At 38.8% G+C, this 57,671-nt stretch carries 53 protein-coding genes (2 of these 53 cut by a window edge); 49 read left to right on the top strand and 4 right to left on the bottom strand.

Going from position 1 to position 57,671, the window contains the following annotated elements:
• The 10 genes from ACJA3J_RS18105 to ACJA3J_RS18060 all read left to right on the top strand — a co-directional run.
• Nucleotides 1-982 carry the 3' portion of an ATP-binding protein gene (locus ACJA3J_RS18105; protein ID WP_406944851.1) on the top strand. It extends 629 nt beyond the left edge of the window, so 982 of the gene's 1,611 nt are visible here — the last part of the coding sequence; its start codon lies beyond the left edge, outside the window; it ends in the stop codon at nt 980-982.
• Nucleotides 963-1,637 (top strand): response regulator, encoded by a 675-nt coding sequence (locus ACJA3J_RS18100; protein WP_181898568.1) that lies wholly within the window; start codon nt 963-965, stop codon nt 1,635-1,637. Before ACJA3J_RS18105 ends, ACJA3J_RS18100 begins: the two co-directional genes overlap by 20 nt.
• A 247-nt stretch (nt 1,638-1,884) precedes the next feature.
• Nucleotides 1,885-2,892 carry a tripartite tricarboxylate transporter substrate-binding protein gene (locus ACJA3J_RS18095; RefSeq protein ID WP_115893697.1) on the top strand — a complete coding sequence of 336 codons (1,008 nt, stop codon included), beginning with the start codon at nt 1,885-1,887 and terminating at the stop codon, nt 2,890-2,892.
• A 55-nt stretch (nt 2,893-2,947) separates the two neighbouring features.
• On the top strand, nt 2,948-3,406 hold the full coding sequence (locus ACJA3J_RS18090) for a tripartite tricarboxylate transporter TctB family protein (protein ID WP_406944850.1): 459 nt from the start codon (nt 2,948-2,950) through the stop codon (nt 3,404-3,406).
• Between the two features lie 16 nt (nt 3,407-3,422).
• Entirely contained in the window at nt 3,423-4,940 is a 1,518-nt protein-coding gene (locus ACJA3J_RS18085; protein WP_406944849.1) for a tripartite tricarboxylate transporter permease, read from the top strand.
• A 657-nt stretch (nt 4,941-5,597) separates the two neighbouring features.
• Complete coding sequence (zwf, locus tag ACJA3J_RS18080; RefSeq protein WP_406946322.1) at nt 5,598-7,043, top strand: glucose-6-phosphate dehydrogenase; 1,446 nt, start codon at nt 5,598-5,600, stop codon at nt 7,041-7,043.
• 40 nt (nt 7,044-7,083) lie between these two features.
• Complete coding sequence (gene gndA, locus ACJA3J_RS18075; protein WP_406944848.1) at nt 7,084-8,496, top strand: NADP-dependent phosphogluconate dehydrogenase; 1,413 nt, start codon at nt 7,084-7,086, stop codon at nt 8,494-8,496.
• A gap of 225 nt (nt 8,497-8,721) precedes the next feature.
• Entirely contained in the window at nt 8,722-9,171 is a 450-nt protein-coding gene (locus ACJA3J_RS18070; RefSeq protein ID WP_406944847.1) for an RDD family protein, read from the top strand.
• Between the two features lie 99 nt (nt 9,172-9,270).
• Nucleotides 9,271-9,363: a hypothetical protein gene (locus tag ACJA3J_RS18065; RefSeq protein ID WP_406946321.1), complete on the top strand. Its 93-nt coding sequence runs from the start codon at nt 9,271-9,273 to the stop codon at nt 9,361-9,363.
• A 600-nt stretch (nt 9,364-9,963) separates the two neighbouring features.
• Nucleotides 9,964-10,725, top strand: a complete 762-nt coding sequence (locus ACJA3J_RS18060) for a tyrosine-protein phosphatase (RefSeq protein ID WP_406944846.1) — start codon at nt 9,964-9,966, stop codon at nt 10,723-10,725.
• A gap of 169 nt (nt 10,726-10,894) precedes the next feature.
• Here ACJA3J_RS18060 and ACJA3J_RS18055 read toward each other — a convergent pair whose 3' ends face one another.
• On the bottom strand, nt 10,895-13,231 hold the full coding sequence (locus ACJA3J_RS18055; protein WP_406946320.1) for an immune inhibitor A domain-containing protein: 2,337 nt from the start codon (nt 13,229-13,231) through the stop codon (nt 10,895-10,897).
• 569 nt (nt 13,232-13,800) lie between these two features.
• Nucleotides 13,801-17,145 (bottom strand): Ig-like domain-containing protein, encoded by a 3,345-nt coding sequence (locus ACJA3J_RS18050; RefSeq protein WP_406944845.1) that lies wholly within the window; start codon nt 17,143-17,145, stop codon nt 13,801-13,803.
• 491 nt (nt 17,146-17,636) lie between these two features.
• Here ACJA3J_RS18050 and ACJA3J_RS18045 point away from each other — a divergent pair, with 491 nt between their 5' ends.
• From ACJA3J_RS18045 to ACJA3J_RS17855, 39 genes are all read left to right on the top strand, one after another.
• Complete coding sequence (locus tag ACJA3J_RS18045) at nt 17,637-18,383, top strand: YveK family protein (RefSeq protein ID WP_406944844.1); 747 nt, start codon at nt 17,637-17,639, stop codon at nt 18,381-18,383.
• A complete protein-coding gene (locus tag ACJA3J_RS18040) occupies nt 18,367-19,026 on the top strand; it encodes a CpsD/CapB family tyrosine-protein kinase (protein WP_406944843.1) in 660 nt (219 codons plus the stop codon). The genes ACJA3J_RS18045 and ACJA3J_RS18040 overlap by 17 nt, the downstream gene beginning before the upstream one ends.
• A 276-nt stretch (nt 19,027-19,302) precedes the next feature.
• Complete coding sequence (locus ACJA3J_RS18035) at nt 19,303-21,135, top strand: polysaccharide biosynthesis protein (RefSeq protein ID WP_406944842.1); 1,833 nt, start codon at nt 19,303-19,305, stop codon at nt 21,133-21,135.
• A gap of 14 nt (nt 21,136-21,149) precedes the next feature.
• Nucleotides 21,150-22,316 (top strand): glycosyltransferase family 4 protein, encoded by a 1,167-nt coding sequence (locus tag ACJA3J_RS18030; RefSeq protein WP_406946319.1) that lies wholly within the window; start codon nt 21,150-21,152, stop codon nt 22,314-22,316.
• Nucleotides 22,279-23,334: a glycosyltransferase gene (locus ACJA3J_RS18025; protein WP_406944841.1), complete on the top strand. Its 1,056-nt coding sequence runs from the start codon at nt 22,279-22,281 to the stop codon at nt 23,332-23,334. Before ACJA3J_RS18030 ends, ACJA3J_RS18025 begins: the two co-directional genes overlap by 38 nt.
• Nucleotides 23,335-23,381: 47 nt before the next feature.
• Nucleotides 23,382-24,461 (top strand): glycosyltransferase family 1 protein, encoded by a 1,080-nt coding sequence (locus ACJA3J_RS18020; RefSeq protein ID WP_406946318.1) that lies wholly within the window; start codon nt 23,382-23,384, stop codon nt 24,459-24,461.
• 11 nt (nt 24,462-24,472) lie between these two features.
• Entirely contained in the window at nt 24,473-25,378 is a 906-nt protein-coding gene (locus ACJA3J_RS18015) for a glycosyltransferase family 2 protein (RefSeq protein WP_406944840.1), read from the top strand.
• 19 nt (nt 25,379-25,397) lie between these two features.
• Entirely contained in the window at nt 25,398-26,462 is a 1,065-nt protein-coding gene (locus ACJA3J_RS18010; protein WP_406944839.1) for an EpsG family protein, read from the top strand.
• A gap of 20 nt (nt 26,463-26,482) precedes the next feature.
• Entirely contained in the window at nt 26,483-27,577 is a 1,095-nt protein-coding gene (gene galE / locus ACJA3J_RS18005) for a UDP-glucose 4-epimerase GalE (RefSeq protein ID WP_406944838.1), read from the top strand.
• Between the two features lie 79 nt (nt 27,578-27,656).
• Nucleotides 27,657-28,256: a sugar transferase gene (locus ACJA3J_RS18000; protein WP_406946317.1), complete on the top strand. Its 600-nt coding sequence runs from the start codon at nt 27,657-27,659 to the stop codon at nt 28,254-28,256.
• Nucleotides 28,257-28,889: an acetyltransferase gene (locus ACJA3J_RS17995; RefSeq protein WP_406944837.1), complete on the top strand. Its 633-nt coding sequence runs from the start codon at nt 28,257-28,259 to the stop codon at nt 28,887-28,889.
• Nucleotides 28,890-28,903: 14 nt separating this feature from the next.
• Nucleotides 28,904-30,070: an aminotransferase class I/II-fold pyridoxal phosphate-dependent enzyme gene (locus ACJA3J_RS17990; RefSeq protein ID WP_406944836.1), complete on the top strand. Its 1,167-nt coding sequence runs from the start codon at nt 28,904-28,906 to the stop codon at nt 30,068-30,070.
• A gap of 18 nt (nt 30,071-30,088) precedes the next feature.
• Nucleotides 30,089-30,433, top strand: a complete 345-nt coding sequence (locus tag ACJA3J_RS17985; RefSeq protein WP_406944835.1) for a helix-turn-helix domain-containing protein — start codon at nt 30,089-30,091, stop codon at nt 30,431-30,433.
• Between the two features lie 9 nt (nt 30,434-30,442).
• Nucleotides 30,443-31,183 (top strand): capsular polysaccharide synthesis protein, encoded by a 741-nt coding sequence (locus ACJA3J_RS17980; RefSeq protein WP_406944834.1) that lies wholly within the window; start codon nt 30,443-30,445, stop codon nt 31,181-31,183.
• 14 nt (nt 31,184-31,197) lie between these two features.
• Nucleotides 31,198-31,818: an acyltransferase gene (locus tag ACJA3J_RS17975; protein ID WP_406944833.1), complete on the top strand. Its 621-nt coding sequence runs from the start codon at nt 31,198-31,200 to the stop codon at nt 31,816-31,818.
• Nucleotides 31,815-33,050, top strand: coding sequence for a glycosyltransferase (locus tag ACJA3J_RS17970; RefSeq protein WP_406944832.1), 1,236 nt, complete (start codon nt 31,815-31,817; stop codon nt 33,048-33,050). Before ACJA3J_RS17975 ends, ACJA3J_RS17970 begins: the two co-directional genes overlap by 4 nt.
• A gap of 18 nt (nt 33,051-33,068) precedes the next feature.
• Nucleotides 33,069-34,100, top strand: a complete 1,032-nt coding sequence (locus tag ACJA3J_RS17965; RefSeq protein WP_406944831.1) for a glycosyltransferase family 2 protein — start codon at nt 33,069-33,071, stop codon at nt 34,098-34,100.
• 11 nt (nt 34,101-34,111) lie between these two features.
• Nucleotides 34,112-35,278 (top strand): polysaccharide pyruvyl transferase family protein, encoded by a 1,167-nt coding sequence (locus tag ACJA3J_RS17960; RefSeq protein WP_406944830.1) that lies wholly within the window; start codon nt 34,112-34,114, stop codon nt 35,276-35,278.
• A gap of 10 nt (nt 35,279-35,288) precedes the next feature.
• A complete protein-coding gene (locus ACJA3J_RS17955; RefSeq protein WP_406944829.1) occupies nt 35,289-36,482 on the top strand; it encodes a glycosyltransferase in 1,194 nt (397 codons plus the stop codon).
• Nucleotides 36,483-36,491: 9 nt separating this feature from the next.
• Complete coding sequence (locus tag ACJA3J_RS17950; protein ID WP_406944828.1) at nt 36,492-37,688, top strand: glycosyltransferase; 1,197 nt, start codon at nt 36,492-36,494, stop codon at nt 37,686-37,688.
• 60 nt (nt 37,689-37,748) lie between these two features.
• Nucleotides 37,749-38,951, top strand: a complete 1,203-nt coding sequence (locus tag ACJA3J_RS17945) for a glycoside hydrolase family 88 protein (RefSeq protein WP_406944827.1) — start codon at nt 37,749-37,751, stop codon at nt 38,949-38,951.
• Nucleotides 38,952-39,015: 64 nt separating this feature from the next.
• Nucleotides 39,016-39,474 (top strand): acyltransferase, encoded by a 459-nt coding sequence (locus ACJA3J_RS17940; protein ID WP_406944826.1) that lies wholly within the window; start codon nt 39,016-39,018, stop codon nt 39,472-39,474.
• 58 nt (nt 39,475-39,532) lie between these two features.
• Nucleotides 39,533-40,414, top strand: a complete 882-nt coding sequence (locus ACJA3J_RS17935) for a glycosyltransferase family 2 protein (RefSeq protein WP_406944825.1) — start codon at nt 39,533-39,535, stop codon at nt 40,412-40,414.
• Complete coding sequence (locus tag ACJA3J_RS17930; RefSeq protein ID WP_406944824.1) at nt 40,411-41,961, top strand: lipopolysaccharide biosynthesis protein; 1,551 nt, start codon at nt 40,411-40,413, stop codon at nt 41,959-41,961. Before ACJA3J_RS17935 ends, ACJA3J_RS17930 begins: the two co-directional genes overlap by 4 nt.
• 180 nt (nt 41,962-42,141) lie before the next feature.
• A complete protein-coding gene (locus ACJA3J_RS17925) occupies nt 42,142-44,085 on the top strand; it encodes an asparagine synthase-related protein (RefSeq protein ID WP_406946316.1) in 1,944 nt (647 codons plus the stop codon).
• A gap of 15 nt (nt 44,086-44,100) precedes the next feature.
• Nucleotides 44,101-44,244, top strand: a complete 144-nt coding sequence (locus ACJA3J_RS17920; protein WP_406944823.1) for a paeninodin family lasso peptide — start codon at nt 44,101-44,103, stop codon at nt 44,242-44,244.
• Nucleotides 44,245-44,335: 91 nt separating this feature from the next.
• Nucleotides 44,336-45,268, top strand: coding sequence for an aldolase (locus tag ACJA3J_RS17915; RefSeq protein WP_406944822.1), 933 nt, complete (start codon nt 44,336-44,338; stop codon nt 45,266-45,268).
• Complete coding sequence (locus ACJA3J_RS17910; RefSeq protein WP_406944821.1) at nt 45,265-45,552, top strand: lasso peptide biosynthesis PqqD family chaperone; 288 nt, start codon at nt 45,265-45,267, stop codon at nt 45,550-45,552. The genes ACJA3J_RS17915 and ACJA3J_RS17910 overlap by 4 nt, the downstream gene beginning before the upstream one ends.
• Nucleotides 45,553-45,579: 27 nt before the next feature.
• The gene (locus ACJA3J_RS17905; protein WP_406946315.1) at nt 45,580-46,080 is read left to right on the top strand and encodes a lasso peptide biosynthesis B2 protein; all 501 of its coding nucleotides are present in this window, start codon (nt 45,580-45,582) and stop codon (nt 46,078-46,080) included.
• Nucleotides 46,040-47,218, top strand: coding sequence for a nucleotidyltransferase family protein (locus tag ACJA3J_RS17900; protein WP_406944820.1), 1,179 nt, complete (start codon nt 46,040-46,042; stop codon nt 47,216-47,218). Before ACJA3J_RS17905 ends, ACJA3J_RS17900 begins: the two co-directional genes overlap by 41 nt.
• 14 nt (nt 47,219-47,232) lie before the next feature.
• Nucleotides 47,233-49,023 carry an ABC transporter ATP-binding protein gene (locus ACJA3J_RS17895; protein WP_406944819.1) on the top strand — a complete coding sequence of 597 codons (1,791 nt, stop codon included), beginning with the start codon at nt 47,233-47,235 and terminating at the stop codon, nt 49,021-49,023.
• Nucleotides 49,024-49,068: 45 nt separating this feature from the next.
• The gene (locus tag ACJA3J_RS17890) at nt 49,069-49,266 is read left to right on the top strand and encodes a hypothetical protein (protein ID WP_406944818.1); all 198 of its coding nucleotides are present in this window, start codon (nt 49,069-49,071) and stop codon (nt 49,264-49,266) included.
• A gap of 19 nt (nt 49,267-49,285) precedes the next feature.
• Entirely contained in the window at nt 49,286-50,074 is a 789-nt protein-coding gene (locus tag ACJA3J_RS17885) for a hypothetical protein (protein ID WP_406944817.1), read from the top strand.
• Nucleotides 50,071-50,340, top strand: coding sequence for a PqqD family protein (locus ACJA3J_RS17880; RefSeq protein WP_406944816.1), 270 nt, complete (start codon nt 50,071-50,073; stop codon nt 50,338-50,340). The genes ACJA3J_RS17885 and ACJA3J_RS17880 overlap by 4 nt, the downstream gene beginning before the upstream one ends.
• On the top strand, nt 50,330-50,779 hold the full coding sequence (locus ACJA3J_RS17875) for a signal peptidase I (protein ID WP_406944815.1): 450 nt from the start codon (nt 50,330-50,332) through the stop codon (nt 50,777-50,779). The genes ACJA3J_RS17880 and ACJA3J_RS17875 overlap by 11 nt, the downstream gene beginning before the upstream one ends.
• Nucleotides 50,776-52,578: an ABC transporter ATP-binding protein gene (locus ACJA3J_RS17870; RefSeq protein ID WP_406944814.1), complete on the top strand. Its 1,803-nt coding sequence runs from the start codon at nt 50,776-50,778 to the stop codon at nt 52,576-52,578. Before ACJA3J_RS17875 ends, ACJA3J_RS17870 begins: the two co-directional genes overlap by 4 nt.
• 14 nt (nt 52,579-52,592) lie before the next feature.
• Nucleotides 52,593-53,660, top strand: coding sequence for a nucleotidyltransferase family protein (locus ACJA3J_RS17865; protein WP_406944813.1), 1,068 nt, complete (start codon nt 52,593-52,595; stop codon nt 53,658-53,660).
• 27 nt (nt 53,661-53,687) lie between these two features.
• A complete protein-coding gene (locus ACJA3J_RS17860) occupies nt 53,688-54,659 on the top strand; it encodes a metallophosphoesterase (RefSeq protein ID WP_406946314.1) in 972 nt (323 codons plus the stop codon).
• Nucleotides 54,660-54,719: 60 nt separating this feature from the next.
• On the top strand, nt 54,720-55,661 hold the full coding sequence (locus ACJA3J_RS17855; RefSeq protein WP_406944812.1) for an LCP family protein: 942 nt from the start codon (nt 54,720-54,722) through the stop codon (nt 55,659-55,661).
• Between the two features lie 346 nt (nt 55,662-56,007).
• On the opposite strand, the gene ACJA3J_RS17850 is transcribed toward ACJA3J_RS17855, so the two are convergent.
• Both ACJA3J_RS17850 and ACJA3J_RS17845 read right to left on the bottom strand, forming a co-directional pair.
• Nucleotides 56,008-57,366 (bottom strand): GntP family permease, encoded by a 1,359-nt coding sequence (locus ACJA3J_RS17850; RefSeq protein WP_406944811.1) that lies wholly within the window; start codon nt 57,364-57,366, stop codon nt 56,008-56,010.
• A gap of 17 nt (nt 57,367-57,383) precedes the next feature.
• Nucleotides 57,384-57,671: the 3' end of a glycerate kinase gene (locus ACJA3J_RS17845; protein WP_406944810.1), read on the bottom strand. The gene runs 834 nt beyond the window's last position; the window shows 288 of its 1,122 coding nt (coding positions 835-1,122); its start codon lies off the right edge, out of view; the stop codon is at nt 57,384-57,386.

Genomic DNA, 57,671 nt, shown 5'->3' with positions numbered 1-57,671 from the left:
CTTTTACCAAACGCGTGAAGCGATTCTTTCTTCTATAAAAGAAGGGATCATATCCATTGATGCAGCGGGCCGGGTGACGATGATTAACCAATCGGCCATTGAATTGTTGAACTTGTCGGAGGGGGCCGAGGGCCGTTTGATTTCTGAGGTTTTTCCAAATACACAAATGCACAAGGTGCTTGAAACAGGCAAAGCAACCAGGGACGAAGAGATGATTTTGCTGGATAAAGTCGTTATCGTCAATCGAACGCCGATTATGCATGAAGGAGAGGTCGCTGGAGTCGTTTCCAGTTTTCGTGATAAGACAGAAGTCAGGAACATGGTTCAGACTTTGTCGGAAGTGAAAAGGCACTCGGAAAGTCTGCGCTCCCAGACGCATGAGCATGCCAACAAGATGTATGTACTGCTCGGGCTTTTGCAGTTAGGGAAACATGAAGAGGCGATGGGAATGATTGAAGAAGATTTCCATATGTCGCAAAAGCATCAAACTTTGATTTTTGACCGGATTCAGGATGAAACGGTTCAGGCAATCCTGACGGGGAAAATGAGTACGGCCTCCGAGCAGAAAGTAGACTTCATTATCCAGGAAGATTCGGAGTTACGGCGTGTCCCCCGGTATATCACAAGGACAGAGTTAATCACGATGTTAGGGAACATGATTGATAATGCTTTTGAAGCGGTGAGTGGTCAGAAGGAGAAGCGAGTCGAGTTTTTTGTGACGGATATGGGCCATGATATCGTTTTTGAAGTGTCAGATAACGGGTCGGGTATTCCTGAAGGTGTGTACACTTCTTTGTTTGTTCGAGGTTTCTCTACGAAAGAAGGAGAGCATAGGGGATATGGTCTTCATAATGTGAGGGAGATTGTGGAGCGGTTATCTGGAACTATGGAAGTGGATAACAGTGCTGATGGTGGTGCCGTGTTTTCGATCTTTTTACCAAAACATACAGGAGGTGGACCTGATGAAGGTGATGATCAGTGAAGATGATTTCAGGGTGGCTGAACTGCACGCGCAATTTTTGCGAGTGGTAGATGGTGTAGAAGTTGTCGGGAAGGCTTTGAATGCTGAAGAAACTTTAGAGATGCTTGAGGAACAGCATCCAGATCTGCTTTTGTTGGATGTGTATATGCCTGATCAGTTAGGCGTCGACCTCCTGCATGACATTCGTTCGATCGCTCCACATACGGATGTGATCATGATTACCGCCGCGAAGGAAAAAGAGATTGTGGAAAAGGCGCTGAAGTATGGTGTGTTCGACTATATCATTAAGCCGATCACGATGGAACGATTTCAAGAGACGATTGAAAACTATCAGGAGCGGAAAAAGCGGATGGCTCAAATTGAGACGTTCGATCAGGAAGCTGTCGATCAGTTGATCAAGTCTTCCAATGAAGCGGCCGCCACTACCATATCTGTTCCTAAAGGCATCGATCCGCTGACGCTTGAAAAGGTGGAAAGGATGCTGTCTGATGCGCGGGAAAATGGATTGACTGCTGAACAGGCAAGCGGGCAGATGGGAGCATCAAAAACAACTGCTCGGAGGTATCTTGAGTACTTGATCAGTATTGGGAAAGGCAAGGCTGAGATGAACTATGGAAAAGTCGGTAGGCCTCAGAGGAAATACTATAGAGGATAAGCTAAGGAGAAACTCGTCATTAGGACGAGTTTTTTTATTGGATTGAAAGGCATGGATAAAACTGTAAGACCTGGTCATACAAGAATTGGATGACCAGGTCTTACAGTTTCTTACATATTAACTCTCGTGAATTTTATTTGGTTAATTGATTTTATGCTTTTAATTTTGATTATTTTGAAAACGGTTACATTTAGACCTGTTTCTTATAAACTAACATCAAATAGCAAGAAGAGAGGGGATTCATTATATGAAGAAGCATTTATGGATGATGGGTAGTTTACTAATTGTTTTATTCTTAGCTGCTTGTGGCGGCGACTCTTCGGAAACGAGTGGAGACGGGGGCGATGGCGAATGGACGCCGGATAAAAATATCGAAATCGTCGCGCCTGCGGGTGCCGGCGGTGGCTGGGATACGACCGCTCGCTCTGTTGGGAAAATCCTTGAAGAAGAAGGCATCACCGAGCAGAACGTCGGTGTCGTCAACAAAGAAGGTGGCGGTGGAGCTGTCGGTTGGTCTTACATAAACAGTACGAACAACCCACACAACATTTTCGTTTCTTCGCCTCCACTGATCTTCGTTCCATTGAACGGACAGTCGGATTTATCACATGAAGATTTCACACCACTTTCTAACATGATTGCGGACTATGCCGCTTTTGCTGTCGCAGATGATGCCAAGTGGCAGGACTTGAACGAGCTGTTTGAAGATATGAAAAACGATCCTTCCAGCGTAACGGTCGTCGGAACGTCTTCTCCTGGTTCGATGGACCACATGCAATTTGTCACCATCGCTAAAGAAGCGGGTGTGGATATTCAAAAAATCAAGTACGTTTCTGCTCAAGATGGCGGAGGGATGACACAAATCCTGAACGGAAGCGCTGACGTATATTCTACAGGGATTGCTGAGACCGTCGAACAAGTAAAAGCCGGAAAAGTTCGTGTGCTAGGAATTACAGCAGAAGAACGCTTGGATGGTGAAGTGCTTGAAGACTTCCCGACAGCGAAAGAGCAGGGCATCGATGCCACGTTTGTTAACTGGAGAGGCTTCTTCGGACCTGGAGATATGACTGAAGGACAAGTCGCTTACTATGAAGAAAAACTGAAAGAAGTCAGTGATTCGGAAGCATTTGCGGAAATCCGTAACAACTACGGTTGGGACGAAATGTACATGAATAGTGAAGAATACAGCCAGTTTCTTGATGAACAAAGGGATCAACTTGGAAGCTTAATGGAAGAGCTTGGTTTGAATCAATAATAGATAGGAAGGGTCTGTACGCAGGCCCTTTTCTATTAGATCGAAGGTGATGTTTTTGCTGAAAACGTTGAACCAGAAAGTGAGTATCTTTTTAATTCTGTTCGCTGCTGGTTATCTTTATTTGAGTTATAACTTAAAGGAATACCCTTATGTGCCGGTCGATTCGGATTTCGTTCCAAAGATCCTGGGCTTCTTATTGATCATCCTTGCCATCTTTTTATTTTTTGATAAATCTTCAGAAACCAAAGAGGAAAAAGAAAAACGTCAGGTACCGAAAAAAGAAATGCTAGTATTGCTCGCGGTCGGTGGCATGATTTTTCTTTACATCTTCTTACTTGAAATCATCGGCTTTGTTTTGAGTTCCATGCTATTCATTTTTGCCTGTTCCTGGTTCCTGGGGTACAGAAAGCTCGTCACGACCATCCTCGTTGCGGTTCTATTTCCACTAATTATGTACCTTTCGTTCAACTACTTATTACAAATCCGATTACCACAAGGGTTACTACCATTTTAAGAGGAGGTGAGTCACCATGGGTGCAATGGAAGGATTAATGCAAGGAATTCAGGTCGCGTTCAGCTGGCAGGGGATTTTATTCGTTTTGATCGGTGTCGTTGCTGGTACGCTGATTGGAATGATGCCAGGGCTTGGTCCGATCAGTGCAATTGCGATCATGATTCCGATCACATATGGAATGGATCCCTCTGTCGCTTTAGTAATGATGGCGGGTGTCTATTATGGAGCAGTATTCGGCGGTTCGACGTCTTCCATTCTCTTGAACGCGCCAGGAATATCCGGAACGGTCGCCACATCCTTTGATGGCTATCCGATGGCCCAACGGGGAGAGGCAGGAAAAGCATTGGCGATTGCTGCGATATCCTCTTTCGTCGGTGGAACAGTTTCCGTCGTTCTTTTGATGTTATTCGCTCCTGCTTTGTCTGCGGTCGCTGTTTCATTCGGTCCGCCTCAATATTTTGCCCTCATGTTTTTAGGTCTGACGGCAATCGCAAGTTTATCTGATGGTTCTACAATCAAAGCTTTGATTACAGCGACAATCGGTTTTATGGTCGCGACCATAGGAATTGACGGCCAGACGGGAACGAGCCGTTTTACGTTTGGCAATCCCAACTTACTGGAAGGGATCGATTTTCTTGTTATCGCGCTCGGATTATTCGCGTTGGCTGAGATTTGTTTTCTTGTGAAAAACCGGAAGGATCAATCGTTGCAAAATCAGGGTGATATCGGAAGTTTGAAACTTAGTAAAGCAGATTTCAAAGAGATGCGCGGCCCGATGAGCAGGCAGTCGTTCCTCGGTTTCATTCTTGGTGTTTTGCCAGGTGCAGGTGCGACAATCGCTTCATTCATCGGTTATATTTCAGAAAAGAAAATCGCTAAAAACCCCAAAGAATTCGGAAAAGGATCGATCAAAGGGTTGTCTGCCCCGGAAACGGCTAATAACGCAGCGACCAGCGGTGCCTTCGTTCCTTTACTTAGCCTTGGTATACCAGGATCCGGAACGACAGCTGTGATGTTAGGCGCATTCCTCGTCCTCGGTATTCAGCCGGGACCACTCTTGATGGCAGATCGTCCGGAAGTTTTCTGGGGCATCATTGCGAGTATGTACATCGGTAACATCTTTCTATTGATTTTGAACTTACCACTCATTCCATATATCGCAAAAATATTGAAAATCGCACGTCCAATGCTAATCTCGCTAGTCGCGATTTTCAGCTTGATCGGTGTTTATGCCATCAGCTTCAGTACGTTTGATTTATATTTATTGCTGATCTTTGGTTTCGTCGGTTATTTAATGAGACTATTCAGCTTCCCGGCCGCTCCGTTCATCTTGGCTTTCATCCTTGGTGGCATGATGGAGCAGTCCTTAAGACAGTCTCTGACGGCTGCAGGTGGAGACATGATCATTCTCATCTCCGATCCAGTATCCATCGGACTTTACATCGTAAGTATCCTATCGTTCGTTGTACCGATCATTCGTAATCGAAAAAATGCACAAGCGGATCAGGCAGAAAAAGAGTCGAATGCTTCCTAAAAAGGAGAGCGTTCGGCTTTTTTCTTTTTATCGTATGGCTTAAGACAAGACGGTATCGCTCAAAGTTGAGAAAGAATCGCTCAAATGGAGCTGGAAATCGATCAAGGTAGGGGAAGAATCGCTCAAATGGAGGCATATATCACTCAAAGTAGAAGGAATCACTCAAATGGATCGAGATATCGCTCAAAGTGAAGAGAAAATCGCTCAAATAGAGAAGGATATCACCCAAAGTCGAGAACAAATCAAATCATCCAGGGCAAATAGACCTTAAAAATCAAATATAATATGAAAAATTTTTTCAATCTATTGCAAATAAGAGTGAAAACGCTCACACTAAGAGTATAGCCGACATACAAAGCGTCACGTTTCTCACATCGCTGAAATTAAGCCTGATGCGGACCGTACGCCTCCTGTTGCCTCTTTAAAAACAGCCGAATTTTCAGTAAAATAATTTTCATGGCAAGCTACACATTTTAGACACATTTCATAAATGTCATGGATGAGGTAAACAATAAAACAGTGTTCGTGGCGTAAGCCTGTTCACTTACATATTTGGTGCTCATGCTTTATACTAATAAAAGCTGAAAAGTACAGGAGGTAACACGAATCATGGACCAACACAACACGAAAAGTCATGGAATCGATACCGTAGAAATGATGGACGACATGACCTTTGTTTTATTCGGAGCAAGCGGTGATTTGGCGAAACGTAAAATCTATCCCGCTCTCTATAATTTATATATTGAGGGAAAAATGCCGAATTCCCTTTCCGTCGTAGGCCTTGGACGTAGACCTTACACGCAGGAAGACTTCCATAGCATCATTAAAGAGTCTCTGGAATCTTTCTCAAGAAGAGATGTAGACGAATCGAACTTGGACGAGTTCCTTGCTTCTTTCCGTTACTTCATTTTCGATGCGATGAAGGATGAATCTTATCAGGGATTGAAAGCCTTCATTGAAGAAAGAGAAAGTGAGCTTTCGATTCCAGAAAACCGTCTGTTCTATCTTTCGGTTGCACCGAAGTTGATTGAGCCGATCTCGGCATCTCTTCACGAAAATGGAATCACGGACACAAGTGGTTGGAAGCGTCTGATCGTTGAAAAGCCATTCGGAAGTGACTTGCACTCAGCAAGGCATTTGAACGCAGAGCTGACAAAAGTTTTCCAGGAAGAAGAGATTTTCCGTATTGACCACTATCTTGGAAAACCGATGGTGCAGAACCTTGAATCTTTGATTCGTCCGAACCCGATTCTGAAGGCGCTCTGGAGTCATGAACAGATTGCGAATGTCCAAATTACAGCAAGTGAGACCGTCGGTGTTGGTACAAGAGCGGGTTACTATGATAAAGCTGGAGCGATTCGTGATATGGTACAGAACCATTTGCTGCAGTTAGTGATGATGACCGCGCTTCACCACCCGGAAAAACTGACGCCGAAAGAAATTGAAGAAAAGAAAAAAGCAATTATGGAATCCCTGCGCCCTGTAGAGGAAGATGAAATCTCCAAGCACGTGGTGCGTGGACAATATGAAGCAGGGGAAATGAACGCAGAGCCGATCCCTGGTTATTTAGAAGAAGACGGTGTAGCGGAGAACTCCAACAATGATACGTACTTTGCTGCTCGTTTGTATATCGACAACAACTATTGGAAAGGCATTCCTTTTTACATCCGTACAGGGAAGCGTCTCGAGAAAAAATCGACACGCATCATTATCGAGTTCAAGAACGAAATCGACGCTGATGAAGATGCGGCAGGTGCTGTGTCCAACTTGTTGATGATTGAAATCAATCCGAACGAAAGTGTCGGCTTGCGCATCAACTTGAAGGACGATTCTAACGAGAAGTTCGAACCCGCATATATCAACTTTTCTAAAAATTTGGATGCCCAGCCGGAAGCCTATGAAAACTTGTTGAATGATGCCATGCAGGGTCATTCCACGTATTTCGCTCATTGGAGTGAAGTGGAGCTATCCTGGAAGTGGGTCCAGCCAATCTTGGAAGCATTCGAAAACGATGCTCTCCCTCTTCACGGCTACCAAGCTGGATCTGAAGGGCCGGAAGCAGCTGAGAAGCTCTTGAACGAAGATGGCTATACATGGTGGTAAGAACTTTTTATAGATAGAATGGAAAGGATTTGATCGGAACATGGATAAGCAGAATATCGGAGTCATCGGTTTAGGAGTCATGGGGGCGAATCTTGCCCTGAACATTCAGGATAGCGGCTACACCGTGTCTGTCTATGATTACTGGACAGACCGTGTAGACGAACTGGTTGGAAATGATGAGAATACAGGAAATATTTCTGGGGCTTACAGTGCCGAAGAATTCGTCGCTTCCCTTGAAAAACCACGCAAAATTCTGATGATGGTCAAAGCAGGAGACACAACAGATAAAGTCATCGAAAGCCTTGTCCCTCACTTGGAAGAAGGCGACATGCTGATCGACGGTGGTAACACGTACTATGAAGATACAGAACGCCGTGCAGCTTACTTAGAAGAAAAAGGTGTTCACTTCATCGGTACAGGATTCTCCGGTGGTGAAGAAGGTGCCCGTAAAGGACCTTCCATCATGCCAGGCGGACCTAGTGAAGCTTATGCAGAAGTGAAGCCGATCTTTGATGCGATCGCAGCGGACGTTGAAGGTACACCATGTGCCGCCTACATGGGCCGCGGCGGTGCCGGTCACTACGTGAAAATGGTTCACAACGGCATCGAGTACGGCGACATGCAGTTGATCTGTGAAGCGTACTTCATCATGAAAAACGTCCTCGGACTGTCTGCACAAGAACTTCACGAAGTCTTCAAAGAGTGGAACGAAGGCGAGCTCGACAGCTACCTGATCGAGATCACTGCAGACATTTTCACAAAAGTGGACGAAGAAACAGGCAAGCCACTTGTGGAAGTGATCCTTGACACAGCTGGTCAAAAAGGAACTGGTAAGTGGACAAGTAAAAGCGCCCTTGATCTTGGAGTGCCTCTTCCAATCATCACAGAGTCCGTGTTCTCACGTTTCATCTCTGCGATGAAAGAAGAGCGCCAGAAAGCAAGCCAATACCTGACTGGTCCAGAAGTCACTTTTGACGGCAACAAAGAAGAAGTCATCGAGTCTCTTCGCAAAGCATTGTACATGAGTAAGATCTGCTCCTACGCCCAAGGTTTCGCACAAATGCGTGCACAATCGGAAGAAAAAGGCTGGGACCTACAGTACGGCGACATCGCGATGAACTTCCGCGGCGGCTGCATCATCCGTGCCCAGTTCCTGCAGAAAATCAAAGACGCGTACGACAAAGACGAGAACCTGACAAACCTGCTTCTCGATCCTTATTTCCAGGATATCGCAACGTCTTATCAAAAAGAGCTTCGTGAAACACTCGCTCTTGCCATTCAAAACGGTGTACCGGTACCTGCGTTCTCAAGTGCCCTTGCGTACTATGACAGCTACCGTACAGCCAAGCTTCCAGCGAACTTGCTGCAAGCACAGCGTGACTACTTTGGTGCGCATACGTATCAGCGTGTGGATAAAGAAGGTACGTTCCATACGGATTGGATTAACGGATAATTAATTGCGAAAAGCACAAGCCTGGACTTTCTGGCTTGTGCTTTTTTTATATTATACGCTTGTGCGCAGTTGAATATTGCATGTAATAAACTCTATTCATGCTAGTGCGTTTTGATTGAAATCCATGTTCTCTGTATTGCTCATTTCGTACATGCTGTCCCTTCAAAAGGACTATATTTTACAAAATGTGGTATACAGTCTTTAAGACCGAAAGGGGATGGAGAAATGAAAATCAAGCAACCAGCAGGATTTTGGGTGCGGTTAGGTGCCAGAGCGTTGGATGGAATCATCTTGGGCGTTGTATTCAGCCTACTCACTTACTTGATTTACGGAGAATTTTTTAGAGATTACACTCCGTTAGACACTTTGAATATGCTGTATTTCGTACTTATTCCCGTCATCTGGTACGGCTATACGATTGGTAAGAAAGCCACTGGAGTCCGTATTTTACGAAAGAATGGAGCAAAAGTAGGCGTTGGAAGAATGATATTGAGAGAGTTCGTAGGTTCGCTGGTTTACGCTTTGACACTTGGTATTGGAATTATAGTAAGTGCATTTATGGTAGGGTTACGTGATGATAAGAGAGCGATTCATGACTTTATTGCCGGGACCTATGTCACTCATCAGAGTCCTGAAAAAAACTCAAAACAGGTGATGGAAGGAAAGCATGCATAATCAAATGGGAATATCGCTGACCTAAATCATAGGCTTTATTCTGTAATATCCGTGCCCAGTTTCTGCAGAAGTCAAAGATGCGTACAATAAGACAAGAATCTGAAGAACCTGCCGCAAGCACAACGTGACTACTTCCGTGCTCACACGTATCAGCGTGTCGATAAGAAGGTGTGTTCCATAAGATTGGATTAATGGTTAATCAATACGTCCCAGAGCGTAAGCCTGTAAATTATGGGCTTACGCTTTTTCTATTCCAGTAATTGTGCATCGTATCCTTTTATCTTCACTTGTTATATGCATTTCTTATATGAATCATTACTTTTCTTAGATGACTACTTTTCCCATTTTGTGGTATATAGTTCATAAGAGTGAAAGGTAATTTAAACATGGATAAGCGACAGCGAACGGACTACTGTATTATTATTTCGTGCTTCTCCTTGTTATTTGGTAGGACTTCTATTTGGATAGGACTTATGACGGCATTTTCCTGATTGATTAATATTATCTGGATAATTACATTGTAGAGTTCGTTATATAGAAAATAAACAGTGACCAGATAATATAATATTTAAGAAAACCTGCAGTAAAAAAAGTTAAGAAATGAAGTATTTTCTTGTTTGTTATTAATTCTTAAGAATCGTAAAGGGTAGATGATTGGAAGGTAACTGCTAAAATTGCTTAACTGTCGTTCGTAATCTAGTCATTCGAGGATTACACTCAATTTTAAACATGTCTCCTTATAATCAGAACCTTTTGGATATAGGTTCGAAATAAAGCATAGGGGTGGATGAAATGATCGATTTGAACAGTCATATTTTACCTGGACTTGATGATGGACCTGAGATGATGGAAGAAAGTATTGAAATGGCGAAAACGGCCGTCGAACAGGGTATTGATACGATGGTTGCAACCCCTTACCACTTTCATAGAAAGTACAACAATCCAAAATCGCTCATCCTACAGAAAACAGCGCAGTTAAATGATGAATTATTTCAACAAGGAATTGATCTGACGGTTCTACCTGGACAAGAAATAAAGGTCAATAGAGACATGGACACTTTAAAAGATGAACTCCTCCCCATCAATCAAAATAGCGGCTATGTGTTCCTTGAATTACCGAACCACGATCTTCCACACTATACAAGCCAAGTGATGTATGACATTCAAATGTTGGGTTATAAACCTGTACTCGTCCATCCTGAGCGTAATGAAACTCTTCGTGAGCATCCGAATGAGCTCTATAACTTTGTTAGGAATGGAGCTATTACTCTAGTGACTGCTGCCAGTATCGCTGGCAAGTTAGGAAGGGAAGTCCAAAAATTTTCCTACCAAATGATTGAGTTTAATTTAGCCCACCTTGTAGCCTCCGATGCCCGTGATAGGAAAAAGCGTGGTTTTTTCATGAAAGAAGCTTACAATAAAATTGAGAGAAAATTCGGTGCGGATCTTATGTATCAATTCATGGAAAATGCCCACGTTGTTCTGGAAGGAGAAATGGTATATGCAGAGCCTCCTGAACGGATTAGAACAAAAAAACGTCTAGGGATTTTCTAAATCACATGGAGTTTGTATTTTAAATTTTAAAATAAGTGGTGCGATAAAAAAATAGGTCTTAATAGATTAAAAATCCTTTTATTAGCAGAGATTTGCATGGATAGCTAAGGTAATGTATAAAAAAGTCATTGAAGAATTAATCTTCAATGACTTTTTTGAGTTCATGCTCTTATTTGAAAATCAAAACTTTACCAACTGTACCATCTTCACTTTGACCAGTGACTCTGAACTTCAGTCCATACTCCGGAACGTTACGTCCGGCATCTACAAGACCTTGGTTTGAGTAGTCTGCACTGTCATCGAAAAGAGGTGTGCGCTTGGTGTAATTATCTTTCATGGTTACACCAAGAAGATCCGTGTAGTCTAAATACATCTTTTCAGATTTATCCAAGCTGAAAGCAGCATCATGGACTTGGAAACGAGTGGATCCAACACTGCCATCACTCCATTTGTTTACATGCTGGTCTGCATCGACCACCCCTACAAAACCGTCTCCTGGGTGGATACCTGTCCAGTTTTCGGAGTACTGCTTATCCACATACCAGACGACAAGTCCATCATCGAATGTCATGAGGCTGTCTCCGCGGCGGATGTTTGCTAAACCTTCATCGACTCCATTGTGACTTCTCCATTCGAGTAGATAGTAGTGGTCGGAACGTTTAATACCGTCATTCTTTGAGAAGCCATCGAGATTGAATTTCGCATCACCTTCTGCATCATCAAAGAGAACTTCTTCTCCGTCTACTACAACTGAAAGATCGTCAGCATAGAGGCCTGGATTCGATACAGCCGTATCTGTCACGTACTCAATGGACACTTCAACTTCCTGACCTGCATAAGCAGAAAGATCGAAGGAAGCATTAATCCAACCATCAGAGCTTCCAGTTATTCCATTACCGAGATTAGAACCATAAGGGTCTGTGTTCGTAGTGATATCACTTGCCACTGGCTCACCATTTACAGTAACGTAAGCATAATCCCAATCTGTTTCAATGTCATACCAAGCCTTGAAGTTAAATTTAGCACTTTCTGCACCCGTTAAATCTACTGTTGTTGTTAGATAGTTATGCAGATCATCAGCACTTCCAGAGAAATACTCATATTCCCCGCTGACCGGTTCGTTGATGACTGTTTCTTTTTGTGGCAAGTTGACTTTGACGACATCATCGTTTGTGCCTTTCGTGTTGGCTTCGTCTAACAGAAATTCCATGCCTTCCTGATTGATATCCTCTACATTAATTTCTGAACCAGATAACCAGTTTCCTTCTTCACCTTTACTATCTACGACAGCAGAAGATTGAAGCATTTCTTTCATATATGGGCTGAAACCAGTTGGCATTGTACCAGGAATATCGCCCGCCCAGCTTCCACTCGACATGATAGACCAGTAGCTGACCGGTTCTCCTGCTCCTGTGTACTGAGTATCATACTCATCTGGAAGACCTAAGTCATGTCCGAATTCGTGGGCCATGACTCCAACAGCACCATCTTCAGGTTCGATTGTGTAATCGTAGGCTGCCATTTCACCGCCCCAGTATGGAACAGTTGCTTCAGTACCTTCAAGGGCGAAAACTCCCCCAAGATTCCAACGGTGAGACCAAATCGCATCAGGACCTAGGGAACCTCCGCCAGCTTCTTCACCAACGCCAGAGTGGATGACCATCAAGTGGTCGACTAATCCATCAGCCTCAAGGTAGTTTCCGTCACCGTCCAGGTCATAGCGGTCCCACTTGTCATAGTCAGCAAGGTTTACATCTGGATCAGCAGCCGCAGCTTCAAGAGCTTCTTTGACTAGACCCCGAGCATTCACATCACTGTCATCCTCTGTAGGGTAGTTCCCGCCATAGGCAGCTGCAGGTTGACTAGCTGTGTACCAGCCAGCAACTTCACCTTCGACAGAATAACTTCCACCAGATTGTTGTTCATAATATTCTTTCATAGATACATAGTTTTCACCGTCCGGACCTGTCCAGCCACCTGTACCGAAGAGCATGTCCTGATAATGCTCACGAGAGTAGGCGTTTTCTCCATCATAATACATATCAGTTTCTTCAGGAGATAGAGAATTGTGAGGTTTGTCTGGATAATCGACTAATAGGACGAGTACTTTATCTGTACGCATTTCTCCGTTATAATCTTCTTTTTTTACACTTTCAGGCGTTTCAGCTTGTCCAAGTTTGTTTCCTTTTCCTTTTTTCAAGCTGTTATTTTCCATGGCTTCATTTAACTTCTTCTTCGTTTCAGCTTCTTCATCATCGAACTGTCCTTTGGCTTTTTCAGCAGAAGCTTGTTTAGACTTGAGGAATTTCTTCAAACCTTCCTCAGCTTCAGCAGCTGTGGCATCTTTGGCAATCTTACCGTTCTCTTTCAACATCTCGATCAAGCGCTCATCATTAGCAATGGCTGCATCAAATGGCATACCGCTAGAAGAGTGTGAATGAGATTTATGTACGTTCTCATGCCCGACTGATGGCAATTCGAATGCACTGGCGCTCATTGGCCCCATGGTGAGAGCTAGAGCTAAAGCAGATGTTACAATCTTTGACGTCTTTTTCAATAATATGACCCCTTTCTTTCTTAACCTTTTTTATCCTACATTTTCTAATTTATCAAAGTAGAAGGAATAATCAATTCATTCTACAAAATATTCAGAAAAATAAGTAAAATAGACTATGCTTAGTATAGTTTTTACCTTTTTTCGACACCATATGATTACAAAAAAGCGTAAATTAATTATTATTTTCAGTAAAAAATGGAAAGTTAATAAACTTTATGCTCGAAATTTGGTTAGTCAGGTTTGCATCAAAACAATGACCAATAAAGATTGTAGTGAATATTCCGGAGACGTAAAAGTTAAATCTATTAAGGGGTAATAATAAGTAGAGTGTAGAAGTTTCAAGGGAGTAGGGGTTTATAAACTTAAGTAATTAAAAAGATGTAAAAAGATATATTCAAGCAAACGAAAGGACCATAGGCTATTATCCACTAGCCTATGGTCCTTTCAAAGATAAGTTAAAGATCTTACTAAGACTTTATAATTAAAATGTGCAACATACTTGCGGATATGGCGGAGTTTTATATGATAATATTGTTCTCATCATTCACCCGATAGTGCGCATCGGGATGGTGAAGAGATGTAGTATAACTTGCTCCATTAAAGAGAATGTTTCGAGCAAAATAAGACTCTGCTTGTGCGGCTAAGAAGTGTCTTCGGTTTCCGCGTCCGTAAAAAGTATTGTTGTAAATTCTGAAATTGTTGGTTCGGCTATAGACTTGTAGGTGTGATTGGTCGATGATGTTGTCATGGATAGCTAAACTGTTGCCGGCACTAATGATTAAGCCGTTTCTCGACGCAACGGTATTGTTCCGAAAAACATCTCCTTGCATCGTCTCCCATCCATCTTCCCAGTCTACATCACAAGCGGGTGTCCTGCCATTGGAGTTTTCACGAAATGAGCATCCATCTACAAGCCATCCTTCGCCGCCGGTTAAAGCTAAACCCGTACTGAAATTATTTTCGAATTTACAATTTAGGAACTTACAATACCGGGGCATACCAACAGTTCTAATGAAAGCACATGCGTTGAAGTCTGTATCCATCGTACTTGGTTTGTTTTCTTGGTATATAACTACACGAGCGAAGGACGCGTTCGATGGCTTAGCATAATTGAAAAATTGTAGGTTATAGGTATGTTGTTTGATGAAATTTTTATTAATATCATAAAAATAAATGGAATATAACCTTGAACGGAGATGAGGGTAGGAATAGTACCCTTGGTTATATCCGAGCATGTAATAATCACCAAGTCCTCTTACATCCAGATAATCCTGATACCTCCATACCCCACTTGTTGAGTCATTATTGTTAAGGCCGTCTTCTCCAATGGATCCATCTTCCCAGTTCAATCCGACGCTAATGGAGCGGGTTTCTTTCTTCACTAAGTTGGTGCCGGTGATGACATTGAAACCGGGGGACTCATTAAAAGTGCAGTTTTTCCAAGTACATTTATATGACTCTTTAATTTCAAAGGTTAAACAACCTTCACTTGATTGTTGAAGCGTTGTGCTTTTCGCTTCTCCAAAAAAGTGTCCATTTTCAAACGTGCAATGTTCGACATCCCCATCATAATAAAACATCGTATAACCAGAAGCAGTCTTTGTGCTTGGTTCAACGTATATCATAGAGTCGCTCCAATCTACGATCATATGCGATGGGGGAAGAATGGTACGAGCATCAGGGGTAATACTGTAATTCCCTTTAGGAAAAACGATTTTTTTAAACTCTTGGTTTATGGCGTAATCAAAGACCGCTTGGATGCCATTTGTCGTTTGTACTGGATTACTCCTATCTGCATATATTTGGAATTGATGGATGTCAATCATGTACGTGTCTTCTTCACTTATGGTTTCTTCAGGTCCGTCCTTTACGGTGACTTCAAAACTTGCTGAATATGTCTTTGAAGAATCGTATGCTGTAATCGTAGCTGTACCTGCCCCTCTTCCAGTCAGTACTCCATATGGTACTGAGGCAATAGAGGCATCTGAGGTTTCCCAAATGATGTAGTTACTATCATAAACATCAAAGGGTAGGGTCGTTGCCATTAATGGAAATTCCTCCCCAACGTCAAGGGAATCAGTCTGACGGTTCAATGATATTCCATTGATACTGCGATTAGGTGCGGGAGGTTCAGCTGTATTTCCACCCACTTTGACATTGATATATTCGTAATAAGTTTCCCCTTCATATTCAAGTTTAACTGTGACTTGAGTTTCTCCTGTTGAGATTCCTGTTAGTGTACCTGATTCACTAACTTTCACGAATCCTTCGTTCCCGCTTTCATAAGATAAGGTAACGTGTTCTTTATAATAGGCTGGATACGTCTGTACAGCCAAAGTTTGACTTTCCCCAACTTGCAGGACAACATCAGTCGGGAGGACTTGGAAGCTTCTGAACGGCTCGGCGTCTTTAATCGCTTGATTCTTCCTTAACATTTCTTCTTCAGTAAACGCACGATCATACATTTCAAAACTTGAAAGGATTGTCATAGGAGTGTTTGCATTTAAATGGTTTCTTCTTAACAATAAATCTTCATTTTTAAGAGTGTTGACCCATTCAACAAAATCATTAGCTTTATAGATTTCAGATACATACCCATTTAGGTACATCTGCCCTTCACCATTTTCTTTTAATGTAACGATAAATACATTCTCTTCACCATTAAGAATGACATCCCTATAGCCATCCGTGAAGTTGCTATTCAGCTTGTTACCTGTATCATCCGCCATAGACAATGACTTTTCTGTACCTGTTCCATCGATATACTTAAAATAAGCGTAAATAATACCGTTCAGAAAGAACGAAACAACTTTTCCGGAGTTTGTTTTATAAAAGGCCCCGATAGGATTGTGAAGACTTACAACGAGAGTAAGGCCTCCATTATTTATATCAAACGGTAAGGAAGAGTCTGAAGTTGGGATGGTGACAAAACTATTTGAAGTAAGCATCACTCCTAAGTCATTAACAAATCCACTCTGGTCATCATGTGCTACGTTATTCAATGTTGCTGGTAACTGCATATATTCATCAAGAATGATATTTTCTACAGATCCATTGCGATTTCTAAAATTATAATACAATAGCGACGACTCGATAATAATGTTTGCTGATGCTGTAAAACCACCGTCTACAGTTGTTGCGGTAATCGTAACTTGCCCATCCACTATTGCTTTAACTTCCCCATCACTTGTGACAGTTGCAATGGTTGTATTACTTGAATTCCATTCTACCGTTTTGTTATCTGCATTCTCAGGGAGGACAAATGCTTCAAGTTTAATCACATTTCCCACTTGTAGGTAAAAATCCGTAGTCTTAAAACTTATTCCTATTACCGGAACTTGTGGAGGATTACCGATCGCATCCATGATTCTTTGGTCCACTTCTTCTTTTGTATAGTACTCAGAATGGGTATGATTTTTGTCGGATTTTTGATTTAGAACTTCTGGAAGGTTAATTATATCTTCAATTTCGTGCTGATGTAGTGGTTCACCAAACGGATTGAAATTTTCCTGGATGGAGTCGCGGGATTCATCAGTAACAGGATAGTTGTATTGATAAGTGTAAGTTTCAGAAGCTTCACCGTTCACATACTTTGTAATAATATTTTGGAAATTGAAATACTGTTCAGGTTTTGATGTGTATCTGACTTTTACTTCTTGTTGATTCTTGATTGGGTTAAATGTTATCAATCCTGTCTCATAATTCACGAAAAATTCTTTTTCTCCTGGTTCCTTAAAGACTTCAGTAAGCCTTTCACCATTTATTACCTCAAAGACTATAAGTGGGGAGTCACTTAAGGGTGATTCGCTAAGTTGGACAATGTTATTACTAACGGTAAACGTCTCTTCAAAATTAATCGTCAAAATAATCCTCCTTATTTCATGGTGGTTAGAGGGAGGGGGTTTCTTCTATAGGGTAGGAAGATGGAATTAGATTACCTGATGCTCCTTTTTATATATACGGTGGTGAAGAATGAATATTCACATATACCAGAGAGAGGTTAGAGGATTTAACGCGAAGAATTTTTTGGATATTATTTCCACGGGATTATTAAGGGAGGGAAGGAGCTTTCTCAAATAGACTCCCTATGTTTGTTCTCGTTTCTTGTTCAAAAGAAATCGTTCTTTAATAAAGTTATTCTCGATGCCTATGTGTGGTAGGTTTTATAACATTTATGGAATTTTATATATTTCTTTGGAGAATAAAGTTCACGTTTTCAGCATTATTATGTTGACTTGTTCTTTATACAGAACTATAATGTGTAGTAGTATAAGCTCAATCAATAAGGAATTATTTTTTTGGAAAAACGTTCGTTATATAGCACTGCTATTTCAAATAAGAAAAGGTGGTTCTCATGAGAAAGAAATCCATGATTTACGATGATCAAATGTCCAAAGATATCAACATCAAAGAGTATTTTGATGTTTTGAGAGACCGCTTTTGGCTTATCTTTATTATTACTGTGTTGTCGACGGCTTTAGGATACGCATACAGTCAGGTGAATAGCATGTCCCTTTACCAAACGTCTACGAGAATTATCCTTGGAGCTGGTGAACAAGATATGGATATGAATACCTTGATGGTTATGATAAAAGATCCTCTTATAATGGGTGAAGTCCAGAATAATTTAGGATTGGAAGGATCTCCTGAAGCGTTAGCTAACCGGATACAAGTTTCCAGAATTGATGAATCTCAAGTCGTATTAATTTCAGTTACTGATACAGAAGCTGAACGTGCTGCGCAAATAGCGAACATGACAGCTAGTGTCTATAAAGATAAAATTGTCGACATCTTGAATTATAAACAAGTGCAACTCTTGTCCGAGGCAAGTGTTAATCCTGTATCTATCAGCAGCAACCAGAATCGACCAATTTTTATTGCCTTTGTTTTTGGATTAATTACCGGCATTGGTCTAGCATATTTATTGGACTCAATTGATGGAGCAGTTAAATCCAGGAGAGACATTGAAGATATCTTTGAACTCCCTGTTCTGGGTGAAATTTCTTATATGAATAGGCGGAATTCAGTAACAAAAAAAGCAAAAAAAGGTTTAGAAAATAGTGAGATCAGAGGTGAATCTATCGATGTTAAGCAAAATTAGGAACCTGTCAACTAAAAATAAGAAACCATTGGTAACGTACATGAATCCTAACTCTATAATATCCGAACAGTTCCGTACTATTCGGACAAATATACATTTTTTAACCGATCAGAATAAGCGTAAAGTGTTCTTAATAACTTCCCCCAATAAACAAGAAGGAACATCCACAGCGATTGCAAACTTAGCTGTTTCAATGGCCCAAAATCGAGAAAAAGTACTCTTAATAGACGCGAACTTAAGAAGCCCTGCGTTACATCAAATATTTAAATCTTCTAATGATATTGGTCTAACTAACGTAATAAATGGAAGTTCAGAATTAAATGAAGCCATAGTCCAAACTGGAATTGCTCAACTTCATTTATTGACAAGCGGAACGATTTCTCCTAACCCTTCAGATGTTCTTGGTGATTACCGGATGGAGGAACTCCTGGAGAAGGTCGGAGGTATTTATGATCTTGTCCTGCTTGACACGCCTTCTGTACTAAAATCAACGGAAACAAGAATCTTGGCAAGTCTCTGTGATGGTGTTTTTATCCTTTTGAACCGTGGCAAAACGAAAATAGAGGAAGCAGAAGAATCAAAGAAAATCATGAACCTCGCTCATGCAAATGTATTAGGTCTCTTATTGAATGAAAAAAAATAACGTATGCCTTTTCGTTCTTAATAAAGAATTGTAATTCGTTAAAACGTGGTGATGTCTCCTTGCCATTATCAATGGAGGCACTCGGTCATGCCGTGGGTTGTGGAGAAGCGCAACCTTAGACGCTAGTCGTCGATGGTGTGGCGTGAGGGCGGGTTGAATGCCCATTTTTAAAATTTTTAGGAATAGGACACGTGGGTCCTATTCCTAAAAATTTTAAAATCCTTACATATTCTTATATACATCTAATGGATTTTGAAATAAGAAGGGAGCGAGTGTATGACCTATCGACAGAGGTTGTCTTTATTTATATTCATTGATTCTTGCATTATTTTAAGCTCTATTTTTATTGGTCAGTCATTGGTTGCTTCAGCTGTATATGTACCAGTATTTCCAACCTTAATAACGGTGTCGACTGTTATGATCAGTCATCTGTTCTATTCCTACCGGCTGAATCTTTATCGAAAAGCATGGGAATATGCAAGTATCGGCGAATTAATCCTTATCTTAAAAACTGTAACATATTCTTCGCTGACGACAATTGGGATCCACTACTTCTTTTTTCAGACGATGTATCCGAGGGTGATGGTGGTTATTTGGATGATGAACCTCCTAGTCATCGGAGGTTCGCGGTTTGTTTGGAGAATATATCGCGACAATTATTTAATTCAGTCAGAAATAAATAGAAGGACGTTGATAATAGGAGCAGGAGCAGCTGGAACTATGGTAGCGAGGCAACTGCTGAGTAATCGTGATACGGACCTCCTCCCTGTTGCTTTTATTGATGATAGTGTTAAAAAACAGCGCTTAGATATTCTCGGTATCCCCGTTGTAGCAGGCACGAATGAAATTAAAAAGTATGTAAAAAAACTCGACATCGACCACATCATTATCGCAATTCCATCACTAAGTCGAATAGGAATTCAAAACATTTTTAAAGAATGTGCTAAAACTGATGCCAAAACGCAAATATTACCCATGTTAGAGGATTTAGTGACAGGTAAGGTCTCGGTCACCCAGTTTCGAGATGTGAATGTAGAAGATTTATTAGGTCGTGATCCAGTTGATTTGGATATCAATCAAATTTCAGACTATGTTAATGATCAGGTGGTTCTTGTGACAGGAGCAGGTGGTTCAATTGGTTCCGAGATTTCTAGACAGATCGTTAAATTCAAACCTAATCAGTTGATTTTGCTTGGACACGGAGAAAATAGTATTCATGCCATTGAAATGGAACTTAAGGAAAACTACAAAGACCTAGAAATTAATATTCGAACAGAAATTGCTGATATTCAAGATGACCAAAGAATGATTGATATCTTTAATTTCTATCGACCCGATGTGGTCTACCATGCTGCTGCCCATAAACACGTACCTCTAATGGAACGTAATCCACAAGAAGCTGTAAAGAATAATATCATTGGTACTTTTAATGTGGCTAAAGCAGCTAGTTGGAGTAAAACCGGGAGATTTGTCATGATTTCCTCAGATAAAGCGGTGAATCCAACAAGTGTGATGGGAGCAACTAAACGCTTGGCTGAAATTATCATTCAAAACATGAACAAAGTGAGTGAAACGAAATTCGTTGCTGTGCGCTTTGGTAATGTGCTGGGAAGTAGAGGCAGTGTAATTCCTATTTTCACAAAACAAATTGAGAAAGGGGGGCCGGTGAAAGTCACCCACCCTGACATGGTTCGTTTTTTCATGACCATTCCTGAGGCATCCAGTCTCGTCATACAAGCAGGTGCACTGACCAAAGGTGGAGAAATTTTCGTGCTTGATATGGGGGAACCTGTGAAAATTGTTGACCTTGCTGAAAATCTAATTAAACTTTCAGGGCATAGCATTGAAGAGATTGGTGTTGAATTTACAGGCATTCGCCCCGGAGAGAAATTATATGAAGAACTTTTAAAAGATGAGGAAATCGAAAAGGAGCAGGTCTATCCTAAAATTCACTTGGGGAGAGCAGCGGATATAGTCATGGATGATATCGAAGAAATGATAGATATATATCAGCACCTTGATAAAGACACGTTAAGAAAGCAGTTGTTGTTTTTAGCAAATAAAAAAGGGTTGTCCAAACCTGAATCTCCGGTATCTATTACAAGTTGATAAAGGTGGAAAAAATCATGCCAAACAAAGTTCTTTTTTGCGCTACTGTTGATTACCACTTTAAACTGTTTCACATCCCATATTTGCAGTGGTTTAAGAAACAAGGGTGGGAAGTTCATGTCGCAGCAAATGGAAATATGAATCTCCCCTATGTAGATGTGAAATATGATATCCCGATTCAGCGTTCTCCGTTCGCACAGAAGAACATAGAGGCGTACAAAATCTTAAGACATTTAATAAGGAAAAACCAGTACCAAATTGTTCACTGTCATACACCAATGGGTGGAACATTGGCACGGCTGGCAGCACGCTCTGCAAGAAAAAGAGGAACCAAAGTGATCTATACTGCTCACGGTTTTCATTTTTGCAAAGGAGCTCCACTACCTAATTGGTTATTGTATTATCCAATTGAAAGGAAGCTGGCTTCGTATACGGATTGCTTGATTACAATCAACCAGGAAGATTTCCAGTTGGCTAAGAAAAGATTTAAAACTAAACATGTTGAACATGTACATGGTGTCGGCGTCAATACGGATGAATTTAAACCGTTATCAATTAATGAGAAGACGGAAGCTAGAAAGTCATACGGTTATAAACTGGAAGACTTTTTATTGTTTTATGCAGCAGAATTCAATAAAAATAAAAACCAAAAACTTTTAATAGAAGCACTTGCAAGAATCAATGATAGCGGACAGAACATTAAGCTTTTATTAGCAGGGAAAGGTGAGCTTCAGGATAAGTGTAAACAGCTAGCTGAAGATTTGGGAGTAAGAGAGAATGTTAGGTTTCTTGGCTATGTAAATGAGATTAAAAAGATTGTCTCGATATGTGATGTAGCTGTAGGATCAAGCTTACGGGAAGGGTTACCGGTCAATATTATGGAAGCCATGGCATGCGGCCTGCCGGTGGTTGCTACATTGAACAGAGGGCATGCGGAATTGGTAGTAAATCATAGAAACGGTTATATTGTTCCTGTTCATGATATAGAGGGTTTCTCGAGACATCTCTTGGATATCTACCAGTCTAGAGAGACCTATAATGCAATGAGCAAGGAAAGTTTAAATAGGGTAAACAAATACTCTATTACACAAGTAGAGAAATCATTGAATAGAATTTATCTTAGCTACATGATGGAGGGGGAAAATGGTTCCAAAAGTAAGTATAATCGTGCCTATTTATAATATGGAAAAATATATCCATCGCTGCTTAGATAGCATTTTAGTTCAATCTTTAAAAGAGATAGAACTAATTTTAGTCAACGATGGATCGACAGACACCTCGAAATTTATTTTAAATGAATATGAAGAAAGAGATGGGCGAGTAAAAGTCCTTCATAAGAAAAATGGTGGTGTTTCGTCTGCTAGAAACGCCGGTATTGAAATTGCCACTGGCGAATTTGTAGGTTTTGTCGATCCCGATGATTGGATAGAAAGTACGATGTATAAAGACATGTATGAGGCAGCTATGCAAGAAAGAGCTGACGTAGTCATGTGCTCTTATGTAAGAGAGTTTGGGACTCATTCTAAAATAAAGGATTACTATTTACCCAGGAAGGTTAGTTACGAGAAGGAAGAAGTGTATAAACACATTCAAAGAAAGCTGATCGGTCCTTTAGAGAAAGAGCTAGCTCGACCAGAATTATTAGATGCCTGGGGTACAGTTTGGTCTAAATTATATAAAAATGAAATAATACAAAAATATGCTTTGAGGTTTCAAGATCTGGAGAAAATCGGAACGAATGAGGATTCTTTATTTAATATACAATTCCTAAAATATACGAGCAAATTCATTTTTTTAAATCAACCTTTCTACCATTACTGGCGTGAAAATGAAAATTCAATCACATCCACATATAAACCTGATTTACTGGAGAAATGGTTTTATTTATATCAATTAATGGCAGAAGGAACGAATGATGATCCTGAATATCAGACAGCATTAAAGAACAGGATTTGCCTTAATACACTCGGTCTGGGTTTAAACGTCATAGGGAAAGACAATCCTCAATCCATGATGAAAAAAATTCTAATAATAAAAGATTCCTTAGAAGATTATCGAGTAAGGAATGCTTTTAAACAGTTCGAATTAACACACTTCCCAATTGTATGGAAGCTTTTTTATTTTCTTGCAAAGAAACGTCATGCGGCAGGTGTCTATTCCTTATTAATAGCTATCAATTTCTTAAGAAAGGTAAGGTGAGGGGGAGTATTGTGAAGCCTATAAGAGTTCTCCAAGTAGCAACAATCATGAATCGTGGTGGTCTGGAGACCATGTTAATGAATTATTATCGACAAATGGATAGGAGTAAGATTCAATTTGATTTTATGGTTCATAGAGAAGAAGACGGGCATTATGATGATGAGATCAGAAGATTAGGTGGGAGAATCTATCGAATGCCTAAAATAAAGCCAGGAAATTATAGAAAGTATTTTAAACTTTTAGATCAGTTTTTTAATGAGCATAAGGAATACAAAGTTATACATTCCCACATTAATGAAAACAGCAGCTTTGTTTTAAGAGCAGCGAAACGAGCACATATCCCTTGTAGAATTGCTCACAGTCACCTCAGTGATTTGTCTCTAGACTATAAACTCCCTTTCCGTATCTATGCTAAAACATCAATGAAGAATCAACCGACGCACTACTTTGCTTGTTCGATTAAAGCGGGAGAATGGTTATTCGGAAAAAATGTATCGAAATCTGACAGGGTTCAAGTATTAAATAATGCTGTAAACACATCTGAATTTAGATTTGACCCTAAGAAGAGGGCACAAATAAGAAAAGAACTAGGTCTAAAAGAAAATCAATTAGCCATCGGACATATAGGAAGGTTCAACCTACAAAAAAATCATAAGTATTTAGTTGATATCTTTCAAGAAGTACATCGCAGGAGACCGGATTCAGTATTAATCTTAGCTGGCGATGGTGTGTTAAGGGGAAAAATAGAAAGAAAAGTGGAGGAACTTGAATTAACACCGTTTGTGAAATTTTTAGGAGTAAGGAATGATGTGCCGGACCTAATGCAAGGGTTTGACTTATTTCTATTTCCTTCTTTATACGAAGGACTGCCTGTAGTTTTAGTTGAGGCGCAAGCAGCCGGATTGCCATGTGTAGTGGCAGACACAATAACGAAAGAGGCGAAAATAACGGATACATTGTTATATGAAGATTTGGAAAATCCCCCCTCTCTGTGGGCTGAGAAAATATTAGACTTGGATGTTACCCGTATGGAAACAACCGAAGAACTCAGTTCTAAAGGATACGATACGGAATCCATGGCAGGGTGGTTGACAGACTACTATAAAAAATATTACGTGGCCAAGTGAGGAGGGAATTAATGAAGCCATTATTGACAATCTTCACTCCCACCTTTAATAGGGCGCATACTTTACATTTGTGTTATCAAAGTCTTGAGAGGCAAACATGTAAAGACTTTATATGGTTGATTATTGACGATGGTTCTGATGATGACACACACGAGTTGGTACAAGAGTGGATGAATTCCAGCACCATGGATATTAAATATCACTTCCAAGAGAACCAAGGAATGCATGGGGCTCATAATAAAGCCTATGAGTTGATCGAGACAGAGTTGAACGTTTGCATTGACTCAGATGATTATTTAACGGATAACGCGGTGGAGAAAATAATCAAATTCTGGAAAAAGAATGGAAGTAATCACTATGCAGGTATGGTTGGTCTCGATGCTGATTCGGAAGGACGAGTAATTGGAACGGGTTTTCCTCCTCATTTAAAAGAATCTACTCTTACTAATCTATATAGTAAACATAAAGTAAAGGGAGATAAAAAACTCATCTATCGTTCAGAGATCACAAAAGAGGTGCCTCCTTATCCTTTGTTTAAAGGAGAAAAATATTGTCCACTAAGTTATAAATATGTATTGATTGATAAAGCATACCCTTTGTTAATCATGGATGAAGTTATTTGTCATGTGGAATATATGGAGGATGGATCAAGCTTAAATATGATTCATCAATATAGAAATAATCCTCAAGGGTTTTCTTTCTTTAGAAAGGTAGCAATGGAATTTGCACCTACTCTGAAAGATCGGATGAGAGAATCTATCCATTATGTATCAAGCAGTTTGATGGCAAAAAACCTTTCTTTCATAAAACACTCGCCTTGTAAGATCACGACTACTTTAATGACACCAGCTGGTTTTCTTTTGTATTTGTATATTCTAAATACAGATAAATCAACTGTCATGAAGGCTAGGCGTTAGTGACTAGGGAGGAAGAAATATGTCCATTCTCTATATGAACTTAGGATTAGTGTATATGCTCTCTATCTTTGCAAGAAAAGTCCAGTCCTCTTCAATAAGGGTGTCTTATCTTGTACCAGCGAGGGTAGCAGTCTTTTTATCAATTGTCGTCTTTGTTTGTGTCAGTGGTTTAAGGAAAAACATTGGTGATACCTTTTTTTATATGCACTCTTATGAAATAACGACATATACATGGAGTCTAGTTCAGACCCAGAGTGATATAGGTTTCGGCCTTTTGCAGATGTTTCTTAAAAATATTTCAGGTGATCCACAGTTTTTAGTGTTTACAACTGCACTAATAACAAATACTTTAATTGTTTTAGTATTGTACAATTATTCCAAATTATTCGAATTGAGTTTATATGTTTATATAACAGGCGGGTTATTTATTGTTTCTATGAATGGAATTAGGCAAGTGCTTGCTGCGGCCATCGCTTTCACAGCATTAAAGTACATTATGAATGGAAATATGAAAAGGTATATAGCTGTCGTGCTAGTAGCATCACTGTTCCATCAAAGTGCCCTCATCTTAATTCCTATTTACTTTCTAGTTCGCTTTAAAGCCTGGTCTAAAGCTACAGTTGCTTTATTACTTCTTTCTGTAGTTATCGTAGTAGGGTTTGACCAGTTTTCAAACCTTTTATTTAACACCATTGAAGGTTCACAGTATGAAGAATATAAAGATTTTCAAGAAGGAGGTGCGAATTTCTTACGTGTTGTCGTTTATGGTACTCCTTTGATAGTAGCATTTTTTGGTAAGGATAAATTAAGAGAAATCTTTCCAAATAGTGATTACATTGTAAATTTAACTCTAGTTGGTTTAGTATTCATGATTGTATCTACTCAAAATTGGATTTTCGCTAGATTTTCTATCTATTTCACGCTTTATCAACTAATCCTCATATCATGGATTGTTAAGCTTTTTCGCCCAAGGGATGAAAAGCTTATTTATTTTGCTCTTATTGTTTTATATTTTGGATATTTTTATTTTGAGAACGACTTAAATATGAATCTTCAATATGAAAGCGACTATCTTGTATGGTAGTACGGTTAGGAGGATTATAAATGACTGTTCTAATTACAGGGGGCGCGGGCTACATTGGTAGTCACACCTGTGTGGAGTTGTTGAACGCTGGTTATGAGATCGTAGTGGTTGATAATTTCTCTAATAGTTATCCAGAAGCATTGAGAAGAGTAAAAGAAATTACAGGTAAAAATTTCCACGAATATCCCATAGATTTATTGGACCAAGAAGGGTTAGAAAGCATCTTCTTAAAGCATAAAATATCTTCTGTTATTCATTTTGCTGGATTAAAAGCTGTAGGAGAGTCCGTATCTGAACCACTTTGGTACTATAGGAACAACGTCATTGGGACAATCATTTTATGTGAAGTGATGAAGAAAAATGACGTGAAGAACCTCGTATTTAGTTCATCAGCAACTGTATATGGTAAGCCAGATACTGTACCTATACCTGAGGATTCGTTATTGAAAACGACCAACCCTTATGGGAGAACGAAGTATATGATTGAAGAAATTCTTAGGGATGTTTATGTCGCAGATCCTGAATGGAGCATAGCTCGCTTAAGATACTTCAATCCAATAGGTGCTCACATAAGTGGGAAGATTGGAGAAGCACCTCAAGGAACACCGAATAATTTACTCCCTTATATTTCTCAAGTTGCTGTTGGGAAGTTAAATGAATTAAAGGTCTTTGGGAATGATTATGAAACACAAGACGGTACAGGGGTGCGCGACTACATACATGTCGTGGACTTATCTATTGGTCATGTGAAAGCTTTAGAAAAGGTAGAGAGTGAAAGAGGGGTTCATACTTATAATTTAGGGACAGGTAGAGGATATAGCGTTCTAGAGATGATTGAAGCGTTTGAAAAAGCCTCTGGTCAAGAAATTTCCTATATCGTTTCAAAAAGGCGTCCAGGTGATATTCCTGTGTGTTTTGCAGATACGAGAAAAGCGTTCGAAGAACTTGGTTGGAGAGCAGAGAGAGGAATCAATGAAATGTGTGAAGATGCATGGAGATGGCAATGGAGAAATCCGGAAGGCTATCATTCTATAGAAGCAGATCACCAAACTTCGTTGGAGAAGGAGTCTACGAAGTTTTTTGTTGCTCCACAACAGGAGAAGGTTCTCAAATAAATTGAAGGAGTTGACCCAAACGAGTAAAGTGATGAAAAGGAGACTTTCATCTCTTATGAATAAAAGGGTGAATAATATGATGAAAAGGATATTAGATTTGATCATTTCCTTGATATTAATGATTTTACTAGCTTTCATTTTCCTATTAGTTAGTCTAATAGTGAGAGTGAAAATGGGATCCCCTATCTTATTTAAACAAAAGAGAATTGGGCTGAATGGAATGCCGTTCGAACTTTATAAATTTCGAACGATGAATAATCGAAGAGATGATAGTGGGAATCTACTTTCCGATAAGCAGCGGTTGACATCCGCTGGTATTTTCTTAAGAAAGTTTTCTTTAGATGAAATTCCACAACTGTTAAATGTAATTAAGGGAGAGATGAGTCTCGTCGGACCAAGACCATTATTGCTGGAATACCTACCTTTATACAATGACGAACAAGCATTGAGGAACCGTGTTAGACCGGGAATCACAGGATGGGCTCAAATCAATGGAAGAAACGCCATCAGTTGGGAAGAGAAATTTAAATTAGATGTTTGGTATGTGAATAATCAAACGCTTTTTCTTGATTTCAAAATCTTATTTATAACATTTTTCAAAGTGATAAAAAGAGAAGGAATTCATCAGGATAGCCATGCGACTATGGAAAAATTTAAAGGAACCCGGGATGTGATGTGAATGGACATCTTTTTGATTGGTGATGGAGGTCATAGTAAAGTTATTCAAGATATTATCCGTGCCGAAGGTAAGCATAAAGTTATTGGATTGTTCGATGATAAGTATAAAAGTGAAACCATAAGGAGAGGTGTATTAAGTGGCCCTGTCCATTCCGTATTTGAACGAATGCAAGAAAATACAGGTGTTGTTCTAGCTATAGGAAATAATAGAATTCGTAAAAATCTGGTTGAACAATTACAAATCAATCCCACGCGTTTTATCACGGTGATTCACCCTACAGCTATCGTAAGTCCTTCAGCCACGATAGGTCGAGGAACTGTTATTATGCCCAAAGTCGTGGTCAATGCAAATGCAATAGTTAGCGATCACTGCATTTTAAATACCGGGTCAACGGTAGAACACAATTGTTTTGTTAATCATTTTACACATGTTTCTCCATCGGCTACATTGACTGGTCAGGTTTACCTTGGAGAGGGTGTAGACATAGGAGCTGCGGCTACCATCATCCCGGGAATGAAAGTTGGAAGTTGGTCAATTATTGGAGCGGGAGCGACGGTAGTTGAAGATATTGAAGCAAACCAGACGGCAGTGGGATGCCCTGCAAAAGTCATTTCAAAAGCTTCAGTAAATTAAAAGGATGTGTGTGAATGAGTCATTCTAAAATATATTTGTCTCCGCCTCATATGACTGGAAATGAACAGAAGTATATCAAAGAAGCATTCGATTCAAATTGGATTGCCCCTGTAGGGAGAAATATTGATTTATTTGAACAGGATATTGCTCATTATGTAGGAGCTAAGGGAGCCGTCGCTGTCAGTTCAGGAACAGCTGCGATTCACTTAGCTCTTTCTTTATTGGGGGTTCAAAAAGGGGATACCGTGTTCTGTTCAAGTTTAACGTTCGTGGCAAGTGCCAACCCTATCCTTTATCAAAGTGCTGAGCCTGTATTAATTGATTCTGAGCCAGAGACCTGGAACATGTCACCTCAAGCACTAGAACGCGCACTACTTGATGCCAAAAACGAAGGTAAGCTGCCTAAAGCAATTATAGTCGTTCACCTCTATGGGCAACCTGCGAAAATGGATGAGATCATGAATATGAGTGAGGCCTACGGTGTTCCGGTAATCGAGGATGCAGCAGAAAGTTTAGGTTCAACCTATGGGAGGCAAATGACCGGGTCGATAGGAAAATTTGGAGTTTTCTCTTTTAATGGGAACAAAATTATTACCACATCAGGTGGTGGCGCATTAGTATCAGACGATTTAGAAGCGTTGGACCGTGCTAGATTTTTAGCCACACAAGCTCGAGACCCAGCTATTCATTATCAACATAGTCAACTAGGATTTAATTATCGTTTGAGCAATATCCTGGCTGGTATTGGCCGTGCTCAAATGGAAGTAATTGAAGAGCGGGTCCAAAAGCGAAAGGAAGTTTTTAGTATCTACAAAAGAGCACTCTCAGATTATGTTTACTTTCAATGCAATAACCAAAGTGAAAAGAGTCTCTGTAGAGAAAATCGATGGTTAACAGCATTCACTTTTGTCGAGAGTGAAGAACCTTTGGAAATCATTGAGCACTTAAGAGAGGAAAATATTGAAGCCCGGCCTATTTGGAAGCCTCTTCACCTCCAACCTTTGTTTGAAAAATATAAGTATTATTCCCATTCTGCTTCAGAAAACGTATCAGAAGAAATTTTCCGTTCCGGCTTGTGCCTTCCTTCCGGATCTAACTTATCTAAGGAAGATCAAGGAGAAGTTATCAATGCCCTCCTTAAGAATCTTAGAAAAGAGAGTTTTATTGAAGAAATTGTATAAAAAATTGAGGTATGCCTTATGATCGGGGATAACATACAGAATTTACGAAAAAAAAGAGGGATGTCTTTAACGGTATTAGCAGAATACGCGGATATATCCAAGTCTTATTTAAGCAATATTGAAAGGAACTTAAACAAAAATCCATCGGTGCATATGATTGGTAAAATTGCTAGCGTATTAGAAGTCAGTCCTATAGAACTTCTCGGACTCAAACAAGAAAATGAAATTGAACCTGAATGGTTGGAGTTTATTTATGAATTGAAAAAATGTGGAGTAGAAAAAGAACGAATTAAAGAATATAAATTGTTAATTGATTTTATTAATTGGCAACACGAGGTGCAAAATGATCATATAAAAAAATAGAGGTGGGCGATGAAAACAACAAAAAAGATTCCTAAGGTGATCCATTATTGCTGGTTTGGTGGTAAAGAGAAACCTTCGATTGTGAAAGAGTGTATAGATAGTTGGCATACGAACCTTTCAGAATACAAAATCATAGAGTGGAATGAAACAAATTTCGATATCTATTCAAACCAGTATATAAGAGAAGCATATAAAGCTAAAAAGTTCGCTTTTGTTAGTGATTATGTGAGACTTTATGCTCTTTATCATGTAGGTGGGATTTATCTAGATACGGATGTGATGGTCTATAAACCATTTGATGATCTGCTACTAGGGGAAGCTTTTTGGGGATTCGAACAAGAAGAATATATTGCGACCAGTACTTTTGGTGCAAGAAAGGGTCATCCATTTATTAAAGAATTCATGGAAGATTATCATCAGCGGTATTTTCTTAAAAGCAATGGGGAGTTTGATGATGTCACGAACGTAGCAAAGGTTACAAAACTTCTGACAGATAGAGGCCTTGTTTGTAATGGGAAAAAACAATGTATTGAAGGAGTAGGAACTATTTATACCCAGGAATACTTTTCACCATATGACTATATCAATTGTAGAGAAATACAAAGTAACGATACCTACGCGATGCACTTGTTTTATCAAAGTTGGTTGCCTAAATCCACTCGAATAAAGAAGAATATTAAGAAAACATTATCAAGAGTAATTGGTGGGGAGAATGTTTATAGGGTGAGGAAATTAATCCAAAAGAATTAAGGAGTCATCTTACCATGATAAAAAAAGTAATTTCTACATTAGTAAAGGATTCAAGAAGTCGTGGTGGATATTATGCACTATTAATGAATATTTCCCATGCTTGGGGGATTTTACGGGCTTTATTTTATAAGCTCATATATTTAAGAAATATACAGTCTACGATATTCTCTCTTCAATCTAACAGCAGACTCGAAGTTTATAACAAAGAAGCTAAAATAAAAATAGGTAAATTTGTATATGTAAGGAAAAACGCAAGTTTACGTGTAGACCAAAAGGGTGAGTTATCTATAGGAGACAAAGTATTCCTCAATGATAATTGTAATATTAATTGTGTAAATAAAATAACCATTGGCGAAAAAACAAAAATAGCTTCCGGTGTTTCAATCAATGATCATGATCATAACTTTAAAACGGAAGGTAATCATCTTTTGGTTGGTGAAGTGCATATTGGAAAGAATGTCTGGATTGGTTCGAATGTTGTTATTTTAAAGGATACTTTCATTGGAGATCATTCAGTTATAGCGGCTGGGAGTGTGGTGAAAGGTCATGTTCCAGAAAATACGGTTTTCATAAATAAAAGGGAAAATGAATATAAAAATATTCTTAAGCCAACGGGTATGCGTGACGCTTTATGAAAAAGAGTATATTGATTACTGTGTACAATATGGAAATAGGTGGGATTGAACGTAGTCTGATTAATTTATTGGAAAGTTTCGACTATAATCGCTTTGAAGTTGATTTATTGGTATTTGAACATACTGGGGAATTTATGGATCTAATTCCAGAACAGGTTCGTGTATTGCCTGAAATCAAGAGTTATTCCGTCTTTCGCAGACCGATAAAGGATTGTGTGAAAGAAGGTCATGTGATCACGTCATTTATTAGGGTAGTAAGTAAGTTTCAGGCTGGTATAAAGGCTAGAAAAATGAAGTTAATTGAGGGATCAGGATATATCCAAATGCAGCTTGCAATGAAGAATGCCGTTCATTTTCTGCCTAAACTAAAGGCGAAATATGATGTAGCTATTAGTTACGCTTGGCCTCATGAAATTGTGGCAGAAAGGGTTCCAGCTGACTTAAAAATTGCCTGGATCCATACAGATTACAGCAAGTTGGAAATTGACCATAGACTTGATTTATTACAGTGGGCTAAATTTGATCACATCATATCCATATCTGAAGATGTGACAAGAACTTTTATAGACCAATATCCCAGTTTAGAAAAAAGAGTTCACTTAATGGAGAATATTTCATCCCCATCCTTTATCATGAAAAGAGCTGAGGCCACCATAAATGAATGGGACTCAGGTAATTTTAGTGTTCTATCAGTAGGAAGGTTATCATTCGCGAAAGGCTACGATCGAGCAGTAAAAGCCTTGAAAATACTTCACGACAGAGGTTACACAACAATTAAATGGTATGTTGTTGGCTATGGAGGTTATCGGAAAGAACTGGTGGACCTCATAAAAGAACATAACCTAGAAGATCATTTTGTTTTGTTAGATAAAAAAATAAATCCTTATCCTTATATGAAACTTTGCGATTTATACGTTCAACCATCCAGATACGAAGGTAAAGCAGTAACTGTTACAGAAGCCATGATTTTGCAAAAGCCTATCCTCCTTACAAATTATCCTACAGCCAACAGTCAAGTAATAGATGGTTACAATGGAATCATTTGCGGTCAAACTCCTGAGGAAATTGCAGATAGCATTCAACTTTTATTCGAAGATGATCATTTAAGAATAAGGTTAAAGAATAATATAGATCCGACCACTTATGGAAATACCAGCGAAGTTGAAAAGTTGTACGCAATTATAGAAGATAAATCTTCGTATCAAAATGATTTATTGATGATGAAAGGTTAAAATAAGGCAGGTGATAGAATGACTGTTAAGGTAAGTGTAGTAATCCCAGTTTATAATTCGGAAAATTATATTGAACGTTGTATCCAATCCTTGCTGAATCAACAACTTTATCATTGCGAATTTATTTTTATTAACGATGGGTCAACCGACAGAAGTAAACAAATAATAGAGAGATATAAGAAACTGGATTCGAGAATATTATTGATTAACCAAAGCAATAAGGGGGTAAGTGCAGCAAGAAACGTAGGGTTATCCTTATGCAGAGGGGAGTATGTCGGGTTTGTAGACGCTGATGACGAAGTTAAAGATAGCATGTTTGAAACTCTATATAATAAAGCTGTTACTGGAGACATTGATTTACTAATATCAAATTTTGAAAGTGGGAAAGATTCAAGTAACCCAATGAAATGCGTGAAATATGCATTTCCTGAGTCCGTTCCGTTAAGTAAACATATGGTTGTGTCTTACTTATTGGAAAAAGAAGATTGCAACTCCGTATGTAACAAACTTTATAAACGAAGCCTTCTTAAAGAATACAATATTAAATTTCCAAGTCATCTTTCACATGGAGAAGATGGCTTTTTTAATTTAAATGTTTCCCTCTCTTCTGTGGCTATTGAATATATCAACTTTTCTGGATACCTTTACAGAGATGTTCCAGGAAGTGCAACGAGAAACATGGTTCACAATGATTATTTCAAGAAAGCATTATCCATATATCACCATGCGGTCCCAGAGAAGTGTTTTCATATCATTAGTAAATCACAGGTGGAATTACTCCAGTCGAAAAAGCTGATTAAAAGCGTGATTTCCTATACTTATCTCTATTATTCCTTCTTTAAGACTGATGGATTCAAAGAGAAGAATAAGTATGTATATCAAATGATTACCCATCCAGGGGTTAGAAAAGCAATAGCGAAAAGCTTTCCTTCCTATTTTAAAGAAGTCAGTAAATATGAAAAAGCATTACTAATAATGATTAAAATTAAATCGATAATAGGGATTTACGTATTAATGACCTACAGTCTAAAGAAAAACAATCAAATGTAGGAGGATGACTTATGAAATGTTTACTTTTTTTTCATGGAGGGAGTCGTAATCGCGGTTGTGAAGCAATCGTCAGGACGACAAAAGACATCATTAAAGATACGATTCATGATGCATCGGTTTATCTTGTATCGAAAGAACCTGAGACAGACAAAGTAATTGAGGGGTTGGATGCTATATATGATGGATCCAATCGTTTGATAAATAAATATTCTTATAAATGGTTTATTTCTTCTTTTAAAGTGAAGTTAATGAATGATGAATCCTATGCCTATCAAAAAATTCATGGCAATATTATTAAGCATATCAAAGATGTCGATGTCTGCTTATCCATCGGGGGAGATAATTATTGCTATGGTGAACAACCAGGAATTTATGAAGTGGATAAAGTCATTAAATCTGAAGGGAAGAAACTTGTTCTTTGGGGATGTTCCATTGGTGAAGAGGACTTGTCAGAAGAAAAACTGCAAGATTTAGAGAGATTCGATTTGATCCTCGCAAGGGAATCTATCACTTATGATCTTTTAAGGAACCAAGGGTTGCAGAACGTAGAAATGTGCGCAGATCCTGCCTTTACGTTAAAGAAGAAAGAGTTACCGTTACCTGAAGGTTGGAAAATTGGTGATACGATTGGATTGAACTTCAGCCCCTTAGTATTAGAAAGGAATCAGGATTCTATGAGTTCGATTCATGAACTCGTTTCTCATATCTTAGGAACCACAGAAAGCACCATTGCACTTACTCCCCATGTAATCGCGAATGGAAACAATGATTATGAAGTATTAAAAGAAATTTATCATACATTTCAAGATACAGGGCGGGTGCTTCTGCTACCTGATAACTTAAATGCTACAGAATACAAAGGGTATATCTCCCGAATGAGGTTTTTTATTGGGGCTAGAACACATGCAACTATTGCTGCCTATTCCAGTCTAGTTCCTACAATGGTACTAGGATATAGTGTGAAATCAAAGGGGATATCTAAAGACATCTTTGGAAATCAAGATTTTGTTATGGATATCAAAGATCTATCTAACTCAGTTAAATTAAACAATTCTTTCGATCAAATGGTAAAGCAGGAAGAATGGATAAAAAGTACACTTAATCAAAATATTCCAGAAGTGAAGAAAATGTCATATCAAGCGGCAGAACATTTGAGAAATATGTTCGCCTTAGTTTAGGTGGGATAAAATGAAGAAACGTTTACTTTTTATTATGCCAAGTTTATCTGCTGGTGGCGGAGAAAAAAGTCTAATCAATTTATTGTCCCGAATGGATTATGAAAAATATGAGATTGATTTATTTTTGTTTAATCATGACGGGATTTTTCTTGAGCTTTTGCCAGAAAAAGTTAACATTTTGCCAATCAACGATACATTGGAAAAATTCAGCCTTCCCTTGTTTCGATCGTTAAGTACTTTGAGTATTCATAGGAATTACTCTTTATTGTACAACAGATTCAAATATGCCTTGCAAAACAGAGGGTTTAAGAACACGTCAGTGAAAGAACAAATGAACTGGAGACATTTATCAGAATCCATTCCGGTTTTGGACAAAGAGTATGATGTGGCTATAGGTTTCTTAGAAAAAACTTCTACCTATTTTTGTGTGGATAAAGTAAAGGCAAAAAAGAAAGTAGGATGGATTCATATTGATTATGACCATTTAGGAATGGACCCCGAATTTGATAACGGTTATTTTGCAAGTTTAGATCATATCGTTACAGTCTCAGAAGAATGTGCTGCTATTTTAAAGAGAAGGTTTCCTACTCATGAAAATAAAATTGAAGTTATATATAATATTGTTTCTCCAAAGCTCATTACCAAGATGGCGGATATGGAAGAGGATGTATTAGAAAATGGACCATACAAAAAAATAAATATTTTGTCTGTGGGTAGGCTGCACCATCAAAAGGGATTTGATTTATCTATAAAGGCCTGCAGGCGATTGGTGGACAAAGGTTACCCAATTTGCTGGCACATTATTGGTGAAGGTGAAGAGAGAGGAAGATTAACAGATTTAATCCATGAAAATAATTTAGAGAATCACTTCAAGTTGTTAGGACTGAAATCAAATCCGTACCCTTATATGAAGCAAGCGGATATTTATGTTCAAACATCTATGTTTGAGGGGAAATCTATAGCAATTGATGAAGCGAAGATTTTAAATAAACCTATTGTAGTGACTGACTTCAGTACTGCCAGGGATCAAATTGAAAATGGTGTGACAGGAATAATCGTTGCCAAAAAACCTGAAGACATCGCAAGCGGACTAGAAAAACTTTTGACTAATGAAGAGTTGAAAAGCCGTTTACAGTATAATTTATCCTATGAAAACCTTGGTACTGAATCAGAAATTAATAAAATTTATGCCTTATGTGATTAGGTGATAAACATGAAAAGTAAACTATTATTTGTCATGCCATCCATGCATTGTGGTGGAGCAGAAAAGTCATTAATTTCATTGTTGGAAAGTCTGGATTACTCAAAGTATGATGTGGATTTACTATTATTTAAACGTGAAGGGACCTTTTTAAGTAAGGTACCTAGCGAAATAAATATATTGGAAGCACCACAAGATTACACCTATTTTGATATGCCCATAAAAAGAGCGTTACAAAGTTTCTTGAAGGAGAACAAATTCCACCTTATATTTCCCAGAATCCATGCGGGTTACTTGTTTAAAACTGAGAAAAATCGTGCTAGATGTGACCAGAAAGTTTGGCCGCACTTATCGAAGGCTTTAGGTACATTGGATAAAGAGTATGATGCAGCTATTGGTTATTTAGAACGTTCACCTATTTATTTTATTATTGAAAAGGTGAATGCTCATAAGAAAATTGGGTGGATTCATACCCATTATACTAATTCTGGAATGGATAAAATGATTGATCATCCGTACTTCAAGGAATTAGACCACATTGTCACTGTTTCCGATGAGTGCAAGAATTCATTAGCTTTACAGTTTAATCCATTATTATCTAAGATAACTGTTATTAACAACATTGTTTCCCCGGATATTATAAAAAAGATGGCAAGCGAATCATTTAAAGATTTGCAAATTAATAAATCAACTCTAAATATAGTAACTGTAGCAAGACTTTGTCATGTGAAGGGTATTGATTTAGCCATAGAAGCTTGTAAACGGTTAGTGGAAAAAGGGGTCAGTATCAAGTGGCACGTTATTGGTACAGGATCGATGGAGGAAAATGTAGAGTATGAAAAGATGGTAAAAGAATTGAATCTAGAGGACTCATTTGTCTTTTTAGGAATAAAAGAAAATCCGTATCCATACTTAAGAATGGCTGACATTTATGTTCAACCTTCAAGGTATGAAGGGAAATCTATTGCTATTGAGGAAGCTAAAATATTAGCAAAGCCTATCCTTATAACCAATTTTAACTCTTCCAGAGACCAAATTAAAAATGGTTATAATGGGATGGTGGTGGATGTGACAGGAAATGACATCGCTCAGGGGATATATAGATTGTTCAAAGATGAACAGTTAAGAGAAGAGTATATCAAGAATCTAAATAAAGAGAGTTTAGGTAACGAACGAGAAGTTGATAAATTATATCAAATATTAGCATGAGGGAAGGGCTTAAATATTTATTGAGCCTTTCTCTTTTTTTTTTACAGAAAGGAGTTTTATATGATTGCTCAATATGTAATGGCTTCATTTATATTATTGATTATCACAATTGTATTTATTGACATAATTCCAAAGTGTAGCGACTGGTATAAACGGATCCATATGGGGCGTTGTAAAACTCAATCACAGTGGAATCAATTAATCATTCATAAGAGTCTTCAATGGATAGGAAAAACCCCAAAAATCAAAGTCACGGACAATACTAGATTGATTTTTTTGGATATGCTGAAAGGAAATTATTCAAAGGATACTATTCAATACTGGCAGGAGGCTTCTCTTTTATTAGGGGTCGGTGAGTATATAAAAAATAGCAATGATCAAATAGCGAAAAAGAGTGTGAAAGATTTCCTGAAGTATAAATTCGATGAACAGGGACAATGGAGGGAAAGGCCACACAATATTGATGCAGCTATTTTGGCATACGCCCTCATGAAGTTAGACTTTATTGATTTCAAACAATATAAGTCTGCCCTGGACTATACCGAAAACTTAATTAAACAGCACATTGGTGAAGATGGAACAGTGAAATATAGAAAGAATATGGAGCAGTACCGGTACGTGGATACGATAGGTTTTATTTGTCCTTTCCTCGTAAAGTATGGAGCAGAATTTAATAAATCTGAATGTATTGAACTTTCCATAAAACAGATTGAACATTACGAACAATATGGAATGCTTCATAAAACCATGATTCCATTTCATGCCTATCACATAAAAAATAAGTTACCACTGGGTTTATGGGGCTGGGGAAGAGGAGCGGGTTGGTTTGCAATAGGTGTCATTGATACTTGGGCTGAATTACCAAACGGAAATGAATATAAATCGAGTTTAGAAAAAATTATCGTGAGGTTTGCTGATTCAATCTTACCTTATCAACAAAACAATGGAAGCTGGACATGGTCTTTATTGAGAAGTGAAGCCACATCAGACTCCTCGACAACCGCCACCTTTGCATGGTTTATGAAAAATGCTTCAAATATTAACGGGTCTTCCGAAGCTTATGTAAGTGCTTTGAATAAAGGCATGGAATATTTGAAGTTAGTGACCCGAAGAAATGGGGAGATCGACTTTTCTCAAGGGGATACAAAGGATTTGGGAGTCTATTCTAATCAATTTAATATCCTTCCTTTCACGCAAGGCTTTTGTGTTAGAACTTTGAATAAAGAAAAAGAGGTGAATATTCATGTTGAAAAAGCTATATAACTTTTTCTGTCTCAAGGTTAAGAAAGGCTCTTCTTCAAGAACTCTGGTTGGAAGATTATAAAAAATGGGGTTGAAGGTAGGTAAGAATAGTCAGATAGGACCTGGGGTTGTCATAGACTACTCGCATTGTTGGTTGATAGAAATAGGCGACAATGTATCGATAACTAATCAGGTAATGTTATTAGCACACGATGCTAGTACGAAAAGGCTGAAAGATTTTGAGTATACAAAGGTAGGAAGTATAAAGATAGAAGATAATGCCTTTATTGGAGTGAGATCCTTAATTATGCCTGGGGTAACGATTGGAAAAAACTCCATTGTAGCTGGAGGAAGTGTAGTCACCAAATCCGTGCCTCCAGACACCATCGTCGGTGGAATCCAAGCAAAAAAAATCGGAACGCTTGATCAATATGAAGAAAGCAGGAAGAAACATTTTATGAATACAAAGAAAATTTATGAAAAAGACTATACCATTTCGGGGAATATTGATCATGCTAAAAAAATCAAATGTTCGATGAATTAATTAACGATATCGGTTATGTGAAATGAAATCTATTTAAATTAGGAAAGGAGGAATGATATTGAAAATTACAGTGTTCACCCCTACCTATAACCGAGCTTATATCTTAGGCAAGCTTTATCATTCATTAGTAAGCCAGGCTTACAGAAACTTTGAATGGTTAATTATTGATGATGGTTCATCAGATCATACAGAGGATTTAGTTGAGAATTGGAAGAAAGAAGATAGGATCACTATTAGGTATTATAAGGTGGAGAATGGCGGAAAGCATAGAGCTATAAATAAAGCCACAGATTTAGCAAAGGGAGAATTATTTTTTATCGTAGATTCGTATGACACCCTTACTTCGAATGCTCTTCAAACTATTGTGGGTTGGGAAGAGAGCATCAGTGATAAAGAGGGATTTTGTGGTGTGTCAGGAAATAGAGGGAAAGAAATTAATAACTTAATTGGGGAGACATTTGATGGAGAGTTCGTTGATGCTACTTCCTTACAGAGAAATGATAAAAATATCAAGGGAGATAAAGCAGAGGTTTTTTATACGGGTATTCTTCGGAACTACAAATTCAAGGAATTTGAAGGGGAGAAGTTTTTAACCGAAGCTACTGTGTGGGAAAAGATGGCTCATGATGGCTATAAGATTAGATGGTTCAATGAAGTTATTTATCTTTGTAATTATTTAGAGGATGGATTAACTAGAAACCAAATAAAAATATTCTCAAGTAATCCTAAGGGAACAGCCTACTACATTCGGCAACAAATTAAGTTCTATAATTACAATTTAAAGGGAAGGTTAGCTAATTATAACCTTTATTATAGTTATGTGAAAGATACTTTAGGAATCAATAAAGCTGCAAAATTACTAGAAATTAAATCTCTTACATTACTATTAGCCGTTGGAATCTTTCAAACCAAAAATTATATTTGGACGAGGATAAAATGAGAATAAAACACTCACTTCTCAATATAGGGGCTGGACTAGGGAACCAACTTATTATCACACTATTGAGTTTTGTTTCCAGGACCGTTTTTATCACATACCTTGGGGTGGAATATTTAGGCTTAAATGGCTTATTCACTAGTATTTTAGCTATGCTCTCACTAGCAGAAGCGGGTATTGGTGCCAGTATTATGTATAGCTTATATAAACCTGTGGCTGAAGATGACAAAAATAAAATGAATGCCTTAATGAGGTTGTATCGTAATGCCTATCTAATTATAGCCGGAGTTGTACTGGTACTAGGCTTATCTTTATTACCTTTTCTTTCATTCATTGTTAGTGATACTAGTATAGATCATGTGCACATTATCTATCTTATTTTCCTATTAAATACAGTGGCTCCGTACCTTTACATGCACAAGAATTCATTTTTAAACGTTTGTCAAAAAGGCTATATAGTGACCGGAATTTATTCTGTATCTTCGATTTTAACAACAACATTGAAAATCGCTATTTTATATTACACTCAAAACTTTATTCTTTATTTACTCATTGAGAGTAGTATAACAATCATCACTAGCATTGTCTTAGCGTTAGTTGTTAATAAAATGTACCCATTTTTAAAAGATAAACCCGCAACAGATCTTGATCCTGAAACGAAAAAAGGTATTTTTAAGAATGTGAAAGCGATTGTTCTACAGAATATAGGTGCCTACCTCGTATTAGGGACTGATAATATTATTATTTCGTCATTTATAGGTCTTGCAGCTGTTGGCATTTACTCTAATTATAAAATGCTAATAGATATTAGCCGGACTTTTATAAACCAAATTTTCAACAATATCTATCATAGTGTAGGAAATTTAGTAGCCAATGAGAGCAAAGAAAAAATTTATTCGATTTACAAAGTGTACAGACTCATTAATTTCTGGATTTATTCTACATTCACAATAGCCATTTATATTATGCTGGAACCATTTATTACTCTTTGGATAGGGAGTGATTTTATTATGGATAAATCCGTTTTGCTTTTGCTAATGTTATTGTTTTACGAGAAAGGGATAAGAAATGCAATTACAACGGTAAAGACTACGTCAGGTATATTTCATCCGGATCGTTATGCTCCACTAATTCAGGCCGCTATAAATTTGACGTTGTCTATTACATTTGTTCAATTTTGGGGTATTGCTGGTGTGTTTTTGGGAACCTTAATAAGTTCTCTTGTCGTTCCTTTTTGGACAACCCCTTATTTAGTCTATAAGAAAGTTTTCAATCTTCATATCCTTAAATATTATTATGTGTATGGACTATATATTTTTATTGGTACAGGAGTCTACTTTATAACAAAATACTCTACAAGTTCTATTTCAGGTGATAGTTACTTTTCATTATTACTTAAAGGGTTCCTTTGTATAATTATACCGAGCCTGATTTACACGGTGATTTTTTGTAAGTCTGATGAGTTTAAGTATATATTTTCTATAAGTAAAAGGGTTTTCTATAAATTTAGAACAATTAAAGTTTCTCATACTACAAACCGTTTAGGATAAATACGAAGTAGTACAAACGTATCATCATGAAATTATAGAATATCCTTGCAATAAGTAGATAAATGTAGTACGTTCTATATAGAGAACAACCGAACTAGGAAAACAGTAAATTTAAAGGGTATCTATATTTTTTAATCTTTTGTTCTTTATAAAGAATATGAGTGGGGCGGGGTGATAACCATAAGTGCGATAGCAGGAATTTACCAACTGGATAGTTGTCATGATGAAGAAACATACTTTACTAATATGATGAAAAGTTTTGAAAAGTACCCGGCTGATGACATCGGTGTCTGGAGGAATACTAATGTTTTATTAGGTGTTCACGCACAGTGGATCACACCTGAAGCTATAAATGAACCTTTACCGTATTATGACTCCGAAAGGCAACTTACCATAACAGCTGATGCGATTATAGATAATCGGAAAGAGCTTTTTGACCAATTGCAAATAGCAAAGAAAAAGAGAGTATATATTCCAGACAGTCAGTTGATTCTGATGGCATATAGTAAATGGGGAGAAGAGTCCCCAAAATATTTAGTCGGTGAATTTGCTTATATGATATGGGATGAGAGAAATAATAAGTTGTTTGGTGCTCGAGATTTTTCAGGAAGCCGCACTCTCTATTACTATAAAGACCATTCGTTATTTTCCTTCTCTACAACTATACAATCTCTTCTAACCTTACCTGTGGTAGAGAAAAAATTAGATGAAAGATGGCTGGCTGAATATTTGGCCATACCAGGAATGAATGAGGCGGTGGATATGTCAATCACCCCATTTCATGAAATCTATCAACTTCAGCCCTCTCATAGTATTTCGGTCAAAAATAATGAAGTGAAGAGGACCAGGTATTGTACGGTCACTCCAGGAAAAACCTTAAATTATAAATCTGATCAAGATTATATTGAAGCTTTTCAAAGTGTATTCGGGAGGGCCGTTAATGACCGTTTAAGAACCCATAAAAATGTTGGAGCTCACTTGAGTGGAGGTTTAGATTCAGGAGCTGTAGCAAGTTTCGCCTCTAACTCTTTGAAAAAAAAAGACGGGAAATTATACACCTTCAGTCATGTACCTCCTGAAGATTTTGAAGATTGGACACCGAGTAATAGGGCGGCAGATGAGAGGCCTTACATTTATTCGACTGTAAACCACCTTGGTAATGTATCTGATTGCTACTTAGATTTTGGTGGTGTATCTCCGCTTGATGAAATAGATGAATGGTTAGATATCATGGAAATGCCTTACAAATTTTTCGGAACATCCAATTGGATTAAAGGGATATATGAAGAAGCTCATTCAAGAAATATAGGAATCTTATTAAACGGTGGAAGAGGCAATTTAAGCGTTTCATGGGGGACAACCATTAATTATTACGCATCGTTGTTAAGAAAAATGAAGTTATTAAGATTACTTTCAGAGTTGGATGCTTACAGTAAAATTACACAAGGAAATAGAATGCGTTTATTACCTTTATTGAGTCGGATGGCTTTTCCTAGCATAAATAAGCTATTACTTTCAGATCAGGTTTATAACTTTCCTGAGTTAATAAGTCCTGATTTAGCAAAAAGAACAAATGTCTATCACTCCTTAAATAAGCATGGTATAAAAACTACAAAAAGCAAATACAACCTGACAGATATTAAAGTCAGAAACCAGCACTTTAAGGAAATGTTTTCATGGAATGCGACCGGCACTCTGGGCACCAAACTTTCTCTTCGACATTCGCTTTGGAAAAGAGATCCTACAAATGACTTGCGGGTAATCGAATTCTGTTTATCTTTGCCTGAAGATCAGTTTGTTAAAGATGGTATGGATAGAGCGCTAATTAGAAACGGTACAAAACAATACTTACCAGATAAGGTTAGGCTTAATAATCGGGTAAGGGGAGCGCAGGGGGTGGAATTTATTCATAGGATGAAACCTTATTGGAATTCTTTTCTTGAAGAAGTAGAAACCATTTCTAGAGATTCACTTTCACCATCTTTCTTTAATATTCCACAACTTGATGCCTCTCTACTATCTATTAAAAATCAAGGTCCAAATCCTGAATTAGCGTTAGACCCAGATTTCTGGATATTAATGAGAGGCGTTATTTCATATCGGTTTATCAAAAAGTTCAATTGAAAGGGGGTGAATCATATGAAGAAGGAATGGAGTACACCGGAATTGTCAACTTTGGATGTAGATCAAACAATGGCTAGTGGTGCATGGGGTGAATTTGATGAAGGCTACAACGAAAACTTAGAGCACGACGGTCAGACTGGTTATCATCACGTATCCTAATCAAGTACTTAGAGAGAGTCTAAAATTCCTTGGTTAGGAATTTTAGACTCTAATATATTCCAAGATTCATTCAGTGGTGAAGAGGTGGAGTATGAGAAAAAATTCCAAAAAAGGTTACCATGTTTTTGGCTTACATGTAATTAGTGAGATGTCATTACCTGAAGTTCCTAAAATAAACTTGTCTAATACTTATGCTGATGTAACTATTAGACAAGTAAACTTAGAAGATCAATGGGAAAAGATCTCTGGCAAAGGCAAGTCCTTTTATATAGAAGAGAATTTATGCATGTTTAAAGTTACAGAAGTGTGTGTTTGCCTCATTAGAAATGGCAATGAAATATTATTCACTCCTCTTCCGGGTTCTGTTATAAGCCATGTTCGGTTGTATATTTTAGGAAGTTGCATGGGCATCATCCTCATGCAAAGAAGAATCCTCCCTCTACACGGCAGCGCCATTTCCATCGACGGAAAAGCCTATGCTATCGTTGGGGACTCAGGAGCAGGAAAATCAACCTTAGCCTCAGCCTTCCTAAAACGAGGATATAAATTACTAAGCGATGATGTCATCCCCGTCTCATTTTCCGATCAAGGAGTTCCGATGGTGACACCAGCGTATCCGCAACAAAAGCTATGGCAGGAAAGCATGGATCACTTTGGGTGGCAATCAAAGGAGTTCGAACCAATCATTGATCGCGAAACGAAGTTCAAAGTTCCAGTCGTCGATCAATTCGAAGAACGTCAGCTGCCTTTAGCAGGGATCATTGAATTAACAAAAACAGATGACGAACAGATTCATATTGAACCAATAAAGGATTTATTTCGCTTCAGTACGTTATTCAAGCATACGTATCGGAATTTTATTATTCGACGTGCCGGGCTGATGGATTGGCATTTTAATACATCAACAAAGATCTTGCCCCATGTGGATATGTTTCACATGAGGAGACCAGTTTCACAATTTACAGCCAATGAATTAGTAGACAAAGTTCTACAGGCCATTGGTAAGGAGGAATTTGTAGTATGAGCCAATCGGTAGCTTTAGTACAAATTGTTCAGCAGAAAGAAGGACATATTGTGAGTGATATGGATGGGGAGCGTGTGATGCTCAGTATTGAAAATGGGAAGTATTATAATTTAGGTGAGCTTGGCGGGGAGATATGGGACAAGATTGAACAACCGAAACATGTAAGTGAATTGATTGATGATTTGCTTGAAGTCTATGAAGTGGAACGGGATGTTTGTGAAGAGCAGGTTCAAGCATTTCTTGAGCACCTCCGTGATGAGAATTTAATAGAAGTGAAGGAATAGACTTCAGAAGAACAGTCTTGGAAAGGAATTAAGCTCATGAGGAAGTTGATGACTTTTTTGACCTTGAGTATGGAATCAAAAAGATTGTTGTTGGAGTCTTTTTTTTATTTAGGTTGGGCGAGAATTCAAAAGCGCCGTCCATTTTCAAATTTAGCTCCTTCATTAGGGAAACATATGCAGGAAACAGGGGTAGACGATGAATGTACAGATCGCAGAATAGTGGCGAAAGTTTCTCAGGCCATTCAAATCATGAGTAAATACACGTTCTGGGAAAGTCGTTGCCTTGTTCAGGCTCTTGCTGCAAAGAAGATGCTTGAAAAAAGAGAGGTTGGAAATACTCTTTACTTCGGGACGGCAAAAGAGGATAACGGTGAGATGGTTGCTCATGCCTGGTTGAGAAGCGGTCCTTATATTGTTACTGGAGCTAAAGGAATGGAGAGGTTTACTGTTGTCAGTACCTTTGCGGATCCTGTAGGAGGTGAATCACATGAGCAAAACTACAGACCTTCAATTAGCGAACGTACCTAAAGAGCTTCAATTGATTCTCCAATTGCTGAAATCAGATAAACAAAAAGATATTAATGCACTTTCAAAAAGTTCGTTTGAGGACATCGACTGGAAATTGTTTATCAAACAATCGTTACATCACCGTGTATACCCGTTGCTCTATTCCAAAGTAAAAATGGTCGAAAGCGGACGTATTCCCAGGTTTGTCGAAGAAAAACTTTGTTTTGAATATAAGCGGAATACCTTTCAAATGTTGCAATTGAGTGGAGAGATGGAACGAATGAGTCGTTTGTTTTCATCAAATGAAATTCGGTTGCTTTTTTTGAAAGGCCCTATGCTATCACATGAACTTTACGGGGATGTTTCATTGAGGACTTCGGGTGATTTGGATGTGATGATTTCGATTGAAGATCTTCAGAAAGCTGAACATCTACTAGCAAGTCACGGATATCAAAAAGATGATTACATCGAATCCGTGTTAGAAGATTGGAAGTGGAGGCATCATCATGTGACCTACTATCATCCCCGGAAGAAAGTGAAAATCGAGCTGCATTGGCGTTTGAATCCCGGTCCTTGCAAAGAGCCAGGATTTGAACACTTATGGAAGCGAAAAGAGGTTAGCTCGATTTCAAAAACCCCTATCTACATTCTGGGGAAAGAGGATTTATTTTTGTTCTTAGCTGCACATGGAGCGAGGCATGGGTGGTCCAGGTTACGATGGTTGTTAGATATAGACCGTTTGGTGGATCAGTCCATTGATTGGAAGAACCTTAAGCGATTATTGATTCACAATCACTTCCACCTCGCTGGAGCTCAAGCTCTTTACTTATCTTCCGTCCTTTTGGAAACTCCTGTTCCATTGGAAATGCCAGTTACTAAAAGGTCACGTGTTTTGGCACAACAAGCGATATTCTATTTAGAGTCTATGATCAACCTCCACTCAGAGCCTTTGCCGCAAGAGGTTGCAGACTATCATAAACGTCATTTATTTTCTCTGATGTCATGGAATCAAAAGTTCTTTTTTATCCTGAGCTTTTTGTATCCTTATCCCGAGGATGCCGAGCTTTTGCCATTGCCTAAAAGACTTCACTTTTTATATTTTCCTCTACGCCCTTTTCTGTGGGGGTGGAGAAAGACTAGAAAGCACGCAATCACATAGGGGGACGCAAAGTTATGAAGCATGTCCTTTACTTTTTGAAAGAGATTCATAGTTATTCAGGAAAAGTCTTATATATCAATTTGTTTGCTATGACCGTAATCGGGCTCCTGGAAGGGATCGGAATCCTATTGCTTGTCCCTTTAATTAGCTTGAGTGGAATTGTGGATTTAGGCACTCAGGGATTGCCTTTCATGGAGGCTTTTCAGTTCGTTGAGCAAATTCCGCCTGAAATCGGGCTTCCATCGATTCTTTTATTTTATGTAGGAATTGTCATTGCTCAAAACTTACTTCAACGGAGGATTACAGTAAGAAATGCAGTCATTCATCAAGGATTTATGAGGCATTTACGAATGAATACGTATGATTCGCTCCTTCACGCGAAGTGGCAGTTTTATTTGAACAAGAGAAAGTCAGATTTAGTAAATATTATGACCGGGGAAATTGCCCGTGCAGCTAGTGGTACACAGTCTTTTTTACAGTTTGCAGCATCATTAGTTTTCACTTTTATCCAAGTTGGTCTCGCTTTTGTTCTGTCTCCAAACATTACGACCTTCGTCATTACATGCGGATTTATTCTTATCCTTTTTAATCGGAAGTTCTTAAAAAGGTCGCTTGAGTTAGGTAATCGTAGTTATAGTCTGAATCGAAGGTATCTTTCTGGCGTAACTGATCAGATGAATGGAATGAAAGACTTAAAGAGCAATACACTGGAAGAGTCCAGAGGCCATTGGCATGCCACGATTACAAAAGGGATGCAGGATGAGCAGATTGAATACACAAAATTGAAAGCTACATCAAGGCTCTATTACAAAATTGCTTCGTCTATTCTGATTGCGGCTTTTATATTCATTGCCATTCAATTATTCAATGCTCAAGCAGGTCAGTTGATGCTGGTCATCGTAATCTTTTCTAGGTTATGGCCGCGTGTCACGGGAATCCAAGCGTCTATGGAACAAATTGCAAAAGTAATACCCTCTCTAGAGGCTGTGAACAAAGTAAGGCATGAAAGTGAACACGACCGTGAGTTTATGGAAGGAAGTCAATGGAATGCCCCCTTGAAAGTTAATGACGCCATCGAATGTCGGAATCTTTCTTTTCAATATAAAAAGGAAAGTCGTTATGCTCTGAAGAATATTAATATGACCATTCCATCTCAGCAGATGACGGCTGTTGTCGGACGTTCTGGGGCAGGGAAGAGCACACTGATTGATATGTTGATGGGGTTGAATCATCCAGATCAAGGAGAAGTCCTTATCGATGGGGATTCAATATCAGAAGAGAAAATTCGTTCTCTGCGAAAAGCCATCAGTTATGTTCCTCAAGATCCTTTTCTTTTCAATGAGAGTATCCGTGACAATTTGCTGTTAGTGGATCCAGAAGCGAGTGAAGAGGCAATATGGGAAGCTCTAGAATTTTCATCCGCAGCAGAATTCGTGCGTAAGCTCCCTCAAGGACTCGATACGCTTATAGGCGATCGTGGAATCAAGCTGTCTGGAGGAGAAAGGCAGCGCTTAGTGTTAGCCCGCGCAATTCTGAGAAAACCTTCTATTCTAATTTTAGATGAAGCCACAAGCGCGTTGGATTCAGAAAACGAGAAGAAAATCCAAGAAGCGATTGAACAACTGAAAGGAAGAATGACAATCATAGTGATTGCTCATCGCCTCTCAACCATCCGGAATGCTGACCAGGTCATTGTACTGGAAGAAGGAAAAGTGGTTCAAAAAGGAGATTTTCAGCAATTGGCTAAAGATAAGAAAAATGTCTTCAGTCATTTGTTGAACCATCAAATGAAAGTGGTTCATTAAAAATTTTAATTTGGTGTTCGTTATTAAGAATAAGGAGAGATAAACATGACAAAACAATACAAGGCTCCAGAAGTGATCGATCATCGGCCAATTAAATTTGAAACAGCGCAGAGTTGGAATCCTGGAAAAGGCAACCTGGATCATCCTGGAAAGGGTAATAATGGAGTCAACTTTCCACCAGGTAATCCGAATCCAACTCCAGGTGGAGCAGGAGCCCCAGGAAGAGGCAAAGGTAAGGGATAACTAGGAAGGAAGTCTTCAAATGATGAGAGAAAACTGGATAAGAATGGGTCCTCATAAAGCGAAAGTAAGTTTTGAAGAGGATTGGGTAAGGGGAGAACTGCTAAAAGGTTTTATTCCATCATTCCCAGATTCTAAATATGAACCTGATCTTATAATCGTCATCGTTTCTGGATTTGGAACTTCTTTTAAAAATTATGAGGTAGGTATTTCAGAAACTAAAAGAGCCTACATTTATGAAAGAGCTGATTACAGGATTGTGGTTGATAAAAACTATAAATCATCCGTTTTGTATATTCATGACGCGTTGAGCCTTAAACATGCGCTGATGAATCTATATAGTGCTTTTATCGTAAATGAAGGAGCGGGTGTACTTTTTCATTCTTCCTGTGTTCAAGAACAGGAAAGGGCATTTCTTTTCACTGGAAATTCTGGAGCGGGAAAATCAACAGCCGCTAAATTATCTGCACCAAGGAATATACTGGCTGATGAAGCAACCATTATCCATGTTAAACAGGATGATATTATCGCTTATCCATCCCCTTTCCGGAGTGAAATCCCTATGGGGATAGAACATACATGTTTAAAGGTAGGCGGCATTCAGTCCCTGCATCAATCTTTAACAAACAACAAAGTTTTAATGGAGTCATCAGAAGCTATCGTCCATTTGATGGATAAAATCTTCTATTGGCCGGCAACACCAGAGGATCATAAGAAAGCTCTCCAATTATTAAAAACTATTGTAGAACAAGTCCCCATCTATCATTTATATTTTAGAGAAGACTCTACGTTTTGGGAGTTGATTTCATGAAAACCATATTTAAACGGAAGGCACAGCATGAAATAGTAAAAATGGAAAAGGAGTGGATCGTACTAGATTTAGAAGCATACACGATCACGACTTTGAATGAAGTAGGGAGTTTTTGCTGGTCTTTACTACATGAGGAGAAATCTTTGGAAGGGATTGTAGAAGAAGTAGCTCTACAATATCAAGTGAAACCACAAAATGTTGAATATGACGTTACCCTTTTTCTTAGAAAATTAGACAACTGTGGATTAATTGAACATGTCTGTTGATTCCTCCAATCACTCCTTGCTCATAAAGGTTCTACAAATGAGGGGAACGATCGACATGCCTGCTACTGGTACAAGTATGTTTCCATTCATTCGTGAAGGTGAGGTTTGCCGATTTGTTTCCATGGATCGGGAAAATGTTAAAAGAGGAGATATCCTGCTTTATCAATCGAACCAGGGGCAGTTGATTGCTCATCGTTTGATTCATAAGGCTGGTGATTTGTATCAATGCAAAGGTGATTCAAATCTTGGAAATGACGACTGGGTGTCCTCAGGTCAGCTTATTGGAAAAATGGTATACGTGAGTAAGAATCATAAAATTATTCACCTTAACGGCTTAATAGGAAAGGCATGGGCCTGGTTTATCCTTACGTTCCCATTGATTTCTAAAGTATTACGAAGGTTCTTACTATTGAAAACCTATCAGAAAGTGAAGCGATGAGTATGTTGAATTTCAAAGGTTGGACATCCTATTTTTCATTTTATGATATTAAGCGTACGTTCTTCTTATTAGCTCCTTATATTAAAAGGCACAAAGCTCCTTATATATGGTTATTTGTTTTAATGTTCGTAGACATTGCACTTGTTATCGCTTTAGCATGGTTTTTCGGAAACATCATAGATTCGGCGATCCAAAGTGATTTCAGTCGTCTTCGAACAATGATATTTGCAGGGATTGGAATTTCAGTAGTAAGTATGAGTGTGAATTTTATTGATACTTTATTTGAAACGAAGGCCTTGAATGCGGTGAAAAGAGATTTGAATGTAGACCTATACAGCCATGTCTTAAAAATGAATGGAAAAGATTTTTCTCATTATCACTCAGGTGAGTTGATGTCTCATTTTACGAATGACCTTCACCAAATTGACGGAGTCATAGGTAGAGGATTGATCAATCTTGTTCGACTTCCCTTAATTGCCTGTGCCGCTCTTATTTATATTATTCACATTAACTGGACTCTCTCTTTGCTGGTACTTTTAGTTGCTCCTTTTGCTGTCCTGGGAGGGATTTTATTTGGCTTTTTATTAAAAAATAATAGCCGTAAGATTCATGGATTGATTAGTGGAATCACAAAAACCTTGAACGAAACGTTTCAAGGAATGACGGTTATCCGTTCATTCACTTTGGAGCAGTTGTTTTTGAAGAATTACAAAAAGAAGAATGATAATTTGTACGACCTTGAAATGAAAGATGCTAAGTTGCGGGGGTGGTTCTACACGGGAGGAGAAGCGGTAGGAACCATCACATTTTTAGTGAGTGTACTTGTGGGAGCATTTTTTGTGACGGATCAAGTTTTGACGGTTGGTGCATTACTCACATTCATCAATTTGGTGAACCATTTAGTTTATCCTATGACAGGGCTTGCCGGCCAGTGGGCGGGTTATCAACGCTCTGCTTCAGCATTGGAACGAGTCCTTCACCTGCTTGATCGGGCACAAGAAACTTCCGGAACTGCCAAACCTTTGATAAGCCATTCACCCCATCATCCTATTTCTTTTCATAATGTTGTCTTCAGTTATGATGGGAAGTCAAACGTAATTAGAGATATGAATCTTGATTTACCTATGGGAAAGTTGACAGCCATTGTAGGGCCCAGCGGTGCGGGTAAGTCCACGATGTTTCAGCTTCTTCAAGGATTCTATAAGCCGACATCAGGATCCATACATCTTAATGGATTATCTATTGATCAAATGAATCTAGCAGAATGGAGACAATTGATCGCCTATGTTCCCCAGGAATCCTTCCTATTTAGTGGGTCTTTAAAGGAGAATCTAATATACGCCCGTCCCGATGTAACACAAACTGAAATGATTCAGGCGGCTAAAGCTGCGAATATACATGATTTCATAGAGTCATTACCCAAAGGTTATGATACAGAAATAGGCGAGCGAGGAATTAAACTCTCTGGTGGACAAAAACAAAGAGTTGCCATTGCTCGAGCTTTCTTGAAGGATGCACCTCTTCTTCTTTTAGATGAAGCTACATCGTCATTGGACCATGAAACTGAGTTTTTGGTTAAAGAAGCTCTTGATCGTTTAATGGTGGGGAGAACTACGCTGGTCATTGCCCACCGATTGTCTACGATAAGACATGCTGATCACATGGTTGTCTTGGACAAAGGAGAAGTAGTCCAGCAAGGAAATCATGAGCAATTGATTGCTGAGGACGGGTTGTATCGGAATTTGTATGAGAAACAGTTTTTCGTAAAAGAGGGGCATGCATTGAAAGTTCATGCATAAGGAGGGGCAAGGGTGTGATCTACACATTCATTAATCAAATTTATTCAAATAGTACTTTTCGTATGTTGGATTATCATATCTTAATCGAAGAGGTTGAGAAGGACGGAGTATCCCCTCAAATCTATGCGATGTTGGCTCAACAGGGGAGGTTGGAAGAAACCCCTCTTTTCTTTCAAAAGCGTTTACTAGAGAAGGTAAATAATACCCGGTATTCATCTGTTTTTATTAAATGTGAAACAAATCGAATCCTTAACCACTGTGAAAAACTTAAATATGAGGTTATTCCATTGAAGGGTGTTTATTTTGCCGAAGACTATTTTGGCGATTTCACACACCGAACCACGAGTGATATTGACATTTTGGTGAGAAAAGAAAGAGTGGCTGATCTCATTCAGTTAGTGAAAGAGTTAGGTTTTGTAGAGGAAGAATCCTATATAGCCGGTCATTTCCATCGCTCTTTCAGCAAACCTTTGCCTCACTCAGAGATACCTTTGACGGTTGAGCTTCACTGGGGATTGATGAGGCCTGATACTTCTTCGGTAGATATAGAGTACTTATGGTCTCAAGCTGAACCATTTAAAGGTTATGCCAATGTAAAAAAGCTCTCTCATACACATACCTTTTATTTTATGTGCCTTCATGCTTGGAGACACAACCTCGACTCAATAAAACATGACTTGGATGTTATTCAGACTATGAAACATATGCCGGGTAGTGTCGAAGAGGTATTATATTTAGCCGAACGTCATCAAACCTATAAACGAATTTCGCGGACGTTATCTATTTTATATGACCGCTATCCTTTTCTTCGTGAAAAATATCCTTTTCCACAGATTAAGGTTCCTTGGTTTAAGAAAATCGAGAAATATAATTGGAGTAAACCGCTGATCTTTTTCGATTATCAAGTGTTAAGTTATGATACGTTTAAACACCGAATGAAAGAAACAAGGAGACTGTTCTTCTCACGTGATAGTGATCTATATTGTTGGTTGAAACTAAGAATAATCAAGAGGAGATTGGCCATTTTATATGGATGGCATAAGCAGCTGGTACGCAATATGATTGAGATCATTAAGTTTTAGGTCCGGAGGGAATGACGAGTGAAAAAAATGATCATCTTATTTATACTAGCTATTATTCTATTCATCATTTTAGTCATTCCTTACACCATTTGGGATAACAAGAGGGTTAAAGTAGTGGAAGAAGCAGTCGTTGTAGAAGGGTTATCAGATGGGCTTCATAATTTTAAGATATTACAGGTGTCCGATCTTCATGAAAAGTCCTTTGGTAAGAATCAGGAAAAACTAATTGATACAATAAATTCTTTGGATTATGATCTTATACTCTTTACTGGAGACATGATGGATGGCGTAAACAGTGAAAACACAGCCCCTTATTTTACACTTATTGAAGGGGTTAAAAATAAAGAATATGCCTACTATGTTGCTGGTAATACAGATCCTTCCAATTATGAGGTGGATCCAGACCAATTGGTAAAAAGTAACTTCATTAAAGAGATGGAAAAACTTAGGGTTAAACTTCTGGAATCTATAGAAGTGATTGAATACCAAGGTGAACGACTTAACCTTCTTGACTTCGAGCTTTCTGTTTTGAAGCCTGAGAATGGTTTTGTTGTCGCTAATGGTAGAGTAAAACCTGAACATTCCAAAACAGAAGCGTATATACAGTACCATAGCGGATTATTACAAGAATTTAGTAGATTGAATGGCGAGGGTACTACGATAGCAGTCAATCACTATCCAGTCTCTGATCCTCGGATTGATCAATTGAAAAAGACGACTTATTATAATTTCAGAGACTACGATCTCATCATAGCTGGTCACTATCATGGAGGGCAAATCCGCCTTCCTTTCATAGGAGCGCTTTTTGTCCCAGAGCCCTGGTATGAAAATGGTGGATTCATGCCTCCAAGAGAGCGGGTGAAAGGTCTTTGGGAATACCGCGGCACGAAACAATATGTAAGTGCCGGGTTAGGGAGCAGCAATGCTATAGGCTTCTTGAACTTTCGTTTATTCAACACTCCAGAAGTTAATATGATTACCTTGAAAAAAGAGTCGTAATCTTCTTTACAAGATTATATAATGGGTATAGATTTCTTAAAAGATGGAGTGAAATGAAAGATGAGTCGTTCTAGCAAACATAAGAAGAAAAAAGGGCGATGGTGGAAGATTTCGCTTGTTTTACTAGTGTTTCTATTAGTACCAGTAGGTGTTTACGCTTACTCTGTATATAGTGGAGCTAAAAACACAGTGGATTCGAAAATGCATCAACAAGTCGCTTCGATTGATCATGAACTGACGGAGAAAAAACGTAAGGAACAAGAACCGCTTAACATTTTACTGATGGGTGTCGATGAAAGAGCCGGAGATTCGGGGCGTTCCGATGCTTTGATGGTATTGTCTGTTGATCCAAACGACAATCGCAGTCAAATCATTAGCATTCCTCGTGACACACGTACGGAGATGGTGGGCGATTCTTCTCATTCGGGCAAACAGGATAAAATTAATCATGCTTACGCCTTTGGTGGAGCAGATATGGCTATCCAGACTGTCGAGAACTTCCTTGATATCAACCTGGACTATTATGTCCAAGTGAACATGGAAGGTTTGGAAGAAATGGTGGATGCCGTTGGAGGCATTACCATCCAAAACGATATCGAATGGTATGGGAAGGATAACTTCCATTATAAAAAAGGTGAATTGACTATGGATGGTGATGAAGCCCTCGGCTATGTCCGTATGCGGTACGATGATCCCCAGGGCGATCTCGGACGTAATGAGCGCCAGCGTAAAGTCATCCAGGGAATCGTTGATAAAGGGATGAATGTCGGATCCATTAATAAAATTGGTAATGTGATGGACGTTCTTGGTAAAAATGTTTCTACTAATATGGACTTCAGTACGATGCAGGATTTGATGAAGAACTATAGTGGGGCGAGAGAAAATTTGTCTACTTACCAGATGACGGGTACAGGCACTAAAATTAATGGAATTTATTATTTAGAAGTGCCGGACCAGGAAGTAGAAGATGTTCGAGAAATGATTCTTGACTACAATTCGTAAGCTACTCTTTTATAGGGTAGCTTTTTTGGGGCGGAATTTGCTGGGAAGTGGCGAGATTGAATTATTACCTGGGAAATATACGTCGGATTTTGCGAAATAATCTAAAGTAAGTTTATATGGAATTGTCCATACTGTTTGCTAAAGAGGTGATGGTATGGAAGAATATGAAGGGAACTTTTTCAAAGGGCTTTTATGGGCCATTCTTCTTTCTCCTCCGATTTGGGGAATGATTGGCGTGATTGTATATTTCACTTGGTAGGAAGAGAAGTCTTCTCCAGTTAATATCGAAGGACTCAGCAGCTTTAGTCAAAAAGAGAGACCTCCAACGTGGAGGTCTCTCTTAGTGTTATACCAATATAAACCAGAGAATCGAAGTGACAATAATGGCTGTCAGTCCTTGCAGTAGAGTACCCATCGTTTGAGCCTTGTAGGCTTGTGTGATGGACATCCCACTGAATTCCTTTACGACCCAGAAATAGCTGTCGTTAACGTGAGAGACGACCATGGCACCAGCACCGACCGCCATGACGACGAGCGCCAGCGGCACAGCTCCTTCGATGCCGATTTGCGGAAGAAGAGGTGCGATCAAAGTTGATGTGATGACAATGGCTGCTGTAGACGATCCCTGTGCACTCTTTAATGCTGCAGCGATGATGAATGGGATGAAGATAAATACAGCACCGACAGCTACTTCATTTCCTGCGATTCCTTTAATGAGATCAGCGATGCTTGTGGAGCTGATGACAGAACCGAAAGCTCCACCTGCTCCTGTAATCAACAGGATAGGAGCGGCTTCCTTAATTCCGATTCCTACCCATTGGGTAAGTGTTTCTTCATCATATTTTGGAAGAAGAGTGAAAGCGAATAAGACGCCAACCAGAAGAGCGACAACAGGTGAACCTAGGAATAGGAAAAAGGAAAAAACAGGACCTTCCCATCCAGCAAAAGTGATGACAGAGCTGAATCCAATTAGAAGAATCGGAACTAAGATAGGAGCAAATGATTTAGTGGCCGAAGGCATATCCCCAAAACTGCTGACGACCTCGTCGTAATCATAGAGGGTATCTTCTTCACTTTGATCAATGTGAATTTTAGAACCGGCTTTGACCGCCCAAAGGTAACCCACCAAGATGGCAGGAATCGCGACGATAACACCAAATAAAATGACCGTTCCTAGATAATTTTGGGCACCGATATTTCCTGCAGCTGCGATTGGTCCAGGTGTAGGCGGCACTAAAGTGTGCGTGGCGAACAGACCTGTAGATAAGGCAATCGCCATAGATGCAACGGTAACCTTCGTTTTGTTTGCAAGCGCTTTCTTTAAAGAGGATAAAATAACATACCCTGAATCACAGAACACTGGGATACTGACAATACTGCCGATGGCGCTCATCGCGAGCTGAGGTCTTTTTTCTCCGACGATTCTTAAAACGACTTCCGCCATGCGTAAAGCAGCGCCCGATTTTTCTAATATGACACCGATGATCGTACCAAATACGATGACGAGTCCGATGCCTCCCATCAATCCTCCGAACCCGCCATTGACGGCCTCTACGACATCTCCAAGTGGTATACCGGCTAAAATTCCGATAGCGAAAGCAGAAATCAAGAGGGAGAGGAAAGGGTGGAGATTGAATTTTGCCGTGGCTACAATGACAAATAAAACACCGAGTAAAATAATAAGTACTAGTCCGAAACCATCCATATACTTCTCACTCCTTTTTATTGTTTGGTTAATAACCTTGCGATTTGTCTCGTTGCCTCAAATAAATATTCTTCTGCGTTCTTCAGGCAGTCCTCTAATGAGACAGGTCCTGGAGCTATAGAAAAACAACTCGTGAACCTCTCATTTAATGCTCCATAGTTTGCGCCTAAACATCCTGATATAAGAAGGACAGGTGTATGGTTTTCTTTGGCAAGTTCAGCTACATAACCAGGGGCTTTTCCATAAAGGGTCTGGTCATCACTTTGACCTTCTCCAGTAATGATATAGTCAGCATCATGAATGGC

It is taken from the genome of Halobacillus sp. SY10 (genome assembly GCF_045401165.1).
In the GTDB taxonomy this organism is placed as follows: Bacteria; Bacillota; Bacilli; order Bacillales; family Halobacillaceae; genus Halobacillus; species Halobacillus aidingensis.
This window is presented reverse-complemented; position numbering and strand designations above follow the sequence as displayed.

Excerpts from the sequence above, each read along its gene's own strand:
- ACJA3J_RS17940 (WP_406944826.1), top strand. The coding sequence starts at position 39,016 with ATGGGGTTGAAGGTAGGTAAGAATAGTCAGATAGGACCTGGGGTTGTC.
- ACJA3J_RS17995 (WP_406944837.1), top strand. The coding sequence starts at position 28,257 with ATGGACATCTTTTTGATTGGTGATGGAGGTCATAGTAAAGTTATTCAA.
- ACJA3J_RS17900 (WP_406944820.1), top strand. The coding sequence starts at position 46,040 with ATGAGCAAAACTACAGACCTTCAATTAGCGAACGTACCTAAAGAGCTT.
- ACJA3J_RS17855 (WP_406944812.1), top strand. The coding sequence starts at position 54,720 with ATGAGTCGTTCTAGCAAACATAAGAAGAAAAAAGGGCGATGGTGGAAG.
- ACJA3J_RS18055 (WP_406946320.1), bottom strand. The coding sequence starts at position 13,231 with ATGGGGCCAATGAGCGCCAGTGCATTCGAATTGCCATCAGTCGGGCAT.
- ACJA3J_RS17850 (WP_406944811.1), bottom strand. The coding sequence starts at position 57,366 with ATGGATGGTTTCGGACTAGTACTTATTATTTTACTCGGTGTTTTATTT.
- ACJA3J_RS17980 (WP_406944834.1), top strand. The coding sequence starts at position 30,443 with ATGAAAACAACAAAAAAGATTCCTAAGGTGATCCATTATTGCTGGTTT.
- ACJA3J_RS17880 (WP_406944816.1), top strand. The coding sequence starts at position 50,071 with ATGAAAACCATATTTAAACGGAAGGCACAGCATGAAATAGTAAAAATG.
- ACJA3J_RS17985 (WP_406944835.1), top strand. The coding sequence starts at position 30,089 with ATGATCGGGGATAACATACAGAATTTACGAAAAAAAAGAGGGATGTCT.
- zwf (WP_406946322.1), top strand. The coding sequence starts at position 5,598 with ATGGACGACATGACCTTTGTTTTATTCGGAGCAAGCGGTGATTTGGCG.
- ACJA3J_RS17970 (WP_406944832.1), top strand. The coding sequence starts at position 31,815 with ATGAAAAAGAGTATATTGATTACTGTGTACAATATGGAAATAGGTGGG.
- ACJA3J_RS18010 (WP_406944839.1), top strand. The coding sequence starts at position 25,398 with ATGTCCATTCTCTATATGAACTTAGGATTAGTGTATATGCTCTCTATC.
- ACJA3J_RS18035 (WP_406944842.1), top strand. The coding sequence starts at position 19,303 with ATGACCTATCGACAGAGGTTGTCTTTATTTATATTCATTGATTCTTGC.
- ACJA3J_RS17890 (WP_406944818.1), top strand. The coding sequence starts at position 49,069 with ATGACAAAACAATACAAGGCTCCAGAAGTGATCGATCATCGGCCAATT.
- ACJA3J_RS17930 (WP_406944824.1), top strand. The coding sequence starts at position 40,411 with ATGAGAATAAAACACTCACTTCTCAATATAGGGGCTGGACTAGGGAAC.
- ACJA3J_RS18100 (WP_181898568.1), top strand. The coding sequence starts at position 963 with ATGAAGGTGATGATCAGTGAAGATGATTTCAGGGTGGCTGAACTGCAC.
- ACJA3J_RS17990 (WP_406944836.1), top strand. The coding sequence starts at position 28,904 with ATGAGTCATTCTAAAATATATTTGTCTCCGCCTCATATGACTGGAAAT.
- ACJA3J_RS17895 (WP_406944819.1), top strand. The coding sequence starts at position 47,233 with ATGAAGCATGTCCTTTACTTTTTGAAAGAGATTCATAGTTATTCAGGA.
- ACJA3J_RS18060 (WP_406944846.1), top strand. The coding sequence starts at position 9,964 with ATGATCGATTTGAACAGTCATATTTTACCTGGACTTGATGATGGACCT.
- gndA (WP_406944848.1), top strand. The coding sequence starts at position 7,084 with ATGGATAAGCAGAATATCGGAGTCATCGGTTTAGGAGTCATGGGGGCG.
- ACJA3J_RS17955 (WP_406944829.1), top strand. The coding sequence starts at position 35,289 with ATGAAGAAACGTTTACTTTTTATTATGCCAAGTTTATCTGCTGGTGGC.
- ACJA3J_RS18085 (WP_406944849.1), top strand. The coding sequence starts at position 3,423 with ATGGGTGCAATGGAAGGATTAATGCAAGGAATTCAGGTCGCGTTCAGC.
- ACJA3J_RS18045 (WP_406944844.1), top strand. The coding sequence starts at position 17,637 with ATGAGAAAGAAATCCATGATTTACGATGATCAAATGTCCAAAGATATC.
- ACJA3J_RS18070 (WP_406944847.1), top strand. The coding sequence starts at position 8,722 with ATGAAAATCAAGCAACCAGCAGGATTTTGGGTGCGGTTAGGTGCCAGA.
- ACJA3J_RS17885 (WP_406944817.1), top strand. The coding sequence starts at position 49,286 with ATGATGAGAGAAAACTGGATAAGAATGGGTCCTCATAAAGCGAAAGTA.
- galE (WP_406944838.1), top strand. The coding sequence starts at position 26,483 with ATGACTGTTCTAATTACAGGGGGCGCGGGCTACATTGGTAGTCACACC.
- ACJA3J_RS18000 (WP_406946317.1), top strand. The coding sequence starts at position 27,657 with ATGAAAAGGATATTAGATTTGATCATTTCCTTGATATTAATGATTTTA.
- ACJA3J_RS17915 (WP_406944822.1), top strand. The coding sequence starts at position 44,336 with ATGAGAAAAAATTCCAAAAAAGGTTACCATGTTTTTGGCTTACATGTA.
- ACJA3J_RS18025 (WP_406944841.1), top strand. The coding sequence starts at position 22,279 with ATGGTTCCAAAAGTAAGTATAATCGTGCCTATTTATAATATGGAAAAA.
- ACJA3J_RS18015 (WP_406944840.1), top strand. The coding sequence starts at position 24,473 with ATGAAGCCATTATTGACAATCTTCACTCCCACCTTTAATAGGGCGCAT.
- ACJA3J_RS18020 (WP_406946318.1), top strand. The coding sequence starts at position 23,382 with ATGAATCGTGGTGGTCTGGAGACCATGTTAATGAATTATTATCGACAA.
- ACJA3J_RS17945 (WP_406944827.1), top strand. The coding sequence starts at position 37,749 with ATGATTGCTCAATATGTAATGGCTTCATTTATATTATTGATTATCACA.
- ACJA3J_RS17870 (WP_406944814.1), top strand. The coding sequence starts at position 50,776 with ATGAGTATGTTGAATTTCAAAGGTTGGACATCCTATTTTTCATTTTAT.
- ACJA3J_RS17975 (WP_406944833.1), top strand. The coding sequence starts at position 31,198 with ATGATAAAAAAAGTAATTTCTACATTAGTAAAGGATTCAAGAAGTCGT.
- ACJA3J_RS17965 (WP_406944831.1), top strand. The coding sequence starts at position 33,069 with ATGACTGTTAAGGTAAGTGTAGTAATCCCAGTTTATAATTCGGAAAAT.
- ACJA3J_RS17960 (WP_406944830.1), top strand. The coding sequence starts at position 34,112 with ATGAAATGTTTACTTTTTTTTCATGGAGGGAGTCGTAATCGCGGTTGT.
- ACJA3J_RS17860 (WP_406946314.1), top strand. The coding sequence starts at position 53,688 with ATGATCATCTTATTTATACTAGCTATTATTCTATTCATCATTTTAGTC.
- ACJA3J_RS17910 (WP_406944821.1), top strand. The coding sequence starts at position 45,265 with ATGAGCCAATCGGTAGCTTTAGTACAAATTGTTCAGCAGAAAGAAGGA.
- ACJA3J_RS18040 (WP_406944843.1), top strand. The coding sequence starts at position 18,367 with ATGTTAAGCAAAATTAGGAACCTGTCAACTAAAAATAAGAAACCATTG.
- ACJA3J_RS17920 (WP_406944823.1), top strand. The coding sequence starts at position 44,101 with ATGAAGAAGGAATGGAGTACACCGGAATTGTCAACTTTGGATGTAGAT.
- ACJA3J_RS17875 (WP_406944815.1), top strand. The coding sequence starts at position 50,330 with ATGTCTGTTGATTCCTCCAATCACTCCTTGCTCATAAAGGTTCTACAA.
- ACJA3J_RS17950 (WP_406944828.1), top strand. The coding sequence starts at position 36,492 with ATGAAAAGTAAACTATTATTTGTCATGCCATCCATGCATTGTGGTGGA.
- ACJA3J_RS18095 (WP_115893697.1), top strand. The coding sequence starts at position 1,885 with ATGAAGAAGCATTTATGGATGATGGGTAGTTTACTAATTGTTTTATTC.